The organism is Paenibacillus artemisiicola (assembly GCF_017652985.1).
Classification (GTDB): domain Bacteria; phylum Bacillota; class Bacilli; order Paenibacillales; family Paenibacillaceae; genus Paenibacillus_Z; species Paenibacillus_Z artemisiicola.
On sequence record NZ_JAGGDJ010000010.1, the window covers coordinates 1 to 57,671 of the forward strand.

51 protein-coding genes, 1 tRNA gene and 1 pseudogene (1 of these 53 running past the window's edge) are annotated in these 57,671 nt (G+C 62.2%); 45 read left to right on the plus strand and 8 right to left on the minus strand.

What is annotated here, in order from left to right:
* Positions 1–542: pseudogene (locus I8J29_RS14610) on the minus strand (LTA synthase family protein); the annotation flags it as partial.
* A 103-nt stretch (positions 543–645) separates the two neighbouring features.
* Positions 646–1,788, minus strand: a complete 1,143-nt coding sequence (locus I8J29_RS14615; RefSeq protein ID WP_208848313.1) for a THUMP domain-containing class I SAM-dependent RNA methyltransferase — start codon at positions 1,786–1,788, stop codon at positions 646–648.
* 125 nt (positions 1,789–1,913) lie between these two features.
* On the opposite strand from I8J29_RS14615, the gene I8J29_RS14620 reads away from it, so the two are divergent.
* Positions 1,914–2,555 (plus strand): O-methyltransferase, encoded by a 642-nt coding sequence (locus I8J29_RS14620; protein ID WP_208848314.1) that lies wholly within the window; start codon positions 1,914–1,916, stop codon positions 2,553–2,555.
* Positions 2,556–2,691: 136 nt separating this feature from the next.
* On the opposite strand, the gene I8J29_RS14625 is transcribed toward I8J29_RS14620, so the two are convergent.
* On the minus strand, positions 2,692–3,906 hold the full coding sequence (locus I8J29_RS14625; RefSeq protein WP_208848315.1) for an MFS transporter: 1,215 nt from the start codon (positions 3,904–3,906) through the stop codon (positions 2,692–2,694).
* Positions 3,907–4,111: 205 nt separating this feature from the next.
* Between I8J29_RS14625 and hemE the strand changes: the two genes are divergently transcribed.
* The 3 genes from hemE to hemG are packed head-to-tail and all read left to right on the plus strand — an operon-like array spanning position 4,112 to position 7,649.
* Positions 4,112–5,191, plus strand: coding sequence for a uroporphyrinogen decarboxylase (gene hemE, locus I8J29_RS14630; protein ID WP_208848316.1), 1,080 nt, complete (start codon positions 4,112–4,114; stop codon positions 5,189–5,191).
* Positions 5,184–6,125 carry a ferrochelatase gene (hemH, locus tag I8J29_RS14635; RefSeq protein WP_208848317.1) on the plus strand — a complete coding sequence of 314 codons (942 nt, stop codon included), beginning with the start codon at positions 5,184–5,186 and terminating at the stop codon, positions 6,123–6,125. Before hemE ends, hemH begins: the two co-directional genes overlap by 8 nt.
* A 54-nt stretch (positions 6,126–6,179) precedes the next feature.
* Positions 6,180–7,649: a protoporphyrinogen oxidase gene (hemG, locus tag I8J29_RS14640; protein ID WP_208848318.1), complete on the plus strand. Its 1,470-nt coding sequence runs from the start codon at positions 6,180–6,182 to the stop codon at positions 7,647–7,649.
* Positions 7,650–7,713: 64 nt separating this feature from the next.
* Here the strand turns inward: hemG and I8J29_RS14645 are convergent, their stop codons facing one another.
* Positions 7,714–8,253: a phosphatidylglycerophosphatase A family protein gene (locus I8J29_RS14645; RefSeq protein ID WP_208848319.1), complete on the minus strand. Its 540-nt coding sequence runs from the start codon at positions 8,251–8,253 to the stop codon at positions 7,714–7,716.
* 163 nt (positions 8,254–8,416) lie between these two features.
* Here I8J29_RS14645 and I8J29_RS14650 point away from each other — a divergent pair, with 163 nt between their 5' ends.
* From I8J29_RS14650 to rdgB, 3 genes are all read left to right on the plus strand, one after another.
* On the plus strand, positions 8,417–9,472 hold the full coding sequence (locus I8J29_RS14650; protein ID WP_208848320.1) for a GerMN domain-containing protein: 1,056 nt from the start codon (positions 8,417–8,419) through the stop codon (positions 9,470–9,472).
* A 144-nt stretch (positions 9,473–9,616) separates the two neighbouring features.
* Complete coding sequence (rph, locus tag I8J29_RS14655) at positions 9,617–10,363, plus strand: ribonuclease PH (RefSeq protein ID WP_208848321.1); 747 nt, start codon at positions 9,617–9,619, stop codon at positions 10,361–10,363.
* A complete protein-coding gene (rdgB, locus tag I8J29_RS14660; protein WP_208848322.1) occupies positions 10,360–11,001 on the plus strand; it encodes an RdgB/HAM1 family non-canonical purine NTP pyrophosphatase in 642 nt (213 codons plus the stop codon). Before rph ends, rdgB begins: the two co-directional genes overlap by 4 nt.
* Before the next feature lie 176 nt (positions 11,002–11,177).
* On the opposite strand, the gene asnB is transcribed toward rdgB, so the two are convergent.
* Positions 11,178–13,022: an asparagine synthase (glutamine-hydrolyzing) gene (gene asnB / locus I8J29_RS14665; RefSeq protein WP_208848323.1), complete on the minus strand. Its 1,845-nt coding sequence runs from the start codon at positions 13,020–13,022 to the stop codon at positions 11,178–11,180.
* 126 nt (positions 13,023–13,148) lie between these two features.
* On the opposite strand from asnB, the gene I8J29_RS14670 reads away from it, so the two are divergent.
* The 3 genes from I8J29_RS14670 (at position 13,149) to I8J29_RS14680 (ending at position 15,361) form a co-directional block, all read left to right on the plus strand.
* Positions 13,149–13,502, plus strand: a complete 354-nt coding sequence (locus I8J29_RS14670) for a hypothetical protein (protein WP_208848324.1) — start codon at positions 13,149–13,151, stop codon at positions 13,500–13,502.
* Positions 13,499–13,846 (plus strand): hypothetical protein, encoded by a 348-nt coding sequence (locus tag I8J29_RS14675; protein WP_208848325.1) that lies wholly within the window; start codon positions 13,499–13,501, stop codon positions 13,844–13,846. Before I8J29_RS14670 ends, I8J29_RS14675 begins: the two co-directional genes overlap by 4 nt.
* 183 nt (positions 13,847–14,029) lie before the next feature.
* A complete protein-coding gene (locus I8J29_RS14680; protein WP_208848326.1) occupies positions 14,030–15,361 on the plus strand; it encodes a 5'-deoxyadenosine deaminase in 1,332 nt (443 codons plus the stop codon).
* Positions 15,362–15,436: 75 nt separating this feature from the next.
* Here the strand turns inward: I8J29_RS14680 and I8J29_RS14685 are convergent, their stop codons facing one another.
* Both I8J29_RS14685 and I8J29_RS14690 read right to left on the minus strand, forming a co-directional pair.
* Positions 15,437–16,309, minus strand: a complete 873-nt coding sequence (locus I8J29_RS14685) for an SDR family oxidoreductase (protein WP_208848327.1) — start codon at positions 16,307–16,309, stop codon at positions 15,437–15,439.
* Between the two features lie 625 nt (positions 16,310–16,934).
* A tRNA-Arg gene (locus I8J29_RS14690) sits at positions 16,935–17,011 on the minus strand.
* Positions 17,012–17,278: 267 nt separating this feature from the next.
* Here I8J29_RS14690 and I8J29_RS14695 point away from each other — a divergent pair.
* The 22 genes from I8J29_RS14695 (at position 17,279) to murC (ending at position 46,034) form a co-directional block, all read left to right on the plus strand.
* Positions 17,279–18,178 carry a hypothetical protein gene (locus tag I8J29_RS14695; protein ID WP_338113166.1) on the plus strand — a complete coding sequence of 300 codons (900 nt, stop codon included), beginning with the start codon at positions 17,279–17,281 and terminating at the stop codon, positions 18,176–18,178.
* Between the two features lie 91 nt (positions 18,179–18,269).
* On the plus strand, positions 18,270–19,571 hold the full coding sequence (tig, locus tag I8J29_RS14700; RefSeq protein WP_090641729.1) for a trigger factor: 1,302 nt from the start codon (positions 18,270–18,272) through the stop codon (positions 19,569–19,571).
* Positions 19,572–19,786: 215 nt separating this feature from the next.
* Positions 19,787–20,368, plus strand: coding sequence for an ATP-dependent Clp endopeptidase proteolytic subunit ClpP (gene clpP, locus I8J29_RS14705; RefSeq protein ID WP_090641728.1), 582 nt, complete (start codon positions 19,787–19,789; stop codon positions 20,366–20,368).
* Positions 20,369–20,409: 41 nt separating this feature from the next.
* On the plus strand, positions 20,410–21,666 hold the full coding sequence (gene clpX / locus I8J29_RS14710; protein ID WP_090641727.1) for an ATP-dependent protease ATP-binding subunit ClpX: 1,257 nt from the start codon (positions 20,410–20,412) through the stop codon (positions 21,664–21,666).
* A gap of 100 nt (positions 21,667–21,766) precedes the next feature.
* Positions 21,767–22,888, plus strand: a complete 1,122-nt coding sequence (gene ispG, locus I8J29_RS14715) for a flavodoxin-dependent (E)-4-hydroxy-3-methylbut-2-enyl-diphosphate synthase (RefSeq protein ID WP_090641726.1) — start codon at positions 21,767–21,769, stop codon at positions 22,886–22,888.
* A 144-nt stretch (positions 22,889–23,032) separates the two neighbouring features.
* On the plus strand, positions 23,033–24,739 hold the full coding sequence (gene lonB, locus I8J29_RS14720) for an ATP-dependent protease LonB (RefSeq protein ID WP_208848328.1): 1,707 nt from the start codon (positions 23,033–23,035) through the stop codon (positions 24,737–24,739).
* Positions 24,740–24,826: 87 nt separating this feature from the next.
* Positions 24,827–27,181 (plus strand): endopeptidase La, encoded by a 2,355-nt coding sequence (lon, locus tag I8J29_RS14725; RefSeq protein ID WP_208848329.1) that lies wholly within the window; start codon positions 24,827–24,829, stop codon positions 27,179–27,181.
* A 28-nt stretch (positions 27,182–27,209) separates the two neighbouring features.
* Positions 27,210–27,839 (plus strand): ribosome biogenesis GTP-binding protein YihA/YsxC, encoded by a 630-nt coding sequence (gene yihA, locus I8J29_RS14730; protein WP_208848330.1) that lies wholly within the window; start codon positions 27,210–27,212, stop codon positions 27,837–27,839.
* Positions 27,840–28,007: 168 nt separating this feature from the next.
* On the plus strand, positions 28,008–28,598 hold the full coding sequence (locus I8J29_RS14735; RefSeq protein WP_208848331.1) for a non-ribosomal peptide synthetase module: 591 nt from the start codon (positions 28,008–28,010) through the stop codon (positions 28,596–28,598).
* A 334-nt stretch (positions 28,599–28,932) separates the two neighbouring features.
* Entirely contained in the window at positions 28,933–29,331 is a 399-nt protein-coding gene (speD, locus tag I8J29_RS14740; protein WP_208848332.1) for an adenosylmethionine decarboxylase, read from the plus strand.
* A gap of 172 nt (positions 29,332–29,503) precedes the next feature.
* Positions 29,504–30,883: a glutamyl-tRNA reductase gene (hemA, locus tag I8J29_RS14745; RefSeq protein WP_208848333.1), complete on the plus strand. Its 1,380-nt coding sequence runs from the start codon at positions 29,504–29,506 to the stop codon at positions 30,881–30,883.
* Positions 30,884–30,916: 33 nt separating this feature from the next.
* Positions 30,917–31,735, plus strand: coding sequence for a cytochrome c biogenesis protein CcsA (gene ccsA, locus I8J29_RS14750; protein ID WP_208848334.1), 819 nt, complete (start codon positions 30,917–30,919; stop codon positions 31,733–31,735).
* 39 nt (positions 31,736–31,774) lie between these two features.
* Positions 31,775–32,443, plus strand: coding sequence for a precorrin-2 dehydrogenase/sirohydrochlorin ferrochelatase family protein (locus I8J29_RS14755; RefSeq protein ID WP_208848335.1), 669 nt, complete (start codon positions 31,775–31,777; stop codon positions 32,441–32,443).
* Between the two features lie 4 nt (positions 32,444–32,447).
* On the plus strand, positions 32,448–33,413 hold the full coding sequence (gene hemC, locus I8J29_RS14760; protein ID WP_208848336.1) for a hydroxymethylbilane synthase: 966 nt from the start codon (positions 32,448–32,450) through the stop codon (positions 33,411–33,413).
* Positions 33,410–34,981: a uroporphyrinogen-III C-methyltransferase gene (gene cobA, locus I8J29_RS14765; RefSeq protein ID WP_208848337.1), complete on the plus strand. Its 1,572-nt coding sequence runs from the start codon at positions 33,410–33,412 to the stop codon at positions 34,979–34,981. Before hemC ends, cobA begins: the two co-directional genes overlap by 4 nt.
* A 14-nt stretch (positions 34,982–34,995) precedes the next feature.
* Entirely contained in the window at positions 34,996–35,991 is a 996-nt protein-coding gene (gene hemB, locus I8J29_RS14770) for a porphobilinogen synthase (protein WP_208848338.1), read from the plus strand.
* 63 nt (positions 35,992–36,054) lie between these two features.
* Positions 36,055–37,356: a glutamate-1-semialdehyde 2,1-aminomutase gene (hemL, locus tag I8J29_RS14775; RefSeq protein WP_208848339.1), complete on the plus strand. Its 1,302-nt coding sequence runs from the start codon at positions 36,055–36,057 to the stop codon at positions 37,354–37,356.
* 63 nt (positions 37,357–37,419) lie between these two features.
* Entirely contained in the window at positions 37,420–38,409 is a 990-nt protein-coding gene (locus I8J29_RS14780; RefSeq protein WP_240546205.1) for an RluA family pseudouridine synthase, read from the plus strand.
* A 158-nt stretch (positions 38,410–38,567) separates the two neighbouring features.
* Entirely contained in the window at positions 38,568–40,055 is a 1,488-nt protein-coding gene (locus I8J29_RS14785) for a LysM peptidoglycan-binding domain-containing protein (RefSeq protein ID WP_208848340.1), read from the plus strand.
* Between the two features lie 534 nt (positions 40,056–40,589).
* On the plus strand, positions 40,590–43,250 hold the full coding sequence (locus I8J29_RS14790) for a valine--tRNA ligase (RefSeq protein WP_240546206.1): 2,661 nt from the start codon (positions 40,590–40,592) through the stop codon (positions 43,248–43,250).
* A gap of 5 nt (positions 43,251–43,255) precedes the next feature.
* Entirely contained in the window at positions 43,256–44,632 is a 1,377-nt protein-coding gene (locus I8J29_RS14795; RefSeq protein WP_208848341.1) for a bifunctional folylpolyglutamate synthase/dihydrofolate synthase, read from the plus strand.
* Between the two features lie 7 nt (positions 44,633–44,639).
* Positions 44,640–46,034: a UDP-N-acetylmuramate--L-alanine ligase gene (gene murC / locus I8J29_RS14800; RefSeq protein ID WP_090641705.1), complete on the plus strand. Its 1,395-nt coding sequence runs from the start codon at positions 44,640–44,642 to the stop codon at positions 46,032–46,034.
* Between the two features lie 340 nt (positions 46,035–46,374).
* On the opposite strand, the gene I8J29_RS14805 is transcribed toward murC, so the two are convergent.
* A complete protein-coding gene (locus I8J29_RS14805) occupies positions 46,375–46,707 on the minus strand; it encodes an ArsR/SmtB family transcription factor (RefSeq protein ID WP_208848342.1) in 333 nt (110 codons plus the stop codon).
* Positions 46,708–46,838: 131 nt separating this feature from the next.
* On the opposite strand from I8J29_RS14805, the gene I8J29_RS14810 reads away from it, so the two are divergent.
* From I8J29_RS14810 to I8J29_RS14870, 13 genes are all read left to right on the plus strand, one after another.
* Complete coding sequence (locus tag I8J29_RS14810; protein WP_208848343.1) at positions 46,839–48,326, plus strand: SPOR domain-containing protein; 1,488 nt, start codon at positions 46,839–46,841, stop codon at positions 48,324–48,326.
* Positions 48,327–48,388: 62 nt separating this feature from the next.
* The gene (locus I8J29_RS14815) at positions 48,389–48,631 is read left to right on the plus strand and encodes a DUF4321 domain-containing protein (RefSeq protein WP_208848344.1); all 243 of its coding nucleotides are present in this window, start codon (positions 48,389–48,391) and stop codon (positions 48,629–48,631) included.
* 34 nt (positions 48,632–48,665) lie between these two features.
* Positions 48,666–49,295, plus strand: a complete 630-nt coding sequence (locus tag I8J29_RS14820) for a Maf family protein (RefSeq protein ID WP_208848345.1) — start codon at positions 48,666–48,668, stop codon at positions 49,293–49,295.
* A 41-nt stretch (positions 49,296–49,336) separates the two neighbouring features.
* A complete protein-coding gene (gene radC / locus I8J29_RS14825; protein WP_208848346.1) occupies positions 49,337–50,029 on the plus strand; it encodes a RadC family protein in 693 nt (230 codons plus the stop codon).
* Positions 50,030–50,074: 45 nt separating this feature from the next.
* On the plus strand, positions 50,075–51,109 hold the full coding sequence (locus I8J29_RS14830; protein ID WP_090641696.1) for a rod shape-determining protein: 1,035 nt from the start codon (positions 50,075–50,077) through the stop codon (positions 51,107–51,109).
* A gap of 82 nt (positions 51,110–51,191) precedes the next feature.
* Entirely contained in the window at positions 51,192–52,040 is an 849-nt protein-coding gene (gene mreC / locus I8J29_RS14835) for a rod shape-determining protein MreC (RefSeq protein ID WP_338113176.1), read from the plus strand.
* The gene (mreD, locus tag I8J29_RS14840) at positions 52,037–52,561 is read left to right on the plus strand and encodes a rod shape-determining protein MreD (RefSeq protein WP_208848347.1); all 525 of its coding nucleotides are present in this window, start codon (positions 52,037–52,039) and stop codon (positions 52,559–52,561) included. Before mreC ends, mreD begins: the two co-directional genes overlap by 4 nt.
* Positions 52,562–52,626: 65 nt before the next feature.
* Positions 52,627–53,286 (plus strand): septum site-determining protein MinC, encoded by a 660-nt coding sequence (locus I8J29_RS14845; RefSeq protein WP_338113167.1) that lies wholly within the window; start codon positions 52,627–52,629, stop codon positions 53,284–53,286.
* A gap of 19 nt (positions 53,287–53,305) precedes the next feature.
* Positions 53,306–54,097, plus strand: coding sequence for a septum site-determining protein MinD (gene minD, locus I8J29_RS14850; RefSeq protein WP_208848348.1), 792 nt, complete (start codon positions 53,306–53,308; stop codon positions 54,095–54,097).
* Between the two features lie 7 nt (positions 54,098–54,104).
* Positions 54,105–55,253: an FtsW/RodA/SpoVE family cell cycle protein gene (locus tag I8J29_RS14855; protein WP_208848349.1), complete on the plus strand. Its 1,149-nt coding sequence runs from the start codon at positions 54,105–54,107 to the stop codon at positions 55,251–55,253.
* Positions 55,254–55,340: 87 nt separating this feature from the next.
* Positions 55,341–56,129: a hypothetical protein gene (locus tag I8J29_RS14860; protein ID WP_208848350.1), complete on the plus strand. Its 789-nt coding sequence runs from the start codon at positions 55,341–55,343 to the stop codon at positions 56,127–56,129.
* Positions 56,130–56,215: 86 nt separating this feature from the next.
* A complete protein-coding gene (locus I8J29_RS14865; RefSeq protein WP_208848351.1) occupies positions 56,216–57,205 on the plus strand; it encodes a M23 family metallopeptidase in 990 nt (329 codons plus the stop codon).
* A protein-coding gene (locus tag I8J29_RS14870; RefSeq protein WP_208848352.1) for a site-2 protease family protein crosses the window boundary here: on the plus strand, positions 57,198–57,671 show its 5' portion. It continues 414 nt past the right edge of the window; 474 of the gene's 888 nt are visible here — the first part of the coding sequence; the start codon lies at positions 57,198–57,200; the stop codon falls past the right edge of the window. Before I8J29_RS14865 ends, I8J29_RS14870 begins: the two co-directional genes overlap by 8 nt.

The window sequence follows — 57,671 nt, forward strand, 5'->3', positions numbered from 1 at the left end:
ATCGCGGCGCGCCTTGCGCGGCCCGGGCCGCGGGATGCGGCGGCCGGCCGTCCCGCGAGCGCGCCCCGCAGCCGCTTCGAGGCGAGCAGCGCGATGCCGAGCGGCAGCAGCGCGGCCCAGTCGGCGGCGAACCAGAGATCCCTCGGAGACAGCAGCGCGTGGATGCTGGCGCCGAGCTCGCCGACCTGGCCGGCCTGCAGCAGAACGGGAATCGTGATGAGGTCTTGGAAGTAGCGGAAATAGAGCAGGTCGGCGTAGACGAGCGCCGTCAGCAGGACGTCGAGCGCGATGAGCGCGAGCAGCCGGCCGCGTCGCGGCAGCCAAAGCGTCCAGAACGCCAGCAGCGCCAGCGTGCCGACGGCGACCAGCCGGTCATCCGCGTTCATCGCCATGTACGGGACGTGCACAAGGCGGTCGAACAGCGCCAGCTTGAACAGCATGACGAGCACGAAGAGCGGCAGGCCAAGGCTCGGCAGCGCCGTAACCATGCGAAACGGCGCCCGCAGACGGCGCCGTTTCAAGGTGAGATCCGGTAAGGTCATGGGAAAGGATCCTTTCGGTCGCGCGTTCGCGGATTTACGAAAACGCAATAATCTTCCCCCATTATAATCGCGCTCGGCATCGGAAACAAAGCCGAGGCCGGCGTCAAGCCTTGTCGCGCGGCGGCAATGGCCCGAAGAACTGGTAATACGTGCATTCGATCCGCCCGTTGAACAGCTTGCGGCGCTTGTCCGCCTTGCGTCCGATCGTTTCCTCGAACGTGCGCGACTGGGTCAGGGCGAACGTCGACCAGGTCGGCAGGTAGAGCATGCTGAGCCCGAGCTGCCGGACGGCCTTCTCCGCGTCGTTCTCGTCGCCGAGGCGGGAGCCGTACGGCGGGTTCGTCACGATGCAGCCGTAGTCGCCGTCCGGCTTGATCCGCGACACCGGCATTTGCGTCAGCTTGATGTCGTTCGCGAAGCCGGCCTTCTTCACGGCCGCGGCCGCCACGTCGAGCGCGGCCGGGTCGATGTCCGAGCCCGCGATCTGCAGCGGGATGTCGTCCCGGACGGCGTCGAACGCTTCCTCCCGCGCCCGCTCCCACAGCTCGTCCGGCACGAGCGGCCAGCCTTCGCTGTTGAACGTCCGCCGCAGCCCCGGCGCGATGTTCCACCCGATCATCGCCGCTTCGATCGGTATCGTGCCCGAGCCGCAGAACGGATCGTAGAGCGGACGCTCGGGCCGCCACCGGCTCAGCAGCACCATGGCCGCCGCCATCGTTTCCTTAAGCGGCGCTTCCGTGACGAGCTTGCGGTAACCGCGCTTGTGCAGCCCCGGGCCGGTCGTGTCGAGCGTGATCATGGCGACGTCGTTCAGCAGCCAGACCTCGATGACGAACCGCGCGCCGTCCTCCGCGAACCACTCCGTGCCGTAGACGGTCTTCATTTTCTCGACGACGGCTTTCTTGACGATGCTCTGGCAGGCCGGCACGCTGCTCAGCTGCGATTTGTGCGAGCGTCCCTCCACGGGAAACTCCCCGTTCTCCGGAATCCAGGCCGGCCAATCGATCGCTTTCGCCCCTTCGAACAATTCCTCGAACGTCGCGGCCGGGTATTCCGCCATCTTGATCAGCACGCGGTCCGACGTCCGCAGCCATAGATTGGCCCGGCAGATGTCCGCCGGCCCTCCTTTGAAAACGACCCGGCCGTTCTCGACCTTCTGGTCGGTGTAGCCAAGCTCCGTCAATTCGCGCGAAACGACCGCCTCGAGTCCCATCGGGGCCGTGGCGATCAGCTGCAGGTTATCCATATGTCCGTATCCTCCGTCTTGCTTTTGCTTGTTTTCGATCCTCGAAAATCTTACAATCAAGTATAGGACATCATGGCATTTAAATACAATCGCGAACCCGGGATACGGCGAGAGGAGAGATGGAAATGTCGACGGAACAAGAAGCGGCGGAACGGTACGTGGACGGTCTGCTGGGCGAGGACGCCGATCTGGCGCGCGTGCACAAGGCCATCGAAGCGCAGGGGATGCCCCAAATTTCGATCGCGTCCGGCTACGGCCGGCTGCTGACGATGCTCGTCGCGATGTCGGGGGCGGAGAACGTGCTCGAGATCGGCGCGCTCGGCGGCTACAGCGGCATCTGCTTGGCGCGGGGACTGCGGGAGGGCGGCAAGCTGACGTCGCTCGAGCTCGTGCAGGGCTACGCGGACACCGCCCGGGCCAATCTCGAGGCGGCCGGCCTCGGCGGCCGCGCGGAATACATCGTCGGGGACGCCAAGGCGAGCCTCGCGGAGCTGGAGAAGACAGGGCGCAAGTTCGACTTCTTCTTCATCGACGCGGACAAGGAGAGCTATCCGGAGTACCTGGAATGGGCGATCAAGCTCGGTAATCCGGGCGCCGTCATCACGGGCGACAACGCGCTGCTGCACGGCCGCACGGCCGATCCGGAGAAGAACGGGCCTTCGGTGCTCGCGATGCGCGGCTTCAACGAGACGATGGTCCGCGACGAGCGGCTGACGGGCACGCTGCTGCCGGCGTACGACGGCCTCGCGATCGCCCGGATCAAGTAGCTGCGCGGCGGCCGGACGAGAGACGGCGCAACGGAATAAGCGCGCCAGCACGACAAAGAGTGCCGGATCTTCCCGAGGGAAGGCCCGGCACTCTTTGCGATGCTTGGGCGCCGGCGCATGCCGCGCGCCGCTCCGGCTAGGCCTCGCGCGAGGCTGGCCGCTTCGCCACCAGCGTCTTGCGGACCCAGGCGGCGTTGATCAGAAACAGGACGGCGGAGATCAGGAATACGCCGCCGATGCCCGTCCAGCCGGAGATGACCCCGCCGACGATCGGGCCGATCATGTTGCCGAGCGAAAGCATGCTGCTGTTCAGGCTGAAGGCGCGGCCTTCCATGCCGTCCGGCGTAAAGCGGCGCACCAGCGCGTTGACGGACGGGATGAGCCCGCCGAGGAAGCAGCCCTGCAGCAGCCGGAAGAGCAGCAGCTGCCAGACCGTGGCCGCGAACGCCTGCGGGACGAACATGGCGGCGGCGCCGACGAGCGAGATGCCGAGCACCTTCGCTTGGCCGATCCGGTCGCTCAGCCGCCCGAGGAGCGGCGCGGCGACCATGTTCGTGATGCCGGCGGCGGAGCTGACGAAGCCCGCCCAGAAGGCGAGGTTGACGTCCGTGCCGTGCAGACGCTGGACGTACAGCGGCATGAGCGGGTTCGGGCCGATCATCGCGAACTGCAGCAGGAACGTCACGGCGAACAGCGCCGAGAGCTGGGGCACGCCGCTCAGCTGCTTGAAGCCGGCGATGATGGACACGGCCGGCTTCGCGGCCGCTTGGGCGCGGTCGAACCGCTCCTTCACGACGAAGTAGGCGAGCGTCGAGGCGGCGAACAGCGAGATGCCGGTCAGGTAGAAGATCGGCCGGTAGCCGACCGCGTCCGCGAGCAGCCCGCCGAGGAACGGGCCGAGAATCGTCCCCGCGATGCCGCCGGACTGCAGCGTCCCCATGGCGAAGCCCATTTTCTCCTTGGGCGTGTTGATGGAGACGAGCGAGACGGCCGCCGGGTTAAACCCGGAGATCGTCCCGTTCACCATCCGGAGCAGGAGCAGATGCCACGGCGACGTGGCGAAGCCCATCAGCGCCATGACGATCGCCATGCCGAAGCCCGAGCGGAGCAGCATCATTTTCCGGCCGTACTTGTCCGACAGCTTGCCCCACAGCGGCTGGAAGAGGAAGGCGGTGACGAAGTTTCCCGCGAAAATGATGCCGGCCCACGTCGCGATCTCGTGCTCGTCGGTCATGCCGATCCGGGGGCTTTGCAGATAGAGCGACATGAACGGCATGATCATCGTCATGCCGCCCATGACCAGAAACTGTCCGATCCACAGGACGGCAAGGTTTTTCTTCCATTGTTCCATTGCGTTCTCCTTCATTTGCGGCCGTTATCGCTTCCGAAGCTATAAGGCAAGTATACCACAGCGGGGAGAAAGTCCAAGAACGGCGCGGCCCAAACCTGACATTGTCATACGATTGTCATCGTTCCCATGAGCGGGACGGTTGTTACGGCCTGGCAAAAAGGGCATAATGGAAACGTAGGGAAAACGATAGAAATGGGGAACTTCAATGGGCTACAACGACTTATTCATCCGGGCTTGCCGGGGCGAACACGTCGATCGCTTACCCGTTTGGTATATGCGGCAAGCGGGACGGTACGATCCCGACTACCGTAAAATAAAAGAACGTTACTCGCTGCTCGAAATCTGCAAGCAGCCCGAACTCGCCGCGGAAGTGACGATGATGCCGGTCAAGAAGCTGGGCGTCGACGCGGCGATTCTTTATTCCGACATCATGAATCCCGTCGCCTCCATCGGCATCGATTTCGACATCGTCGCGAACGTCGGGCCGGTGATCCACAATCCGATCCGGACGGCGGACGACATCGCGCGGCTGAAGCCGATCGACGTCGAAGGCGACCTCTCCCACGTGCTGGAGACGATCCGCATCCTGGTCCGCGAGCTGGAGGTGCCGCTCATCACGTTCGCCGGCGCGCCGTTCACGATCGCGAGCTACCTGATCGAAGGCCGTCCGTCCAAGTCGTACATCAAGACGAAGACGATGATGTATGCCGAGCCGGAGCTGTGGTTCTCGCTGATGGACAAGCTCGGCGACATGGCCATCGCGTATTTGCGCGCGCACATGGCGGCGGGCGGCAAGGCGCTCCAGCTGTTCGACAGCTGGGTCGGGGCGCTGGCGCCGCGCGACTTCGCGACGTACGTGCTGCCGACGATCGAGCGGATCTTCCGCGAGCTGTCCGACCTGCCGCAGCCGAAGATTTATTTCCCGGGCGTGGCCTCCGGCGAGCTGCTGGCGACGCTCGGCGACGTGCGGGCCGACATCGTGGGGCTGGACTGGCGCGTGCCGGTGGCGGAAGGCCGCCGCCGGCTGGGCGGCGCGTTCGGGGTGCAGGGCAACCTCGACCCGTACGTGCTGACGGCGCCGATGGACGTCATCCGCGAGCAAGCGAAGACGATCATCGACGAAGGCGTCCAGGCGCCGAAATTCGTCTTCAACCTCGGCCACGGGCTGTTCCCCGAGGCGCCGCTCGACAAGCTGCGCGAGCTGACGGACTACGTCCACGCGTATTCCGAGGAAGCGATCGCGGCGCTCGGCGCGAAACCGAAGGAGGTCGCCCGTCATGGCTGATCCGAAAATCGGCGTGCTCGTCATGTCGTACGGCACGCCGGAGAGCATGGACGGCATCGCGGAGTACTATACGCATATCCGCCGCGGCCACGCGCCGACGCCGGAGCAGCTCGCGGAGCTGACGGCGCGCTACGAGGCGGTCGTCGGCGGGGTCTTCCCGCTGCGGGAGAACACGAACCGCCAGGCCGACGGGCTGCAGGCGGCGCTCGACGCAGCGGCGCCGGGCCGGTACGCCGTGTACCAAGGGCTCAAGCACGCGCGCCCGTACATCGAGGACGGCGTCGCGGCGATGGCCGAGAACGGCGTGAAGCAGGCGGTCGGCATCGTGCTGGCCCCGCATTTCTCCACGATGAGCGTCGGCAGCTACATGCAGCGCGCGCGGGAGGAAGCGGAAGCGAAGGGGATCGCGTTCGAGGCCGTCGAGAGCTACCACCTGCATCCGAAGCTGATCGAGGCGCTCGTGAAGCGCGTGAAGGATGCTTACGCGGAGCTGGAGGCGAAGACGGGCGGCGAAGGGCCGCTTAAGGTGCTGTTCAGCGCACACAGCCTGCCGGCGCGCATCCGCGAGATCGGCGATCCGTACGAGGAGCAGCTGCTGGCCACGTCGGCCAGCGTCGCGGAAGGCGCGGGCACGCCGGATTGGGCGTTCACGTGGCAGAGCGCGGGGCGGACGCGCGAGCCGTGGCTCGGCCCGGACATCCTCGAGACGCTGAAGGAAACGGCGGAGGCCGGGTACAAGGGCGTGCTGTCGGCGCCGATCGGCTTCGTCTCGGAGCATCTCGAGGTGCTGTACGACCTCGACATCGAGGCGCGGGCGGAAGCGAAGGCGCTCGGCATTCGGCTCGTCCGCATCGACATGCTGGGCACGGACCCGCTCTACATGGAGACGCTGGCGGACTGCGTCGAACAGGCGAGCCGGGGCGCGTTTATCTAGCGCGCCGGCGCGGGCGGGACGCGGATTTACATGGACAGAGGAGATGACTCGCACATGCGGAGCAACGGTAAGCTGGATCGATTCGTCGTCATCGGCGGCGGGATCAGCGGACTCACCTCCGCTTTTTATTTGAAGAAGGAAGCGGAGCTGCGAGGACGCGAGGCGCATATTACGGTCGTGGACCCGTCGGAGAGGATCGGCGGCAAAATCAATACCCTGCGGAAGGAAGGCTTCGTGATCGAGAAGGGCCCGGATTCCTTCCTGGCGCGGAAAACGCCGATCATCGACTTGGCCTTCGACCTGGGCATCGGGAACGAGCTGACGGGGACGAATCCGGCCGCGAAAAAAACGTACATCGTGCATCGCGGGAAACTGCATCCGATGCCGCCGGGGCTCGTGCTCGGCGTGCCGACGGAAATCATGCCGTTCGCCAAGACGGGGCTGCTGTCCTGGGGCGGCAAGGCGCGGGCGATGCTCGATTTCGTCCTTCCGGCGAGCAAGGCGGAGGGCGACGAATCGCTCGGTTCGTTCCTGAGCCGGCGCGTCGGCCCGGAAGTGATGGAGCGGATCGCGGAGCCGCTGCTGGCCGGGATCTACGCCGGCGACTTGAACAAGCTGAGCCTGCAGGCGACGTTCCCGCAATTCCGGGAAGCGGAGCGGCGGCACGGCAGCCTCATCCGGGGAACGCGGGCGAACCGCGGCAAGGGAACGGCGGCGCCGGCCGCGCCGGGCCGGCTGCCGAAGCGGGCGCAGGGCAGCATGTTCCTGACGTTCCAGAACGGCCTCGCGACGATGCTGGAGGCGCTGACGGAGGCGCTCGCCGGCTGCGACAGCCGATTCGGCTGCAAAGCCGTCGCCTTCCGGAAGAACGAGCCCGGGGAAGCGGACGGCCCGGAGGCGGCGCCGTACGACGTGCTGCTGAGCAACGGCGAGATCCTGCCGGCGGACGGCGTCGTCATCACGGCGCCGGCGTTCGACGCGGCCGATCTGCTGGAGCCGCACCTGCCGGTGGACGCGCTGCGGAGCATTGATTACGTGTCGGTCGCCAACGTCGTCATGGCGTTCGACAAGGCGGCGATCGGCATCGATTTCGACGGCTCCGGGTTTCTCGTGCCGCGCTCGGAAGGCATGACGATCACGGCGTGTACGTGGACGTCGGCCAAGTGGCTGCACAGCAGCCCGTCCGACAAGGTGCTGCTGCGCTGCTACGTCGGCCGCGCGGGCGACGAGGAGGTCGTCGACCTGCCCGACGGCGCGCTGACGGACGCGGTGCGCCGCGACATCAAGAGCGTGCTCGGCATCACGGCGGAGCCGCTGTTCACGGAGATCACGCGGCTGCATCGCTCCATGCCGCAGTACCCCGTGGGGCATCTCGAGGCGACGGCGCGGCTGCGGGCGCAATTGCGCGCGGAAATGCCGGGCGTCTGGATCGCGGGCGCGGCGTTCGAAGGCGTCGGCCTGCCGGACTGCATCCGGCAGGGCAAGGACGCGGCCGCGATCGTATACGACGCGGTCGAGGGGTAATCAAACGAAAAGGACGAAGCGGCTTGAAGCCGCTTCGTCCTTTTTGTTGCGCGCCGCTCCGGTTTCAGTCGATCGGCGGGCCGACCACGCCTTCGCGCTCCGCTTGCTTGCGGTGCGCGATGCGGCTGCTGGCGGACGCGGCGATCGCGCCGACGATGTCGTCCAGGAACGTATGGCACGCCGCGTCGTGCTTGTCGTTCAGCTTCTTCAGGATGCCGGGCTTCAACTTGTCGACGTAGCCGAAGTTCGTGAAGCCGATGCTGCCGTACACGTTGACGATGGACAGCGCGAGCACTTCGTCGCAGCCGTAGAGCCCTTCGTCGTTCTCGATCATTTCTTGCAGCGGGGACAGCAGCTTGCCTTCTTCGGCCAGCAGGTCGAGTTGAATGCCGGTCAGCACGGCGTTTTGCACCTCGCGCTTGGTGAGCACGGCCTCGACGTACTGCTCGCATTCCCGCTGCGTCAAATCCGGGTAGTAGTCTTTCTGCAGAAACAGGACGAGCTCGGCGATTTGCGGCGTCGTCACGCCGCGCTTCGTGAGCCATTCCTTCGTGGCTTCGGCGATCTTGGCGCTGTTCAATGAATACGTTTCGGATTTGGTCATTGGCGGTACACCCCTTGTCTCATTTTCGTGGACAAAACTGGTCTAATCGGTCGGGAGGGCTCGTATACATAGTACTACAAAGCAGGACTTGTACCAAAAGGGCGTCATGTCCGCAGGTTCGAAGCCGTAACGGCTATGTATCCAAAATGGGGAGGAAATGTTCATGACTCATTATCGCCTGTTTCGCCGGGCAGCGCTCGCCGGAGCTTTGGCTCTGCCCATCTTGACGACCGGCTGCGGCCTGTTCTCTCAGCCCGCCAGCGAATCCATCGATCCGCCGCAAAACGGCACGCAAAACGTCAGCGCGAACGTCGATCCGGGCTCGGAAACCGCCGCGCAGGGCGACCAATCGCAGATGACGCTGTACTTAAGCGACCGCAACGGGCTGCTCGCCCCGGTCACGGTCATGGCGGCGCTCGGCCAGGACGAGAAGCCCGGCCAGAAAGCGCTCGAAATGATGGTGGAGGGCAGCGCGTACGCGAGCGAACTCCCGGACGGCTTCAACGCGGTGCTTCCGAAAGGGACGGCCATCAAGCAGCTCAACCTGATTCCCGACCAGAAGCTTGCCGTCGTCGACTTCTCGAAGGAATTCGGCGACTATACCGCCACGGAAGAACGGAAGATCGTCGAGGCCGTCACGTGGACGCTGACAAGCCTGCCGGACGTGCAAAACGTGAAAATTTGGATGGAAGGCAAGGAGCTGGCGGAAATGCCGCAGGACGGCATGCCGATCGACGAGCCGCTGACGCGGGCCGTCGGCATCAACCTCGAAGCCGCGGACGGCGTCGACTACAGCACCTCGGCGCCCGTGACGATTTATTTCTCCGCGCTCTCGCCGGACAACGAACCTTATTATGTGCCGGTCACGCGGCTCGTAAACCGCAGCAACAACCGCGCCAAGACGGCGATCGAGCAGCTGATCAGCGGGCCGATCGGCAACCTGCCGCTTCGGGCGGTCGTGACGCCGGACGTCGTGGTCAAGAACGTGTCCAAGGCGAAGGACGTCGTGACGGTCGAGCTGCAGGACGACAGCTTCCAGCCGGGCACGCAGGAACCGGCCGAAATGCTGCAGGCCGTCATTCTCTCCCTGACCGAGAACACCGGCCTGTCCAAGGTGCAGATCAAACTGAACGGCAAATCCGACTTCGTCGACACCATGAACCAATCCTACAGCGAGCCGGTCAGCCGTCCCGAGCACGTCAATGCCTTCAAATCGTAATCGTCAAGCCCGGCGGATGCCGGGCAAGCGACCGGGTCCGCCCTTCGGGGCGGATTTTTTTTTGCCGCTCGGGGAGGCGATAGATGTTTTTCCCAATCGCATTTGGTAAAATAGTCTGGACCCATCGACAGGAGGATTACGATTATGAGATTGGACGGACGGCAGGCGGACGAGCTTCGCCCGGTCACGATTACGCTGCAACCCAACAAATACGCGGAAGGCTCCGTGCTCATCGAGTTCGGCGATACGAAGGTGCTGTGCACCGCCTCGATCGAAGAACGGGTGCCGCCATTCATGAAAGGGCAGGGCAAAGGCTGGATCACGGCGGAATACGCGATGCTGCCGCGCGCGACGCAGGTGCGCAACCAGCGGGAATCCGCGAAAGGCAAGCTGACGGGCCGCACGATGGAAATCCAGCGGCTGATCGGCCGCGCGCTCCGCTCGGTCGTCGACCTGCACGCGCTCGGCGAACGCACGGTCACGCTGGACTGCGACGTGCTCCAGGCGGACGGCGGCACGCGGACGACGTCGATCACCGGCGCGTTCGTCGCGCTCGCGCTCGCGGTGGACAAGCTGAATAAGAACCATGCTTTCGCCAAATACCCGATTACGGACTACCTGGCTTCGGTCAGCGTCGGCGTCCTCGGGGGGCGTACGCTGCTCGACCTGAATTACGAGGAAGATTCCAAGGCGAAGGTCGACATGAACGTCGTCATGACCGGCGCCCGCAAGTTCGTCGAGGTGCAGGGCACGGGCGAGGAGTCGCCGTTCTCGCGCGAGGAGCTGGACGCCTTGCTCGCCTCCGCGGAAGCCGGAATCGCCGGCTTGATCGCGAAGCAGCGCGATGCGCTCGGCGAAGCGGGCAGGCGCATCGGGACGCTCAGCGTATGAAGCGGGGCGGTACGGTCGTCGTCGCGACGAAGAACGCCGGGAAGGTGCGGGAATTCGCGCATGCCTTCGGCAAACTGGGCATGAACGTCGTCAGCATGTTCGATTATCCCGGCCTGCCGGACGTCGTCGAGGACGGCGCCACGTTCGCGGAGAACGCGCGCAAGAAGGCGCGGGAGGTGGCGGAAGCGCTGAACCTGCCGGTGATGGCGGACGACTCCGGGCTGGAGGTGCGCGCGCTCGGCGGCGAGCCGGGCGTCTATTCGGCCCGGTATTCCGGCGAAGGCGCGACGGACGCCCGCAACAACGAGAAGCTGCTGCGGGAGCTGGAACGCGTCACGGACGGCGGCGCCGCGGCGGAGGGGCTGCCGGACGGCGCGAAGCTGCTGAGCGAGGCGCGGTTCGTGTGCGCGCTGGCGCTGTACGATCCGGAGTCCGGCGCGTTCACGGAAAGCGAGGGCGAGGTGCCGGGCTGGATCATGGACGAGCCGAAGGGCGGCGGCGGATTCGGCTACGACCCGCTGTTCTGGGTGACCGCCGAAGGAAAAGGCATGGCGGAGATGTCCATAGAGGAGAAGCAGGCGATCAGCCACCGCGGGCGCGCGCTGGCGTCGCTGCTGCGGAGGCTGGGCGCGGAATAACGCGTTGAGGAAACAAGCAATCGGCCGGACGGCAAGCAACATGCAGCAAGCAGGTATCAAGCAAGTATTTCGCAAGATCGTTCTCAAGCAAAACCCCCGTTCGCACGGAAGCGCTCGCGAGTCAAACTCGCGCTTCTCGGCGACGGGGGCTTTTTTGTCAGACCTATTGCATTTCATTACCGGATGACGACCTTATAGTCGCGCAGCCACATATCCATTTGGAGCAGGTAGGCGAACAGCTGCGGGCCGGACATCAGCTGGCCGAACCACGGCAGATTGGAGCTGGCCGATTCGGATTCCGCGAGCTGGCGGATTTTTTTGACGTTGATGAGCGGCAGCAGCGGGGAGTTGCTTTCGTTAATGACGTCGAGCAGCCGCGTGCGCACGGCGTTCAGGTAGTTCGGGTTGTGCGTCTTCGGGTACGGGCTCTTCTTGCGGTACAGCACGTCGTGCGGCAGCACGCCTTCGAGCCCTTTGCGAAGAATGCCTTTCTCCCGGTCGCCGGCCGTCTTGATTTCCCACGGAATGTTGAAGACGTACTCGACGAGGCGATGGTCGCAGAACGGCACGCGCACCTCGAGACCGACCGCCATGCTCATCCGGTCCTTGCGGTCGAGCAGCGTCGGCATGAACCGGGTGATGTTGAGGTACGACATTTGCCGCATTTTCCGCGTCTGCGCGTCTTCGCCCGGGAGATGCGGCACCTCCGCGACGGCGTCGAGGTAACGGTCGCCGATGTATTCGAGCGGCCGGATCCAGGCCGCTACGTCCTGCGAGAGCAGTTCCGCCCGCATGCCCGCGGCAAGCGACCAGGGGAACGTGCCGGCGTTCAGCGCGTCCTCGCGGTGGAACCACGGGTAGCCGCCGAAGATTTCGTCGGCCGCTTCGCCGGAGATCGCCACGGTCGCTTCCTTCTTGATTTCCCGGCAGAAGAGCAGGAGCGAGGAATCCACGTCGGCCATGCCGGGCATATCCCGCGCCGTCATCGCTTCGTGCAGCGCGCCGACGAGCTCCGGCGTATCGACCACCGTCGCGTGGTGAATCGTGCCGAGATGCGAGGTCATCCGCTGGATCCACGGCGCGTCGGCATTCGGCTGGAACGCGTGGGATTTGAAATGCTTGTCGTTGTCGACGTAATCGACCGAGAACGTGTGGACCGTGCCTTGCCCCGTCTCCTTATAATAATTGACCGCGAGCGTCGTGAGCGCGCTGGAGTCGAGCCCGCCCGACAGCAGCGTGCAGAGCGGCACGTCGGACACGAGCTGACGCTCGACGGTGTCCTTCAGCAGATCGCCGACGGTCCGCGCGGTCTGCTCGACGTTCTCGGCGTGCGGCCGGCTTTGCAGCTTCCAATAATGCGAGACATGCAGACCCGCCCGGTTCACCGTCGCGCATTGGCCCGGCAGCAGCTCCGAGATGTCGCGGTAGACGCCGACGCCGGGCGTGCGCGCGGGGCCGTTGATGAAGATTTCCGCCAAGCCCTCCGGTCCGACCTCCGGCTTGACCTCGGGATGCGCGAGCAGCGCCTTCGGCTCCGAGCCGAAAATAAACCGGCCGAGCTGGCGGGCGAAGAAGAACGGCTTGACGCCGAGCCGGTCGCGGGCGATGAACAGCTGCTCCTCCCGGGCGTCCCACAGCGCGAAGGCGAAGATGCCGTTGAACCGTTCGACGCAGGACGGTCCCCATTCCATATAAGCGACCAGCAGCACCTCGGTGTCGCAGGTCGTCGTAAAGCGCCGGCCGCGGCCCTCGAGCTCCCGTTTCAGCTCGGGCGCGTTATAGAGCTCCCCGTTATAGACGAGGACATACGTATCGTCGTCGGACGTGCGAACCATCGGCTGCGCTCCGTTCGCGGGATCGATGACGGATAGCCTGCGATGGCCGAGCGCGCAATGCGGCGAGATCCAGGTACCGGAGGCGTCCGGGCCGCGGTTCGCCAGCGTTCCGGTCATTTTCTCCAGGATGATGGATTGTTTCGTCAGGTCGGCGGTCCAATCGATCCAGCCCGTGAATCCACACATGGTTCTCATTCCTTTCTTGCTGCAGGGTTAAAAACAGCGATACTAGCATGGTTATGCCCTGCGCATGGATAAAATGTCTGTCCCCCGGGGGATGCTAGAACGATATGAAGGAGGGAGTAGTCCATCATGGCCAATGAGCATGAAGCATCCTATTACGACCGCAGACCCTATTACGTCTCCGTCCAGGCCGGGTCGGTCGTGGAAGATCCGACGGTCACCGGCTACGAGCTGGCGATCACCGCGAACGAAGAAGAATTGAACCGGCTGCAGGAGCTGCTCGAGGAATACGCGTCGATGGACGAGGCGCAGGCGTCCGTGTACGCGCTCAGCCCGTTCCGTTCCGCGTCCGACAAGCAGATCAACGCGGGCACCGACGGCCTGCTCGAGGACATCTACCGGCTGCTCTACGAGCTCGGCACCGACGAAACGAAGCGCCACGTCGCGACGATGGGGCTTTTTCCCGAAGGGAGCTTGCAATGATCGTGACGGAAGCGCATGTGAAGGGGGCCTCGGACAGGGACGGCTTGCACTGCGCGGAGGTGGAGGTGCAGACGAGCGATGCCCCCAATCCCGATCTGCTGGCGTATTTCGGCCGTTCGCGGGACAACGACTACGACATGGTCACGGTCGTACGGAACGACGCCCGTCCGGACGCCGACTGGTACGACAACAGCCTGCACCAGGCATACGCCGACGTCACGGACGAGCTGTTCGATACGCCGACGATGAAGACGGATTGGGGCGAACGGGAATCGTTCAAGGAGCAAGTGCTGTCGTATCCCGGCGTGCGCGCCGACATCCGGCGGCTGATGGACTGGTCCTGAAGAGGCGGTCTGACGGGGCGGTCCGGGGAGCAGGTTGACGGAAACGAGTTCGCGCGGGCGGGAAGCGGCGCGAGCCGTTTCTTTTTTTTGAATGTTCAATTTATTTCCGGCGGTTCCGTGCTACAATCTGAGCAAGCTGGCGGGGATGCTTGCGGCTTGAGGCGAAGGAGGCGAAGGTTGTCCATGGGAACGACTGTATTGCGCGATGCGACGATCGTCACGATGAACGACAGGGACGAGATTCTTACCGGCGATGTCATGTTCGAGGACGATAAGCTGGTGGCCGTCGGCGGACCGCTCCCGGCGCACGACCCGGCGGCGACGACCGTCGTGGAGGCGAAAGGCAAGCTGCTGCTGCCCGGGTTCGTCCAGACGCATATCCACCTTTGCCAGACGCTCTTTCGCGGACAAGCCGACGACATGGCGCTCATGGATTGGCTCCGGACGCGAATCTGGCCGCTCGAAGCGGCCCACGACGAGGAGTCGGTCTATTTTTCCGCGATGCTCGGCATCGGCGAGCTGCTGCGCGGCGGGACGACGACGATTCTGGACATGGAAACCGTCAGCCATACGGACTTCGCGTTCCAGGCGATGGCGGCGGGAGGCATACGGGCGATTTCCGGCAAAGTCATGATGGACGCGGGCGGCGACGTGCCGAAGGGGCTGCGGGAGGACACGGACCGCTCGATCGCCGAGAGCACCGCGCTGCTCGAGAAATGGCACGGCTTCGACAACGGCCGGCTGAAGTACGCGTATTGTCCGCGGTTCGTCGTCTCGTGCACGGAGCGGCTGCTGAAGGAGGTGCGGGACCTCTCGGCTTGGCATAACGTGCTCGTGCATACGCACGCCGCGGAGAACCGGGAGGAGATCGAGCTCGTCCGCAGCCAGCGGGGGATGCGCAATATCGCGTATCTGGACCATATCGGCCTGACGTCGCCGCGGCTGGTTCTGGCCCACTGCGTCTGGCTGGACGACGAGGAACGGGAGATTCTGCGGAAGACGGGGACGCGCATGACCCATTGCCCGGGCTCGAATCTGAAGCTGGCGTCGGGCGTGGCGCTCGTGCCGGAGCTGCTGGAGCAGGGCATCGAGATGGGCATCGGCGCCGACGGCGCGCCGTGCAACAATACGCTCGACATGTTCCAGGAGATGCGGCTGACCGCGATGCTGCACAAGGTGCGCCTCGGGCCGGAGGCGATGAAGGCGCGGCAGGTGCTGCGCCTGGCGACGATCGGCGGGGCGCGGACGCTCGGGCTGGATCATCTGATCGGCAGCATCGAGACGGGGAAGAAGGCGGATCTGGTGCTGCTCGATCTGGAGGATTTTCACACGTTCCCGTCCTACGGCGCCGATCCGTATTCCCGGATCGTCTACGCGGCGTCGCGGGGCAGCGTCTCGTACGTCTGGGTCGACGGCAAGCTGGTCGTGGAGCGGGGCAAGGTGAAGACGGTCGACAAGCGCAGCGTGCTGCGCGAAGCCGACCGGTCCATCGCCAGGCTGCTCAAGCGCATCTGAACGCCCAAAAGCCGGGGACGTCCGCGCATGCCGCAAGGCATGGGGCGTTCCCGGCTTTTCCGGTGCCGGCCGCGGTCAGCCGTTGACGATTTCGCCGCCGTTCACGTGAATGACTTGGCCGCTCACGTAGGACGAGTCGCCGCTCGCCAGGTACACGTAAGCCGGCGCCAGCTCTTCCGGCTGGCCGGCGCGCTTCATGGGGGTATCGGCGCCGAACTTGGCCACCTGCTGCTCGTCGAACGTCGACGGGATGAGCGGCGTCCAGATCGGCCCCGGCGCCACGGCGTTGACCCGGATGCCCTGCGCGGCGAGGTTCATCGCCAGCGAACGCGTGAACGCGACGATGGCGCCCTTGGTGGACGAGTAATCGAGCAGCGTCGGGCTGCCGTGATACGCCGTGATCGACGCCGTGTTGACGATGGCCGAGCCGGCCTTCAGATGCGGCATGGCGGCCTGCGTGATATAGAACATGCCGAAGATGTTTGTTTTGAACGTCCGCTCCAGCTGCTGCGGGGTAATCTGTTCGATTTTATCCTTCGGGTGCTGTTCCGCGGCGTTATTGACGACGATGTCGAGCCCGCCGAGCTTGTCGGCGGCTTTCTCGATCGCGTCCTTGCAGAACTCCGGATCGCCGACGTCGCCCGCGATCGTCACGCATTTGCGTCCCAGATCTTCGATCAGGCCTTTCACTTCGCCGGCGTCGTCGTTCTCGTCCAAGTACACGATCGCGACGTCCGCGCCTTCCTTGGCGAACATGAGCGCGACGGCACGGCCGATGCCGCTGTCGCCGCCGGTGATGACCGCCGCTTTGCCGGCCAGCTTGCCGGCGGGCTTGTACCCTTCGGCCTGGAACCGGGGGAGCGGATTCATGTCGCTTTCCAGGCCGGGCTGCCGGTTCTGGTGCTGCGGCGGAAACGACGTCGGACGGTTGGCGGATTGTTGCGTCATACTGAGATCACTCCTTCGGAAAAATAGCATGCTTGCATGATTGGACTCATGCGGTATTCCTTTATAGTGCGGCGATCCCTATTTATTTAAACGCGCCCGTCCGGATTGCTAACGCGATTACGAAAAAAATCCCGGCCCGCGGCATGCGGCACGATGAACGAGCTCGTTATTTTTTCGGGCAATAACCGTAACTCCCCCGGTTGCTGCCCGCAGCGTCTGCCGCGGTGCTCGGAAGCGGAATCCATTTTTTGATGAAACGGGGCCGAGGATTCTCTTTTTTGTGATACAATTTGTATCTAAAGTTGCGCAAGAAAGAGGTGGCTTGTCATCAAGGACATGCATTCCGCGGGGACGCATTCGAATCTAGCGGACGAGTTGCGTTCATTAAAGGCCGATCTGAAGGTTCTTGATCTTCAATTCAAAGAACTATGGCGACGTTGACCGCGCTCGAGAAGAAAGTTGTCCGAATCCATACGTGTTAGGCCGCCGCGGCTAATAATCGACTTCCGGCCCGCGAGCAAATCGCGCAGCCGGCGAGCTCTGAAGGAATGACAAAAACGCCTCGATCCTAATGTGTCAAAGGATTGAGGCGTTGCGATTTAATTCAGACGCATAGATAACGAAATGGCGTCCCAGGAGGGATTCGAACCCCCGACAACACGCTTAGAAGGCGTGTGCTCTATCCAACTGAGCTACTGGGACACGTAGGAAATATATCATAGCATGGGAACCATCGTTTTGCAACAGGAAAATGTTTATTCTCCGCCCGGACCGGGTTGCGGACGCGACTCTACTAAAATATCGCCCGCCGGGGTTTCAAAAAAAACGGCTTCGGCCAAAATGGAAATGAGCGGCAGGGAATGTTATAATCGAGCTCTACCCGAACATCAGGCCGGCCGGAAGCGCGGCATACAAGGCGGTGATTCTATTACGACGTCCAATTCTACCCCCGATGAAAATAGAGAGAACGTGTATTTGTTTCCGAACATGCTCGACCAATACCAAAATCAGCTGACCCGGCTGCTGGAATCGGAGCAGTACGGCGAAGCCAAGGAGCTTCTGCGGTTCCTGCTGCATTGCCAGGGCGAGGAGAAACGGCATTACGACGAGTGGAGCAACCTGCTCAACTGGCTCGACGTCGCCTTTCCCGGGTACGAAGGCAAAGGAAACGGCAATCCATCCTACATAGAAGACGAAGAAAACGAAGATACCATACGCGAGCAAGCTTTAAGCCCGAACGATTACGACGAGGATTACGTGCAGCAGGTGCTCTACGTCATGAAGCACCATCCCGTCGCGGACCAGCAGCTGCTCGCCCTCGAACGCGCGGCGTACTTGACGCATCCCGGCGTGGACGAAGAGATCTTGACCTGGCTGACGGGCACCGAGCTGCATCCGGAGCTGCAATTCAAGGCACTGCAATGCTTGAAGAAGCGCGGCGTGACCGGCACCGTCGGCTTGGAGCGGATGGGCGAATTCGCGGAGCTGGAGATCGAAGAGACGCCGCTTTCCTTGGACGAGTTTCCTCCGGTGGCGGTCCGGGTCGCCGAGCGCGTGGAGTCCGTGACCGAAGTCGTCGAAGCGTCGATGCCCCATTTCGCCCGCGAGCTGTGGAAGGAATGCCTGCAGTGCATCTACGGCACCACGGCGTACGAAAGGCTGCGCGGCGACGACGACGAGACGGTCGACTGTTTTGCCGCGGCGCTGCATCAGGTACTGGAATTGTCGCTCTACGGACGGGCCGACGACGACGACATCCGGGAAACCTACGGCATCACGGACGCGCTTCGCTTTCGTTACGAGCAGGCGTGCCGGACCCTTCGCCAGACGGTCCAGCTGCGGCTGGAGGAAGGCGGGGACAAGTCTTGAAATCCCGCTTGATGTAGAGTATAATAGAATGGTTTATTACGGGTAAGATCTGACGCAGAAGCGTTATTTAATTTGGAGGGGAAAGCATAACATGACAGCAACTTGGGAAAAGATAGACAAGAATCTCGTCTCGATCAACGTCGAGGTCGAGGCGGGGCAAGTTAACGAAGCGATCGACAAAGCATTCAAAAAGGTCGTTCAAAAAGTGAACGTTCCCGGCTTCCGCAAAGGCAAAGTGCCGCGCGGCATTTTCGAAGCGCGTTTCGGCATCGAGAGCCTGTACCAAGACGCGATCGACATCCTGCTTCCGGATTCCTACTCGGCGGCCGTGAAAGAGACGGGCATCTTCCCTGTCGACCGTCCGGAAATCGACGTGCAGCAGTTCGCCAAAGGCGAAACGTTCAAGTACACCGCCAAAGTAACCGTCAAGCCCGAAGTCGAGCTCGGCGAATACAAAGGCCTGGAAGTGCCTGCGGCCGAAGCGGAAGTCACGGACGAAGAAGTCGCGGCGGAGCTTAACCGCCTGCAGCAGCGCCATGCCGAGCTGACCGTCCTCGAAGAGGGCGCGGCCGAGAACGGCGACATCGCGGTCATCGATTTCGACGGCTACGTGGACGGCGAAGCGTTCGAAGGCGGCAAGAGCGAGCGCCACTCCCTGGAGCTGGGCTCCGGTTCGTTCATCCCGGGCTTCGAAGAGCAGGTCGTCGGCATGCAGACGGGCGACTTCAAGGACATCGAAGTCACGTTCCCGGAGACTTACCACGCCGAGAACCTCGCGGGCAAGCTTGCGGTCTTCAAAGTGAAAGTGCACGAGATCAAGCGCAAAAACCTGCCGGCCCTGGACGACGAGTTCGCGAAGGACGTCAGCGAGTTCGATACGCTTGACGAGTACAAGGCCGACCTGAAGACGAAGCTGGCCGAGCGCAAAACGAAAGAAAACGAATCCGCGCGCGAAGCGGCCGTCGTGGACAAAGCGGCAGCCGGTGCAACCGTCGAAATTCCGGAAGCGATGATCGAATCCGAGACGACGTTCATGCTGCGCGACTTCGAGAACCGCCTGCGCATGCAGGGCATGAACCTGGAGCTGTACTACCAGTTCTCCGGCCAAGACGAAGCGGCTCTTCGCGGCCAAATGCGCGGCGACGCCGAGAAGCGCGTCCTGAACAACCTGGTGCTGGAGCAAATCGCGAAGAACGAAGGCATCGCGGCGAACGACGAGGATCTGAACGAAGAGCTCGAGAACCTGTCGAAGCAGTACAACCGCCCGGCAGCCGAGCTGCGCGAGATCTTCGAAGCCAACGGCAACCTCGACAACATCAAGGAAGACCTCGTGCTTCGCAAAACGATCAAGTTCCTGCTGGACAACAGCAAGACGGAAACGGTCGTTGCCTAATCGGCATTACAACTGAACCTCAATATCAGGATAAGGCACGTTCATACGTGCCTTATTTTATCCTCAGCGCGGCTTTTCGGCGCGCGCGGGAACAGTCACGTACATATGTATTTGCCCGTATCGTATAATGTAGTATTCAGAAAAATGACATTGCATTCGGAACATGTTAGAATAAGAAGTGCTTTACAAGTCGATAACGAAAGAAGGTTGGTCGCATGAATCTGGTACCTATGGTCGTTGAGCAAACGAATCGGGGAGAGCGTTCTTACGATATTTACTCCCGTCTTTTGAAGGATCGGATAATTTTTCTGGGTAGTGCGATCGACGACGACGTAGCCAATGCCGTCATCGCGCAGCTGCTGTTCCTCGCGGCTGACGATCCGGAGAAGGACATTCATCTGTACATTAACTCACCGGGCGGTTCCGTAACTGCGGGAATGGGTATTTACGATACGATGCAGTTTATTAAGCCGGATGTGTCGACGATTTGCGTCGGGCTCGCCGCCAGCATGGGCTCGCTCCTGCTCACGGCCGGCGCCAAAGGCAAGCGGTTCGCGCTGCCGAACAGCGAAGTCATGATTCATCAGCCGCTTGGCGGGGTGCGCGGTCAAGCTTCCGATATCGCCATCCACGCGGACTGGATCTTGAAGACGAAGAAGAAGCTGAACCAGATCTTGGCGGACCGTACGGGCCAGCCGTACGAACGTATCGACCGCGATACGGATCGCGACAATTTCATGAGCGCCGAAGATGCCTTGCAATACGGCCTGATCGATAAAGTCGTTACGTCCCTGTAAGCTTCTCCATACAGTCGAACCAACAAGAAGGGGTGAAATCCATGTTTAAATTCAACGACGAAAAAGGCCAATTGAAATGCTCGTTCTGCGGCAAGTCGCAGGATCAAGTGCGCAAGCTCGTGGCCGGACCGGGCGTTTATATATGCGATGAATGCATCGAACTGTGCACCGAAATCGTCGAGGAAGAGCTCGGCCATGAGGAAGAGCTCGATCTGAAGGACATTCCGAAGCCGCGCGACATCCGCAACATTTTGGATTCGTACGTCATCGGCCAGGAGCAGGCGAAAAAATCGCTCTCCGTCGCGGTGTATAACCATTACAAGCGCGTGAATTCGCAGAACAAGCTGGAAGACGTCGAGCTTCAGAAGAGCAACATTTTGCTCGTCGGCCCGACGGGCTCCGGCAAGACGCTGCTCGCGCAGACGATGGCGAAGATCCTGAACGTTCCGTTCGCGATCGCGGACGCCACCTCGCTTACCGAAGCGGGCTACGTGGGCGAGGACGTCGAGAACATCCTGCTGAAGCTCATCCAAGCAGCCGACTACGACGTAGAGAAAGCCGAACGCGGCATTATCTACATCGACGAAATCGATAAAGTGGCGCGCAAATCGGAGAACCCTTCGATTACGCGCGACGTGTCGGGCGAAGGCGTGCAGCAGGCGCTGCTCAAGATCCTCGAAGGCACGGTCGCATCCGTTCCGCCGCAAGGCGGGCGCAAGCATCCGCATCAAGAATTCATCCAGATCGACACGACGAACATCCTGTTCATTTGCGGCGGGGCGTTCGACGGTTTGGAGCAGCTGATCAAACGCCGGATCGGCAAAAAAGTGATCGGGTTCAACGCGTCCGGCGACGGACAGAAGGACCTGAAAGCAGGCGAATACCTGTCGATGGTACTGCCGGAGGACTTGCTGAAATTCGGGCTCATCCCGGAATTCGTCGGCCGTCTACCGGTCATCTCGACGCTGGAGCCGCTTGACGAAGGCGCGCTTGTCCGCATTCTCTCCGAGCCGAAAAACGCGCTCGTGAAGCAGTATCAGAAGCTGCTCGAGATGGACAACGTGAAGCTGGAGTTCGAGATGGGCGCGCTCGAGGCGATCGCCAAGGAAGCGATCAAGCGCAATACCGGCGCCCGCGGACTTCGCGCGATCATCGAGGGCTTGATGCTCGACGTGATGTACGAAGTGCCGTCGCGCGACGACGTCAGCAACTGCCTGATCACGGAGAAGGTCGTGCAGGACCGGATCATGCCGGAGCTGGTGTCCAAGAAGGGCAAGAAGAAGGAAGAAAGCGCCTGATCCACTAAATAACACTTCAAACGTTTCCACCTCTGCCTGCCGCTGTTTTTGCGCGGTTTGCAGGGGTGGAACTTTGACGTTCATGGGAGAGGTTACCACTATGTATTTGCGCAAGGATACGGTTCCGGTCAAAGTCGGTCCGCTGACGATCGGCGGCAGCGACGAGGTCATCATCCAGAGCATGTGCACGACGAAGACGGCGGACGTCGAAGCGACCGTCGCCGAGATTTTGCGTCTTGAGGAAGCCGGCTGCCAAATCGTCCGCGTTACCGTCAACAACAAGGAAGCGGCCGAAGCGATCAAGGAAATCAAGAAACGGATTCATATCCCGCTCGTCGCGGACATTCATTTCGATTACCGGCTGGCGCTGGCCGCCATCGAGAACGGCGTCGACAAGGTGCGGATCAACCCGGGCAATATCGGCCGCCGCGAGAAAGTCGAAGCGGTCGTCAAGGCGTGCAAGGAAAGGAACATTCCGATCCGGATCGGCGTCAACGCCGGCTCGCTGGAGAATCACCTGCTCGAGAAGTACGGCTACCCGACGCCCGAAGCGATGGTCGAGAGCGCGCTCTTCCATATCGGCATCCTGGAGGAGCTGGATTTCCACGACATCATCGTCTCGCTGAAAGCGTCCGACGTGCCGATGGCCATCGCGGCTTACCGCATGGCGGCCGAACAAATCCGTTATCCGCTGCATCTGGGGATTACGGAAGCGGGGACGCTGCATTCCGGCACGATCAAGAGCTCCGCGGGCATCGGCGCGCTGCTTGCCATGGGGATCGGCAATACGGTGCGCATCAGCCTGAGCGCCGACCCGGTCGAGGAAGTGAAGGTTGCGCGCGAACTGCTGAAGACGTTCGGTCTGATCACGAACGCCGCGACGCTCGTGTCCTGCCCGACCTGCGGGCGCCTCGACATCGACCTCTTCTCGATCGCCAACGAAGTCGAGGACTACATCAGCAAGATTAAAGTGCCGATCAAAGTATCGGTGCTGGGCTGCGCGGTTAACGGTCCGGGCGAAGCGCGCGAAGCCGACATCGGCATCGCGGGCGCGCGCGGCGAAGGCATGCTCTTCCGGTACGGGGAAATGATCCGGAAGGTGCCGGAATCCGAGATGCTGGCCGAGCTGAAGAAGGAAATCGACGAAATCGTCCGCGTCTTCGAAGCGACGGGCGAAATCCCCGGCCGCAAGCATCATCCGGGAGCGCAAGTAGGCGTCTAACCATCAAACTTTAGTGCAATAGCGCGATTATTCCATCCGGCCGGGGGCAATACTGAACAGTATACGCCCTGTAGAGGCCGGATTTTTTTAGGTACGGGAAGAACGGCAGAGCTGTCCTTTCTGTAACGGGAGGAGTAAACGCATATGAGTTTAAGTGTGGTTCTGATGTTCATTCAAGTGTTTTTCGCGATCGTGATCGGCTTGTATTTCTGGAACTTGCTGCGCAATCAGAAGACGAATCGGACGGCGGTCGACCGGGAGTCGCGCAAGGAGATGGATAAGCTGCGCAAGCTGCGCTCCGTGTCGCTGACGAAGCCGTTGTCGGAGAAGACGCGCCCGCAGACGATCAACGACATCGTCGGCCAACGGGACGGCCTGCGCGCGCTGAAGGCCGCGCTGTGCAGCGCCAATCCGCAGCATGTCATCATATACGGACCTCCGGGCGTCGGCAAGACGGCCGCGGCGCGCGTCGTTCTGGAGGAAGCGAAGAAGAATCCGTCCTCCCCGTTTTTGGCGGACGCCAAGTTTACCGAGATCGACGCGACGACCGCCCGATTCGACGAGCGCGGCATCGCGGATCCGTTGATCGGCTCCGTGCACGACCCGATTTACCAAGGCGCCGGCGCGATGGGCGTGGCGGGCATTCCGCAGCCGAAGCCGGGCGCCGTGACGAAAGCGCACGGAGGCATGCTGTTTATCGATGAAATCGGCGAATTGCATCCGATCCAGATGAATAAATTGTTAAAAGTACTGGAAGACCGCAAGGTGTATTTGGAGAGCGCGTACTACAATTCGGAAGACACGAACATTCCGATGTACATTCACGATATTTTTCAGAACGGGCTGCCCGCGGATTTCCGGCTGGTCGGCGCCACGACGCGTTCGCCGCAAGAGCTGCCGCCGGCGCTTCGTTCCCGCTGCATGGAGATTTATTTCCGTCCGCTCCTGCCGGACGAAATTTCGGAAATCGCGGTCAACGCGCTCAAGAAGATCGGCCTGCCGCCGTCGCAGGAGGCGGTCGACGTCGTGACGCGCTACGCGACGAACGGCCGCGAAGCGGTCAACGTCATCCAGCTCGCCGCCGGCTTGGCGCTGTCGGAGAAGCGGGATTCGATCACGGCGGCGGACGTGGAATGGGTCGTCAACAGCAGCCAAATCCCGCCGCGTCCGGACCGGAAAGTGCCGGCTTCGCCGCAGGTCGGTTTCGTGAACGGCCTTGCGGTGTATGGTCCTAATATGGGCACTTTGCTGGAAATCGAGGTCAGCGCGATCGCGGCGCGTCCCGGCAAAGGCGTCTATACCATCACGGGGGTCGTGGACGAGGAGGAGCTCGGAGGCGGCAGCAGCCGGACGCTCCGGCGCAAAAGCATGGCGAAGGGCTCGATCGAGAACGTGCTGACCGTGCTGCGGCGGATGGGCATGAAGCCGGAAAACTACGACCTGCATATCAACTTCCCGGGCGGCACGCCGATCGACGGACCTTCCGCGGGCATCGCGATGGCAACGGCGATCGCCTCCGCGATCAAAGGCGAGCCGATCACCAACAAGCTGGCCATGACCGGCGAGATGGGCATCCACGGCAACGTGAAGCCGGTCGGCGGCGTGCTGGCGAAGGTAGAGGCGGCTTTCCAGGCGGGCGCCGACACCGTTATCATTCCGCGGGAGAACTGGCAGGCGATTTTCGCGGATCTTCAGGGCGTCCGGGTCATCCCGGTCGACCATGTCGAAGAGGTATTCCGTCATGTGTTCGGGGCGGAATACATGGAGACGCCGGCATCGGCGCCGGTCCAATCCGCCGACGTGTTCATCGCGACGGGGCTGCCTTATTTGCAGGCGGATTCCGTAGAGTGATAAAATGGAGAAAGGCTTCAAGATTGAAGCCCGAGGTTTTCGGTCACGATAGGGTGAACGCGAATCGTCAACGACGGAGGTGCTGGAATGGGACCTGCTAAATGGAAAGGTCGTCGATTGCCCCTGCTTCCCTTAAGGGGGCTTCTTGTATATCCTAGCATGGTGCTGCATTTGGACGTAGGCCGGGAGAAATCCGTGCGCGCGCTCGACCGGGCCATGCTGGACGATCATATGATCCTGCTTTGTTCCCAATCGGAAGTGAACATCGAAGAACCTTCCCAAGAGGACATTTACCGCGTAGGCACGGTGGCGAGAGTGCGCCAGATGCTGAAGCTGCCGAACGGCACGATCCGGGTTCTGGTGGAGGGGGTCGTGCGCGCCGAAATCGTCGACTATTTGCCGAACGACGATTTCTATGAAGTCACGATCCGCGAGCTGCCGGAGTCGGAGTCGACGGACCCCGAGATCGACGCGCTCATGCGCACGGTGCTGACTCAGTTCGAGCACTATATCAACCTGTCCAAGAAAGTGACGCCCGAGACGCTGGCCGCGGTATCGGACATCGACGAGCCCGGCCGGCTCGCGGACGTCATTTCGAGCCATCTGTCGCTCAAGATCAAAGACAAGCAGGACATTCTGGAGACCGTCGACGTGCGCGAACGGCTGGAACGGCTGCTGGATATTTTGAACAACGAGCGCGAGGTGCTGGAGCTGGAGCGCAAAATCAGCCAGCGCGTCAAGAAGCAGATGGAGAAGACCCAGAAGGAATACTATCTCCGCGAACAAATGAAAGCCATCCAGAAGGAACTCGGGGAGAAAGAAGGACGAGCCGGAGAAGTCGAAGAGCTCCGTACCCAAATGGCCGAATCCGGCATTCCGGAGAAGGTCCGGGAGAAGGTCGAGAAGGAAATCGACCGGCTGGAAAAAATGCCGTCCACGTCGGCCGAAGGCGGCGTCATCCGCAATTATATCGATTGGTTACTTACCCTTCCTTGGAGCAAGCAGACCGAGGACGACCTGGACGTGAACAAAGCCGAGGAGATTCTGAACGAGGATCATTACGGTCTCGAGAAGCCGAAGGAGCGCGTGCTGGAATATTTGGCGGTCCAGCAGCTGGTCAAGAAGCTGAAAGGCCCGATCCTGTGCCTCGTCGGCCCTCCGGGCGTCGGCAAGACGTCCATGGCGCGGTCGATCGCGAAGTCGCTCGGCCGGCAGTTCGTCCGCATCTCGCTCGGCGGCGTGCGCGATGAAGCGGAAATCCGCGGCCACCGCCGCACGTACGTCGGCGCGATGCCGGGCCGCATCATCCAAGGCATGAAGACGGCGGGTTCGCTCAATCCGGTCTTCCTGCTGGACGAAATCGACAAGATGGCGATGGATTTCCGCGGCGATCCGGCTTCCGCGCTGCTCGAGGTGCTGGATCCGGAGCAGAACAACACGTTCAGCGACCACTTCATCGAAGTGCCGTTCGACCTGTCCAAGGTCATGTTCGTCACGACCGCGAACGCCATCCACAACATTCCGCGTCCGCTGCTCGACCGGATGGAGGTGCTCTACATTCCGGGCTACACCGAGCTGGAGAAGCTGCAAATCGCCTCCCGCTACCTGCTGCCGAAGCAGAAGAAGGAGCACGGGCTCGAGGAGGACCAGATGCGGATGGGAGACGCCAGCCTGCTGCAGGTCATCCGCGAGTATACCCGCGAAGCGGGCGTCCGCAACCTGGAGCAGCAGATCGCGGCGATTTGCCGGAAGGCGGCGAGAGCGATCGTATCCGAGGGCGGCGGAGAGCCGATCGACGTCGATTCCGCGAAGGTGAAGGAATGGCTCGGGCCCGCGAAGTTCCGTTACGGCACGGCGGAGATCGAGAATCAGGTCGGCGCGGTAACCGGCCTTGCGTGGACGGAAGTCGGCGGCGACACGCTGATCATCGAAGTGACCGTGCTGCCGGGCAGCGGCAAGCTCACCCTCACGGGCAAGCTGGGAGACGTCATGAAGGAATCGGCGCAGGCCGCCTTCAGCTACACGCGCTCCCGCGCGAACGAGCTCGGCATCGATCCGCAGTTCCACGAGAAGAACGACATACACATCCATATTCCGGAAGGCGCCATTCCGAAGGACGGACCGTCCGCGGGCATCACGATGGCGACGGCGCTCATCTCGGCGCTCACGAACCGCTACGTGAACAAGGAAGTGGCGATGACCGGCGAGATCACGCTGCGCGGCCGCGTCCTGCCAATCGGCGGCCTGAAGGAGAAATCCCTCGCCGCGCACCGCGCGGGCATCAAGAAGGTGCTGCTGCCGAAGGACAACGAGCGCGATCTCCGCGACATTCCGGACAGCATCAAAGCCGACATGGAATTCGTGCCGGTCGGGACGATGGACGAAGTGCTGTCCCATGCCTTGACCGGCCAGGAAGCGCCGGCGCCGGTCGAGACGCATTAGCAAGCAAGAGAAAGCAGGTTATTCATTCGTGAAAATATCGAACGTGGAATTCGTCATCAGCGCTGTAAGGCCGAATCAATACCCCGACGACGCCTTGCCGGAGTTCGCTCTGGCAGGGCGCTCCAATGTCGGCAAGTCGTCGCTTATCAACCGCATGATCAACCGCAAGGGCTTGGCGCGCACGAGCTCGCAGCCGGGCAAGACCCAACAGCTGAATTACTATCGCGTCAACGACCGCGTGTATTTGGTCGATTTTCCCGGCTACGGTTATGCCAAGGTGTCCAAGGTGCAGCGTCAGCAGTTCGGCGAGATGATCGAGACGTACTTAAGCGAGCGGGAGCCGCTCAAGATGGTGCTGCACATCATCGATATCCGGCACGCGCCGTCGAAGGACGACGTCCTGATGTACGATTGGCTGAAGCATTACGGCATCCCGGTTTGCGTCGTCACGACGAAGGCGGACAAGATTCCGAAGAGCCAGTGGCCGAAGCACGTCAAGATCGTCAAGGAGGCGCTCGGCTTCCGTCCGACGGACCGCCACGTGCTGTTCTCGTCCGAGACGGGACTCGGCCGCGACGAGCTGTGGGCCGTCATGGAAGGGATGATCGCGGAAAGCGAGGAAGAAGCGGCAGAAACCGAAGAAGTTTCGATCGAATAGCGAGGATTACGCATAAAAGCGCGGACTCATTGTAAAATCTCCTTCATTTTTCTGAAATATGCGAGAATATCGCGGCTGGGCGGCAGGAATAAAAGACCTCGATCGGTTATAATATACCTAAGTAGTGGATTTACAAATGCGTTACTTTAAAGAATTGAGGAGATTTTTATGGCTCAGCGGATAGCCACCGAGTATGTGAGTGCTTCTCTGCAATTAACGGCTGAAGAGATGGCGGGATTTGTCCGGTTTTTCGAAGACCAGCATGTCAAGCATCAAGTGCGGGTATTGGATAACGGCAATCACGAGATGGTTCTCGAGGACGACGCAGGACGAGAAGAGGTCCGCTTAACTTTCGAGCGTCAGCAAGACCGGTTTGTCAGCTTGCTTTCCTGCCGCATCATGCATCCCAAATTGACGAATGCCATGCGCAAGGCCGTAGCGGCGTTCCGTGGCGATGCGATCGTCAACCGCATTTATCCGACCTATACGATGACCTATCACTACGTGCAAGGCAATGTTCGCAAAATTGTTGAACACAAAAACAATGAAGCGAGAGTGATTTTTGAGTTCAAGGACACGATCGGCCAGCTGGAAGCGGCGTTTCGGGTCATGGACATCGAACATGAAATCCAAGTTGTGCAAGGCGCGATCGACCAGCTGTTGGATCTGCGCAATCAATGCAGCGATCGTGCGCAAATCGCCCTTATCGACGAGCGTTTGACTTCTTATACCAGGCAGCTGTTCATGATGGAAGCGTGAACGGCGAGCCTGAAGCACACCGGAAAAGCCGCAGCGATTGCGGCTTTTTTTGTGCTTTCGGGCGGGTTGGACGAACACAGAATCGAAGCGCGCGACATACGTTTATAATTGGAGTTCGCGCCACGTCCATCGTTCGGTTTTCGCCCAAAAAAAACTGTTGCATTTCTCGGCGATAGATGGTATTTTTATTTTCGTTGCAATGAACTATTAGGAACCAGGATTCACTCAGGACATGGTAATGTTGCGAGAGGAAAGTCCCTCGGGCAGTGAATGACGTAGGTCCTAGCGGATGAAATTACAAAACATTTTATTCCTAGGAAGGGGGAACCGAAAGATGGAATACTCAACTTTCGGAAGACACGTTGCGGTTGATACTTGGGGTGTAGATTTTGACCTGCTGAACAACTCGGAGTTTTTACAAGCCCAAATGGTAGAGGCGGCCGAAGCATGCGGCGCTACCGTATTGTCCGTGCAAGCCAAACAATTTGAACCACAAGGCGCAACGGTGCTCGTACTGCTGTCTGAAAGTCATCTTTCCATTCACACGTATCCTGAGAGAGGGTTCGCCGCTCTTGACTGTTATACCTGTGGAGAAACGGTTGATCCGCAGCTCGCGATCGACTACATGATGTCCGTGTTGAAGCCGAAAGTCACGCATGCGAAGAAGCTGGTTCGCGGCATGGGCGAACTTCAAGTCATGGAAGCCGACATGAAGCAAGCGGAGCTTGTGTAACGTTAATAATGATGAAAAAACGCAAGGCTGCGGATGCGCTCCGCAGCCTTTTTGTATGCCGTGAAAACGGCTGACGCTATTTCAAACAATTTTCATAATTGCAGGGGTACGGCTTGTCGAACTGTGCTATACTAAGTGATGGAAATCAAGAAAGAAGGGCAGGTGAACGCACATGCACATTATCGTAGTCGGACTTAATTATCGGACGGCTCCAGTCGAGGTGAGGGAACGGTTTACGTTCGCGGAACGGGACCTGCCCGAAGCTTTGAAACAACTGCAGCAGACCAAGAGCATCATGGAATGTGTCATCGTCGCGACCTGTAACCGTACGGAACTATACGCCGTCGTAGATCGTCCGCATCTGTGCGGCCACTATATTCGCAGCTTCATGGAGAAATGGTTCGGCACGCCGAGACAGCAGTTCACCTCGGATTTATATATGTACGAAGACGAACGCGCGATCGAGCATCTGTTCCGCGTAACCTGCGGGTTGGATTCCATGGTCATCGGAGAGACGCAAATTCTGGGCCAAGTGAAGAGCGCCTTCCTGCTGGCGCAGGAACAGAAGACGACGGGAACCCTGTTTAATTCGATCTTCAAGCAAGCGGTGACGCTGGCGAAGAAGGCGCACTCGGACACGGCGATCGGGGAAGCGGCCGTCTCGGTCAGCTACGCGGCGGTCGAGCTCGGCAAGCGGATCTTCGGGCAGTTCGGTGGCAAGACGGTCATGATCGTCGGCGCGGGCAAGATGAGCGAGCTGACGGCCAAGCATCTGTACGCCAGCGGCGCGCAGCGCGTCTTCGTCGTGAACCGCACATACGACCGCGCGGTTCAGCTCGCGGACAAGTTCAACGGCACGCCGCTGAACATGCAGGATGCCGTGGCGCGTCTGCACGAGGCGGACATTGTCATCAGCTCGACGGGCTCCGAAGGTTTCGTGCTGAAACGCGAGCAGGTCGAGTTGGCGATGCGCAGACGGAAGTCGCGCCCGCTGTTCATGATCGACATCGCGGTTCCGCGGGACTTGGATCCCGCCATCGCCGCCGTCGAGAACGTCTTCCTGTACGATATCGACGACCTGGAAGGGATCGTCGAGAGCAACCTGGAGCAGCGCCGTCAGGAAGCCGCGAAGATCGAAACGCTGATCGCGGCCGAGATCGAGGCGTTTCGCCAATGGTACAAGACGCTCGGCGTCGCGCCGCTCATTCAGGCGCTGCAGACGAAAGCGTCGGCGATCCACGCCGAAACGATGGACAGCCTCGCGAACAAGCTTCCGGATCTTAGCGACCGCGAGCTCAAAATCATTCAAAAGCTGACGAAGAGCATCGTAAACCAAATGATGCACGATCCGATCCTGCGCATCAAGGAAATGGCCGGCGAGAAGCAGGCCGATCAAGCGATGGACATGTTCGTGAAATTATTCGCGCTCGAAGAGGAAGTCGAGCAGGCCGAGCGCAAGGTCGAGACCGCGAAAGCGTCCGTCCGTACGGAAGCGGCGCAAGCCAAAGAATCCATGGCCAAGCTGGGCGCGGGTCCGGTACCGGCATTTTGACCTCATTCAGCCTGGCGGTTTGCGGAGGCGGCTATGGTTACACATAATTGGTTCTATGATGGTATACTTTATGTTTACGCCCTGAGCCTCCTGTTTTACTTCTCGGATTTCGTCGATCGAAACCGGCAAGCGAAACAAGCGGGAACAGGGCTGCTTATTTTCGTCTGGGTGCTGCAGACGGGATTTCTCGTCTATCGCATCATATCTCATCTGGATATGACGCTCTTGACGCTGTTTGAATATTTGCTGATTTTTTCATGGCTGCTCGTCACGGTATCGCTCGCGATGAGCCGGTTTTTCCGAATGGAATTCATCGTCTTCTTCGTTAACGTCATCGGGTTCGCGGTCCTTACGCTGAATTTGTTCCGGATCGGGTCGGGGACTTCGCTGGCCCGGTGGGAGCTGGCCCACGACATGCTGATCGTGCATATCGTCCTGATGATTCTCGCGTATACGGCGTTCACGTTCAGCGCGATCTTCTCCGGCATGTACCTGTTTCTCTTCGCCCGGCTGAAAGGCAAACAGTGGACCAAGCGGATGCAGCGGCTGCCCAGCCTGGATGTGGCGGACCGGTTTATGTTCCGCGTGTCTTTGATCGGGACTCCGCTTCTGATGCTCTCGCTGTCGATCGCGGTGACGTCCATCCTGGTCGAAGGGCGGTACGGTCTGCTCCTCGACTGGAAGGTGCTGACGTCCTTCATCGCGCTCGGCCTGTATATCTGGAACGTGATGAAGCATCAATGGTTCGACGGGACGGGCTGGAAGTTCGCGCGCTTCAATCTGATTAGCTACGCGGTGCTGCTCCTGAACGTATTCATGAATCAAGCGTCGAATTTTCACGGCTGGTCGTAGTTCGGCCGCGCCGGCGATAATGCGGGGGAGGCGACGGCGATGGCGGCGTATTATCCGATGATGATGGATCTGACCGGCCGGCGATGCGTCGTGGTCGGCGGCGGTCCCGTGGCCGAACGGAAAACGCTCGGCCTGCTGGATGGCGGCGCCGGCGAACTGATCGTGGTGGCACCCCGGGTGACGGCCAAGCTCGAGGAGCTGGCCGTTTCCGGGTCTATTGCGCTGGAACGAAGGGAATATATGGAGAGTGACGCGGACGGCGCGTTTCTGCTTTTCGCGGCCACGGACGACCGGCTGCTGAACGGCCGGGTCGCGGCCGACGCGGCGCGCCTCGGCGCGCTCGTCAATACGGCGGATGCCGGCGGCGAAGGAGACTTCGCGACCCCGGCGGCTGTTCGCCGGGGCGAGCTGGTGATTGCCGTGACGACGGGCGGCGCGAGCCCCGTGCTCGCGGCGCTGCTGAGGCGCCGGCTTGCCGGGCAGTACGGGCCGGCGTTCGAAGCGAGCGTCGGCCGCCTGCACGAGCTGCGTCTGCTGGCGCAAACCGGAATCGCGGACGCGGGGCTGCGGTCGGCCGTGCTGCGGCTCGCGGCGGAACAAACGATGCGCGAGGCGGAAAGCCTTCCCGCGGACGGGGAAGCGAACGCCGGGGAAACGATCGAACAATGGATGAGCAGGCTGCGGGATGCGGCCGAGAGGGGACGGTAGGACAATGACATATATCGTAGACGGACGCCGGGTAATCGTCGTCGGCACGCGGCAAAGCGCGCTCGCGCTGACCCAAACCGGGCAAGTCATCGACCAATTGAAAGCGCTGTGCGCGGAGCACGGGCTGCCGTACGCGTTTGAAATCCGTAAAATCGTAACGAAGGGCGACCGGATCCTCGACGTGACGCTATCCAAGGTAGGCGGCAAAGGGCTGTTCGTCAAGGAAATCGAGCAAGCGCTGTTCGACGGCGAGATTGATCTGGCCGTACATAGCATGAAGGACATGCCGTACGAGCTGCCGGAAGGGTTGGTGAACGGCGCGGTGCCGAAGCGCGTCGATCCGCGCGACTGCCTGATCACCGGCGGCGGCGCGGCCTTCGAAGAGCTGCCGGCGGGCGCGAAGGTCGGCACGAGCAGCCTGCGGCGCTCCAGCCAGCTACTGCATGCGCGGCCCGATTTGGTCATCGAGTCCGTTCGCGGCAATATCGACTCCCGCATCAAGAAGCTCGAGACGGAAGGCTTCGACGCCATCGTGCTGGCCGCGGCCGGCATGCAGCGGATGGGCTGGGAAGGCAAAATTTCGTCCTTCCTGTCCGAGGAGCTGTGCGTGCCGGCCGTCGGCCAAGGCGCGCTCGGCATCGAGTGCCGCGAGGACGACGCCGACGTGCGCGCGCTGCTGGCGCTGCTGAACGACGAAGAGACGGCCTTGACCGTCGCCGCGGAGCGCAGCTTCCTCGGGGAGTTGAACGGCGGCTGCCAAATTCCGATCGGCGCGCATGCCAAGTTGGTTCGGTCCGGCGGCGAGGGCGCGCCGGTGCTTGAGCTGACGGGCATCGTCGGCTCGCCGGACGGCAGCGTGCTGCTGAAGGAGACGGTTCGCGGGGAAGATCCCGCCGCGCTCGGCGTGGAAGCCGCGAATCGATTGAAAGCCAAAGGAGCAGACCGCATACTGGCGGACGTGAGGGGATGATCGATTTGCTGACGGGGAAAGGCAAAGGAAAGGTCTACCTGGTGGGAGCGGGTCCCGGCGACCCGAAGCTGATTACGGTTCGAGGCTTGGAATGCATCAAGTCGTGCGATGTGATCGTGTATGATCGGCTCGCGAGTCCGCGGCTGCTTCGCCATCTGAAGCCGGGCGCGGAGAAGGTGTACGTGGGCAAGCTGCCCGACCGCCATACGATGAAGCAGGAGGACATCAACCGGCTGCTCGTCGATCTGGCGTTGGAAGGCAAAGTCGTCACCCGCCTGAAGGGCGGCGATCCGACGATTTTCGGCCGCGTCGGCGAGGAAGCGGAGCTGCTTCGGAAGCATGACGTCGAGTTCGAGATCGTGCCGGGCATCACCTCCGCGATCGCCGTGCCGGCATACGCGGGCATTCCGGTCACGCACCGCGATTTGGCCTCGTCCGTGTCGATCGTGACGGGACACGAAAGTCCAGACAAGCTCGACCATTCCATCCATTGGGACAAGGTGACGCACGCCACCGGCACGCTCGTCTTCCTAATGGGCGTCGCCAAGGTCGGGTACATCGCCGAGCAGCTGATCAAGCACGGCAAGCCGGCCGATACGCCCGTCGCGCTCGTCCGCTGGGGCACGCGCGTCGAACAGCGGACCGTGACCGGGACCCTCGAGACGATCGAGGCGGTCGTGAAGGCGGCGGATTTCAAGCCGCCGGCAGTCATCGTCGTCGGCGACGTCGTGCTGCAGCGCGAGAAGTTGAACTGGTACGAGCGCAAGCCGTTGTTCGGCACGCGCGTGCTCGTGACGCGGGCGCGCGCGCAGAGCAGCGAGCTGAGCGACCGCATCGAGGAGCTCGGGGGCGAACCGTGCGAATTTCCCGTCATCGAGACGAGACGGCCGGCGGATCCTTCGGCGGTCGCCGCGGTCGAAGCCGCGCTCGGCGAGGCCGAGCAGTACGACTGGCTCATGTTTACGAGTGTGAACGGCGTCGACTACTTCTTCGACTGGCTGAAGTCGCTGTCGATCGACATCAGGCGGTTTCACCGCGCGCGCGTCGCGGCGGTCGGGCCGAAGACGGCGGAGGCGCTCGAGCGGCGCGGCCTGCTCGTCGACGCGCTGCCGGTGAAGTTCCAGGCCGACGACCTGCTCGCCAGCCTGGAGGAGCGGCTGCGGCCGGGACAGCGCGTGCTGCTCCCGCGCGGCGATCTGGCCCGCGAGGTGCTGCCCCGCGAGCTGAGAGCCAAAGGCCTGCACCCCGTCGAAATCGACGTTTACGAGACGATCATCGCGCAGGACCAGGACGAGGAAGCGCTGGAGCACCTGCGCAGCGGCAACGTGCACGTCGTGACGTTTGCCAGCTCCTCCACGGTGACGAACCTGCTGGAAGTGCTGCGGCGGATGGGCGTAGAACGGCCGTTGGAGCTGCTGAAGGGCGTCGACATCGCCTGCATCGGCCCGGTCACGGCCCAAACCGCGGCCGAGGCCGGATTAACCGTTACGATACAACCCGAAGACGCGACGATCGACGGGCTCATCGCGGCCATCGCGGAGTCCCGCCTCGCGCGCGCTACGATATAGGAGGCGTTTGAACCATGGCATTTCCGATTACCAGACATCGCCGGCTGCGAAGAACCGCGGCCATGCGCAGCATCGTCCGCGAGACGCGTCTCAGCGTCGACGATTTCATCTATCCGCTCTTCGTGACCCACGGCGAGAACGTGAAAACCGAGATTTCCTCGATGCCCGGCGTGTATCAGCTCTCGATCGATCTGCTGAAGGCCGAAATCGACGCCGTCGCGGCGTCCGGCATCCAAGCGGTGCTGCTGTTCGGCTTGCCGGCCACCAAGGACGCGATCGGCACGTCGGCGTTCGAAGACGACGGCATCGTGCAGCAGGCGACGCGCGCGATCAAAGAATGGGCGCCGAACCTGCTCGTCGTCGCGGACACGTGCTTGTGCGAATTCACGGATCACGGCCACTGCGGCATGATCCATCATGATCCCCGCACCGGCAACGCCGAGGTCGACAACGACGCTTCGCTCGAGCTGCTCGTCAAGACGGCGGTATCGCAAGCGAAAGCGGGCGCGGACATCATCGCGCCGTCGAACATGATGGACGGCTTCGTCGGCGCGATCCGCGAAGGACTGGACGCGGCGGGCTTCGAGATGGTGCCGATCATGTCCTACTCCGTGAAGTACGCGTCGGCGTACTACGGACCATTCCGCGAAGCCGCGCAATCCGCGCCGCAATTCGGCGACCGCAAGTCGTACCAGATGGATCCCGCGAACGTCCGCGAGGCGCTGCGCGAAGCGGAATCCGACGTGCTCGAAGGGGCGGACATGCTGATGGTCAAGCCGGCGCTGGCGTACATGGACGTCATCCGCCTAATGAAGGAGCAGTACGACCTGCCGCTCGTGGCGTATAACGTCAGCGCGGAGTATTCGATGGTCAAAGCGGCGGCGGCGAACGGCTGGATCGACGAACGCGCGATCGTGCTGGAGACGCTGACGGGCATGAAGCGCGCCGGCGCGGATCTGATTATTACCTACCATGCGCTCGACGCCGCACGCTGGCTGAAGGGCGAATAGGCCGGCTAGCGGCGGAACGGCCGCCAGGCAGCCGACAATTTTCGAGACAGGCAGGTGTCTATCATGATTGATAAAAACCGCAAACGGTCCGACGAACGGTCCAAGGCCGCGTTCGCGCAAGCCAAGACGGTCATCCCGGGCGGCGTCAATTCCCCGGTCCGTGCGTTCAAATCCGTCGGCCTCACGCCCGTTTACATGGAGCGCGGGGAAGGGTACCGGGTGTTTGACATCGACGGCAACAGCTATATCGACTACGTGGGATCCTGGGGGCCGCTCATTATGGGCCATGCCCACCCGGCGGTCATCGAAGCGGTGAAGGCGACGGCGGAGAAAGGAACGAGCTTCGGCGCGCCGACGGAATTGGAGACGCGCATGGCGGAGCTCGTCTGCGAGCGCGTGCCGTCCGTCGAGGTGGTGCGGATGGTCAACTCCGGCACGGAAGCGACCATGAGCGCGCTGCGGCTTGCGCGCGGCTATACGAAGCGCAGCAAGATTTTGAAATTCGAAGGTTCGTACCACGGCCATGCCGACAGCCTGCTGATCAAGGCAGGCTCCGGCGTCGCGACGCTGGGGCTGCCGGACAGCCCGGGCGTGCCGGAGAGCGTCGCTTCCCATACGGTCACGGTGCCGTATAACGACCTGGAGTCCGTCAAGTTCGCGTTCGAGCGGTTCGGCGAGGAGATCGCCTGCGTCATCGTCGAGCCCGTTGCCGGGAACATGGGCGTCGTGCCGCCGCTGCCGGGCTTTCTGGAGGGGCTGCGCGACGTGACGACGCAGTACGGCAGCCTGCTCATCTTCGACGAAGTCATGACCGGCTTCCGCGTGCATTATCATTGCGCGCAAGGCTTGTACGGCATTACGCCGGACCTGACCTGCCTCGGCAAAGTCATCGGCGGCGGCCTGCCCGTCGGCGCGTACGGCGGCAAGCGCGAAATCATGGAAATGATGGCGCCGAGCGGTCCGATCTACCAGGCGGGCACGCTGTCCGGCAACCCGCTCGCGATGGCGGCCGGCTACACGACGCTCAGCCTGCTGACGCCGGAGACGTACGAACGGCTGGAGCGGATGGCCGTCCGCCTGCAGCTGGGCTTCGAGGCGAACGCCGAGCGGCACGGCGTCGCGAGCACGATCAACCGCGTCGGTTCGATGGTGTGCCCGTTCTTCACGGAGACGCACGTCATCAACTACGAGACGGCTAAAACCGCCGATTTGGAACGGTTCAAGGCGTATTTCGGCGCCATGCTCGATCTGGGCGTGAGCATCGCGCCGTCGCAGTTCGAAGGCATGTTCGTCTCGGGCGTCCACGACGAAGCGGCGATCGACGCGACGATCGAGGCGCACGACGAAGCGCTTCGCAGGCTGTAACGAATTCGAGCATCAGACAAGATCGCATAACCGAACTTAACGGGAGAAGGAGCGTGACCGATTTTGGATCACCCCGCACTGCCTTACGAACGGAACGGAGAATGGCTGGCGCTGTCCGCGGCGCGGCTATCCGCGTTCGCGAAAGCCGCAGGCGGCGCCGTTTCTCCGATCGAAGCCGGGAGCCATCCGCATCATGTGCGGCAATGGCTGCTGGCTCTTGGTTTATTTCCGGAGAAATGGCTCGGCCGCTTGTTCTCCGTCGGCGGCATCCGCATGGACGGCGACCGCATCCTGCTGCGGGCGTTCTTGCCCGGCGACCCGGCGCGGGACGCCGCATTTCGCTTGGCGCAGGAGGCGCCGTCGGATGCCGCGGCTGCTCCGGCTTCGGACGCGGCTCGCGCGCTGTATGCCGACGATTGGTGCCTCGTCATGGACAAGCCCGCCGGCATGCCGGTGCACGCGTCCGCGCCGGGTCAGCGGGGCACGCTCGACGAAGCGGCCGTCCGCGCGGGATGGACGTCCGGCGAGCTGCAGCCGGCGAAGCATATTCACCGGCTGGACGACGACACGGCCGGCCCGGTGCTGTACGCGCGCAACGAGCTGGCGCAGCTGCGGCTGGACGCGGCGATGCGCGGCAAGGCGATCGGCCGGCAGTACGCCGCCATCGTGCACGGCGTGCCGAAGCGCCGGAGCGGCACCGTGGACGCGCCGATCGGCAAGGACCGCCACCAGCCGTCCAGGCGCCGCGTCGCGCCCGGCGGCGACCAGGCGGTCACGCATTACGAGACGCTGGAAGTCTACAGGGACGCCGCGCTCGTCCGGTTGTGGCTGGAGACGGGCCGGACGCATCAAATCCGCGTCCATATGAGCCATCTCGGCCACCCGCTCGTCGGCGACGCGCTGTACGGCGGACGCGACGCCAAGCTGCGGCATCAGGCGCTGCGCGGCGAAGAGCTCCGCTTCGCGCATCCGTGGAGCGGCGAAGCCGTCGCGCTGACGTCTCCGGAGCCGCCGTGGTTCGCCGAAGCGCGTCGCCGATTGGCTTCCCTGTGAAAATCGTAGTCATGCCTGCCCACCTCCGGCCATATAGATAAATAGGCAAGAACCATTCGAAATATAAGCAAAGCGTAAGGAAACTTAGGCTTTCTTGTATTTGCAGTGCAGAAAGCTGCAGCCTAGCTTGTGTAGGAGGGGAAAGGAGGACGACTAGCGTGCCAAGCCAGTCAAACGGTTTGCGATTCGATATTTACGAACGGGTACATCTGCCCGACGAAGTGGCGGCGATCGACGAGCTGGACGAAATCGAGCTCGTGCCCCGCATCGGCATCGTGCAGCAAGAGGAGCAGGTATTGCTGAAGGGGCATTTGCTGCTGACGGGGGTGTACCGGTCGGAGGAACAGCCGCTGTCGGAACAATCGCTGGAGCACTGGATCCCGGTCGAAATCACGCTGCCGTTGAACCGCATTCACCGTCTGGACGACATCTCCGTCGAAATCGATAATTTCGACGTGGACGTGTTGTCCACGCGGACGCTCAACATTACGGGCGTGCTGTCGTTGTTCGGCATCGAAATCGAGCAGTCGAACCCGCAGGGGGAATGGCAGCGGGAAGAGCCGTACACGGTCGTGCACAGCCGCGAGGAAGATGAAATTCCGTTTACGTCGTCGCCGTTCTTCGCGCAGCAGCCGCAGTTTTGGCAGCCGGAGCAGCGGCGCGAAGCGGCGGAGGACGAGGCGCTTCGTTACGCGTCGTTCCAGTCCGAGGCGGAGGAAGCCCGGGAAGCGCTGGCGCGCGCGGCGATCGCGAGGGAGCAGGAGCTGCTCGAGGCCGCTCGCCTAGAAGAAGCCCGTCAGGAAGAAGCCCGTCAGGAAGAAGCCCGTCAGGAAGAAGCACGCCAGGAAGAAGCGCGCCAAGAGGCGGCCCGTCAGGAGGCCGCGCAGCTTGAAGCGGCTCGCGAGGAGACTGCCCGTCAGGAGGAAGCGCGTCAGGAGGCGGCCCGCCGGGAGGCCGAGCAGTTCGAAGCCGTCCGCCGGGAAGCCGCGCTGCGGGAAGCCGCCCGCCAAGAGGCGGAACGTCAGGAAGCCGCCCAAGAAGCCGAACGCGCCGAAGCATTCCGGCCGGAGGAGGCGGAGGTACCGGCCGAAGCCGCCGCGCCTCCGTCATGGCAGTCGCCTTCGGTTGCGGACGCGTCCGCCCCGGCGGAAGAGCCGGCCGTCCTCGTTCAAGCAGAAGCCGAACCGGCGATTCGCCAGCCTGCCCCGCCGGCCGCGTCGGATCCGTTCGGAGAAGTGTCCGTGCCGGAGGCCGAGGCGGAGCCGAAGCCGCTGCGCGTCGCGTTCTCCGGCAAGCCCGCGGAGGAGGAGGCGGCCCAGCAGGGCGCCGGCAACGTCAGCTTCCGGTCGCTGCTGCAGTCCAGCCGGCGCGAGCAGGAGGCGAAGGCGGCCGCGGAACAGCACGCGGAGCGCGAAGCCGAGCAAAGCCGCAAATCCTCGGGCGACGAGATCGAGTGGAAGAACCTGTTCTTCGGCCGTCCGAACGACGATAACGCGTTCCGCAAGGTGCGCATCTGCATCGTCCAGCGCGAGGAGACGCTCGACGTCATCGCCGGACGGTACCAGCTGCAGCCCCGGGAGCTGGCCCTGTACAATCGGCTGAGCGACCAGAGCGTCAGCGAAGGGCAAGTCCTGTATATTCCATAACCGCGCATTCGCGCGAAGCCCGCCGGGAAAGCCTCCAAGAGGTTTTCCCGGCGGGCTTTTTGGCGTATAGGGCACCGTCTCCAACTTCTTCCAGTAATTGGGCCGGGGGATTGCCCGGGCGGGATTGACGTTTTCCAAGAAAAACGTGTATGATAGAAAAAATAGGGCAATAATTGAGATAAATGAAACGACATGGATGGGGAAGAGTGGCAGAAAGTCCTTCAGAGAGCGGAACCGCTTGCGCTGCGAGGTTCCGCAGGAACGAGACTGCGACGGGTCGCCCCGGAGTCGCCGGAACGAAGCGAAGCGATTCGTCTAGTTGCGGCCGGCCGCAGCCGTTATCTGCAACGAGTTGTCGAACCGGCGCCTGGCGCCGCTTCGGAACAAAGGTGGTACCGCGGAAGCCAAAACCTTTCGTCCTTTGCTATAAGGGCGGAAGGTTTATTTTTTTGTCTCATGGATGGGCGATCGCGACCGGCGGCGCGGCACGCGCCGAACCCGGACGAGGACATAACGATGGAGGTAGGATTTGACATGTCGCAAAAATTGACGATGACCGAAATGCCGACGACCTATGACCCGAAGGCCGCGGAAACCAAATGGTATCCGTACTGGATGGATGGCAAGTATTTTGAAGCGGGCAAACGCCCGGACGCGAAGCCGTACACGATCGTGATTCCGCCGCCGAACGTCACCGGCATGCTGCACATCGGGCACGCGCTCGATTTCACGCTGCAGGATATTTTGATCCGCACCAAGCGGATGCAGGGCTACGACGCGCTCTGGCTGCCGGGCGCGGACCATGCCGGCATCGCCACGCAGACGAAGGTCGAGCAGAAGCTGCGCGAGGAAGGGCAGTCGCGCTACGACCTGGGCCGCGAGAAGTTTCTCGAGAAGGTTTGGGAGTGGAAGGACAGCTACGCCGCGACGATTCACGAGCAATGGGCGAAGATGGGCTTCTCTCTCGACTATTCGCGCGAGCGCTTCACGCTCGACGAAGGCCTCTCCCGCGCCGTTCGCGAAGTGTTCGTCCGGCTTTACGAGAAGGGCCTGATCTACCGCGGCAAAAAAATCATCAACTGGGATCCGGCGGCCCGCACGGCGCTCTCGGACATCGAAGTCGAGCATAAAGAAGTGAACGGCCATCTGTACCACCTGCAGTACCCGCTGAAGAACGGGTCCGGCCATATCACCGTCGCGACGACGCGGCCGGAGACGATGCTCGGCGATACGGCGGTCGCGGTCCATCCCGAAGACGAGCGCTACAAGCATCTGATCGGCGAGCTGATCGTGCTGCCGGTCATCGGCCGCGAAATTCCGATCATCGCCGACGAGTACGTCGAGAAGGAGTTCGGCTCCGGCGCGGTCAAAATCACCCCGGCGCACGACCCGAACGACTTCGAGGTCGGCCTGCGCCATCAACTGCCGCAAATCGTCGTCATGGACGAAAGCGGCACGATGAACGCGGAAGCCGGCCCGTACAACGGCCTCGACCGCGCGGAATGCCGCAAGCGGATCGTTGCCGACCTGCAGGCGAGCGGCGTCTGCGTCAAGATCGAAGACCACGTGCACCAGGTCGGCCACAGCGAGCGCAGCGGCGCCGTCGTCGAGCCGTACCTGTCGACGCAATGGTTCGTCGACATGAAGCCGCTGGCCGAAGCGGCGATCGAAGCGCAGCGCGGCGGCAAGGGCGTCAACTTCGTGCCGGAGCGGTTCGAACGCACGTATTTGCAGTGGATCGAGAACGTCCGCGACTGGTGCATCTCCCGTCAGCTCTGGTGGGGCCACCGCATCCCGGCCTGGTACTGCGACGCCTGCGGCGCGATGCACGTCGCCCTCGAGGATCAGTCGGCCTGCTCCGCGTGCGGCAGCGAAGCGCTCCGCCAGGACGAGGACGTGCTCGACACGTGGTTCAGCTCGGCGCTGTGGCCGTTCTCCACGCTCGGCTGGCCGGATCAGACGGATGACCTGAAACGGTTCTACCCGACGGACGTGCTCGTGACGGGCTACGACATCATTTATTTCTGGGTCGCGCGGATGATCTTCACGGCGCTCGAGTTCACGGGCGAAATTCCGTTCAAGGACGTCCTCATGCACGGCCTCGTCCGCGACGAGAACGGGAAGAAAATGTCCAAATCGCTTGGCAACGGCGTCGATCCGCTCGAGGTCATCGAGAAATACGGCGCCGACGCGATGCGGTACATGATTTCGACGAGCAGCACGCCGGGCCTTGACCTGCGCTTCCGGTGGGAGCGGGTCGAGCAGGCGCGCAATTTCGCCAACAAGATTTGGAACGCGTCGCGCTTCGCGCTCATGAACCTGGAAGGCATCTCGGCGGCGGACATCGACATCGACGTAAAGCTCGGCTCGGCCGACCGCTGGATTCTGCACCGCCTGAACGCGACGGTCGCCGACGCGACCCGCCTGATCGACGCCTACGATTTCGGCGAGACGGGCCGCGTGCTGTACAACTTCATCTGGGATGACCTGTGCGACTGGTACATCGAATTCGCGAAGCTGAGCCTGTACGGCCAAGACGCGGAAGCGAAGCGCGCGACGCAATCCGTGCTCGCCTACGTGCTTGACCGCACTCAGCGGCTCATTCATCCGTTCATGCCGTTCATCAGCGAAGAAATTTGGCAGCATCTGCCGCACGAAGGCGAGACGATCGCGCTCGCGCCGTGGCCGACGTACGATGCCGCGCTCGAGGCGCCGGACGCCGTCGCCGAAATGGAGCTGCTCATGGACCTGATCCGCGTCGTGCGCAACATCCGCGCCGAAGTGAACGTGCCGATGAGCAAGAAGATCGAGCTGCAGATCAAGCCGTCGAGCCCGGCGGAAGCGGGCATCCTCACCCGCAACGAAGAATTCGTCGTCCGTTTCTGCGGCACGTCCAAGCTGGAGATCAGCCTCGAGCTGGCGGCGCCCGACAAGGCGATGACGGCGATCGTGACGGGAGCGGAGCTGTATTTGCCGCTGGCCGGCCTCATCGACATCGAGCAGGAGATCCTCCGGCTGGAGAAGGAAATCCAGCACCTGGACGGCGAAGTGTCGCGCGTCGAGAAGAAGCTCGCGAACGCCGGCTTCGTGGCGAAGGCTCCGGCGAAAGTCATCGAGGAAGAAAAGGCGAAAATGGCCGACTATGCCGATAAGCGCGACAAAGTGAAGGCGCGCATCGCGGAATTGAGAGGTTGATCGACATGAGCGAACATCAAGACGCACGCACGGCGGGAACGCTCGCAACCTACGAGGAAGCGCGGCAGTGGATCGAAGGGCTGGTGCCGTTCGGCATCCGCCCCGGTCTAGAACGGATCGAGAAACTGATGGAACTGACGGGCCATCCCGAGCGCCGGCTGAAGTTCATTCACGTGGCCGGCACGAACGGCAAAGGCTCCGTCTGCGCCTACCTGACGAGCGTCCTGCTCCGCTGCGGCTATGACGTGGGGACGTTCACCTCCCCATATATCACGAAGTTTACGAATCGTTTTCAATATAACGGCGCCGACATTCCGGAAGAGACGCTGCTCGCCCTCGCGAACCGGCTGAAGCCGCTTGTCGAGGAGATCGCGGAGACGGAGCTCGGGTCGCCGTCGATGTTCGAGGTGGCGACCGCGCTCGCGATTCTGTACTACGGCACCGTAGCGTACCCGGACTTCGTCGTCTGGGAGACGGGACTCGGCGGCCGGCTGGACGTGACGAACGTCGTAACCCCGCTCGTCTCGGTCATCACGAACGTCGGCCATGATCACATGGACATCCTCGGCGACTCGCTGGAGGCGATCGCGCGCGAGAAGGCCGGCATCATCAAGGCGGGCGTGCCGGTCGTCAGCGCCGTCGACCAGCCGGGTCCCGCGGCCGTCGTCCGCGAAACCGCCAAAGCGAAAAACAGCACGCTCTATCTACTCGGGGAGCAATTTCGCGAGACGGCGTCGCAGGTCGGCGAGAACGCGCAGACGTTCCGCTTCGATGGCCTGTTCCGATCCATTGACGAGCTGACCGTCACGCTGAACGGCGCGCACCAGCGGACGAACGCGGCCGTCGCCGTCATGACGCTGGAAGTCATGCGCCAATACTATGCGCTGATCCTGGAAGACGAGGATTTGAGGGAAGGGCTTCGCGCCGCCGCTTGGCCCGGGCGGCTGGAGATGATCGGCGATTCGCCGCGCGTGCTCGTCGACGGCGCCCACAATCCCGAAGGCGCGCAGGTGCTGGCGGCGGCGCTGCGGGACACGTACGCGTACGAGCGTCTTCACATGATGATCGGGATGCTCGCGAATAAGAATCATCGCGATACTCTGCGGCATATACTACCTCTAGTGAATACGCTTGTCGTGACAGAAGCGGATTTTCGCAAGGCGCTGCCGGCCGCCGACCTTGCCGCGCTGGTCCGGGAGCTTCGCGACGAGGCGGGCTATGCCTTCGAGCTTATCGTGGAGCCGGACTGGAGAGCGGCGCTGGAACGGCTGAAATCGGTCGCCGGCCAAGGCGATCTGGCCGTCGTGACGGGCACGCTCTATTTGATTGCCGACGTCCGCTCCCAATTGCTCTATAATCAGGATTCTGAAAAAGGGTGGTGAACCGTCTTTGAATACAGCAGAACACGTTCATTTCATCGGAATTGGCGGTTACGGCATGAGCGCGATCGCGCGGGTCATGCTGGAGATGGGCTACAAGGTGAGCGGCTCCGACGTTGCGAGACAAGAGCTGACGGAGAAGCTTGCAGCCAAAGGGGCGCGGATTTTCATCGGCCATGAGCCGGGGCATGTCGCGGGAGCCGATCTCGTCGTCTATTCGACGGCGCTGTCCCGGGACAATGTGGAGCGCAAAGCGGCGGAGGAGCAAAACATCCCGATTCTGCACCGCGCCCAAATGCTGGCCAGACTGATGAACAACGGCAAAGGCGTCGCGGTAGCGGGCGCGCACGGCAAAACGACGACCTCGTCGATGATCGCGCTCGTCATGGAAACCTGCAAACAGGATCCGACGTTCATCATCGGCGGCGAAATCGTCAATGTCGGCACGAACGCCAAGGCCGGCAAAGGCGAGTACGTCGTCGCCGAAGCGGACGAGAGCGACGGCTCGTTCCTGCAGTATCATCCGACGATCGCCATCGTCACGAACATCGAGCCGGACCATCTCGAGAACTATGACGGCGATTTCAACAAGCTGAAGGCGGCGTACGTCCAGTTTCTGAACCAGGTGAAGTCCGGGGGCAGCGCCATCGTCTGCGCGGACGACGAGAACGTCCAGGCGATGCTGCCGGAGCTCGTGGCAGGACCGCTCGGGGAGAAGGGCGTGCTGACGTACGGCATCGACCGGGACGCCGTGTACCGGGCCGCGAACATCGAGCTCGGCGACCGTAAGGTCGCGTTCGACATGACGAAGCAGGGGCAGCCGCTGGGCCGGATCGAACTTTCCGTGCCGGGCCGCCACAACGTGTATAACGCCATGGCGACCGTCATTACGTGTCTGGAAGCGGGCATACCGTTCTCGGCCATCGCGGAGGCGATCGTCGATTTCCGCGGCGCGAAGCGGCGGTTCCAAGTGCTGGGCGAAATCAACGATATCCTCGTCATCGACGACTATGCCCACCATCCGACCGAGATTCAAGCGACGATCAGCGCGGCCAAGTCGACGGGCAAACGGATCGTCGCCGTCTTTCAGCCGCAGCGTTATACGCGGACGTTCTTCCTGCTCGAGCAGTTCAGCCGCGCGTTCGCCGAGGCGGACGAGGTACTGATTACCGACATCTACTCGCCGGCCGGCGAGCAGCAGATCGAAGGCGTCAATTCCAAGCGGCTCGTGGAGCTGATCATCAAGAACAGCAACGCGAATACGCGCTATTATCCGACGAAGGAAGAAGTGCTAAGCGTGCTGACCGAACGGGTGAAGCCGGGCGATCTCGTCATTACGATGGGCGCGGGCGACATTTGGAAGGTGGCCGATTCGCTGGCGAAGACGCTGCGCGGCAAAGCTTAGCTAGCCCAGGCTCGCAAGAGGCTTGTCACGAACATACGACGCACAAATAGAAAGCCGCTCCTCGATATCGACGCCGGGGGCGGCTTTCCTTCGTTCCGGGGGAACGGCGTGGTTGTGAAGATGAATCGGCTTCGCGGCGATTCCCGTAATCGCGGGTCAGTTCCGAAACGAAAACAAGCCCTCTCGCTTCCGATCGAAAGCGAGAGGGCCGTACGATTCGCATAGGCTTGCCATCGGAGCCGAGAGGCTCGCGATCGCTTGCGGAAGCGGAAAGCCGGCGCGGGGGTTCGCCGCCCGGTTCCGGATCCTCGATAGACGCAGCCGGTTCCGCCCGGCCCTCCTATTCGCCGTCCGGCTGCTTGGGCTTGCTTTGAAGTTCCTGCAGGTAGTCGTCGAGCTGGTCGAAGCGGTCCTCCCAGACGCGCCGGAACGATCCGAGCCAGGCGTCCAGCTCCTGCAGCGGACGGGTTTCCAGCATGTAGATCCGCCGGTTGGCGGCAGGCTGGACGCCGACGAGTCCCGCATCGTGCAGCACGCGCAGATGCTTCGAGACTTGAGGCTGCTGAAGATGGAGCTTCTCGGCGATATCGCCGACCGGAAGCGGGCCGTCGCGCAGCAGCTCGACGATGTGTAGCCGATTGGGCTCGGCAAGCGCGCTTAACGTTGCGTTCATGCTATTAATATACCCCAAAGGGAATATGCCTGTAAAGGAATATGCTGGAAACGATTCGCGGAAGGCTCGTCATAATTCTCTCAACGTTCTCATAGACTTGTACTAGAGTACGCGGACAAGGAGAGATTGCCATGAGCACGAAAGGACGCATTACCTATCGTTTCGACCAGCAGACGGGAGCCCGCGTGGAGCCGGCCCAACCGAAAAAAACGCGCGCATCGGAGAACGATGCCGCTTCCTATTTCCAAGAAGAGCTGACGTTCGCCGCCGACGTCGGCGCCTGGGACAGCCCGTTCCAGGACGATGCCGGCGCGCTCGAGCGGCTCATCCGCGAAGCCGACGGCCAATTCGCCGGCCGGCAGCCGCAGGGCCGCGCGGGGCATGCGGCATCGTCTTCGCCGCGGAACCAGCCGCAGCCGATCGACGCCGCTCCGCGCATGCACGACGCCGAGCTGCCGCCGCACGCGCCGCAGCCGATGCCGGAGCTGGCCGCCTTCGCGCCGGACGATGCGTTCGGGCGGCAGGACGCGATTCTGCTCGGCGACGAGGACGAGCCGCGGGAGCGGGCTGACAAGCCGCTTGCGGTCTATGCGAAGCGCGGACCTGCTCCGGTGATCGATCTGTATCCGCTGATCGAGATCGACGAAGACGTCTACGCCGGCCGGCAAGGCAAGGGAAAAGGCGCCGCCGCGTATCCGCTCGGCTCGGGCAGGCGGCCGTCCCAAGGCCCGTCCTGGTTCAAGGTGTTCGCTTCGGTCGCGGGCGCGATCGCCACGGGCGCGCTGTTCGGCTATTTCGTGCTGACGCTGTTCACGAGCGGCGGGGGAACCGATGCCGGGGGGACGAACGGCGGCTCCGTTCCGGCCGTCAGCGGCGACGTAACCGGCGGCGGCAAAGGCGCGTCGGATACGGCGAACGCCGGGAAGGCGCCGGCGGCGGATGCCGGCAGCGCGAAGGACGGCGGCAAGGCGGCCGGCGGCGCGTCGAATGCCGGGTCCGCGGCGACCGTAAAGGTCGACGTGCCCGCGGAATCGTATTTCATGCTGCAGTACGGCGTCTTCAGCAATAAGGACGGGCTCGATGCGGCCGCGGCGGAGCTCCGTGCGAAAGGGCTCGCCGCCGCCTCGCTGACGTCGAAAGACGATTTCCGCATATACGTCGGCATGTCGACGGACCGGAGCGAAGCGGATCTGCTCGGTCAGACGCTGGCCGGGATGGACGTGTACGTGAAGCAGGTCGATTTGCCCGCTTTGTCGGCGATTCCGTATGGAGGCAAGGCGGCGGACGCGCAGACGTTCTTCCAGGATACGGCTGAGCTGCTCGCCAAGCTGGACGCCATGACCGTCGCCGGGCTGAGCGGCCAGCCGTCCCCGGGAGGAGATTGGGTGGCGCTGCACCAGCAGTGGACGGAGTCCGCGTCGCGCGTGGAGGCCGGCATGGCGGCCGGCAAGGACAAGGACGCGCTGCACAAGCTCGTGCAAGCCGTCAATACGGCGGCCGTCGCCGCGGGCGAATACGGCAAGAAGCCGTCCGAGGCGTACCTGTGGTCGATGCAGACGGCGCTCATGAACGCGGTCTTCATCCAGAAAGCCTGGTTTGAATCGATCGGATCATTGTAAAGCGTTCCCGGGACGCGTATAATAAAACGTACGTGTCAAAAAATGGCGAGGGACGTTGGAAGATGAAGAAAAATTTCTGGGTATTGCTGCTGTTCATCGTAATCGGCCTGCTGGCCGGGGCGCTCATCGCGCGTTCGCTGGCCACGGTTCCCGGACTTTCGTTTCTGACGAAAACCTATCCGATCGTTTGGTCGCCCTCCGCGGACCTGCTCGTGCTCAGCTACGATTTCACGCTGCGGATCCATGTCAGTCTGCTGAGCATCGCCGGCCTCGCGTTCGCCATTTGGCTGTACCGTAAACTATAGGCAGCCGCATGCAGGCCAAAGGAGCTTTGCCTTTATGGAACGATCCTCTACCAAGCCAACCGAACATTTGCGCCAGCTGGTGCTGGCTTCGTCTTCTCCCCGCCGGCGGGAATTGGTCGCTTCACTCGGCCTTTCCTTGCCGGTTCTCATTTTGTCCAGCGACGCGGACGAGAGCACGCCGTCCGATTGGACGCCGCCGCGCATCGTCGAGCAGCTCGGCCTGCGCAAGGCGCGGGCGACCGCCGCGATGCTCGCGCCCGAGGACGCCGCGTCCTCGCTGGTCGTCGGCGCCGACACGGTCGTCGTCCTGGACGGCGAGGTGCTGGGCAAGCCCCGGGACCGCGCGGACGCGATCGGCATGCTGAGCCGGCTGCAGGGGCGCGCGCACGCCGTGTATACCGGCGTCGCGTGCGTCGACGCGCGCACCGGCCGGGAGCGGATCGCGCACCGCCGGACGGAAGTCGTCATGAAGCCGCTGGACGCCGGACTGATCGAACGTTACGTCGATTCCGGCGAACCGATGGACAAGGCGGGCAGCTACGGCATTCAAGGCCGGGCCGCCGTGCTGGTCGAGCGGATCGACGGCGATTATTTCAACGTGGTCGGCCTGCCGCTCTCGCTGCTGGCGGACATGCTGTCCGAATTCGGCATCCGCGTCATTTAAGTTAACCGCTTACGCACCCATTCAGAAAGCAGGGAACATCCATGGAAGCCGAACAGCCTTACGTGCTTCGCGGCATCCCCAACGAAGACCGACCTAGAGAACGCCTGATGACCGTCGGGGCCGACGCGCTCAGCCATGCGGAATTGCTCGCGATTCTGCTGCGCACCGGAACGAACAACGAATCCGCCGTCCTTCTCGCGACGCGGATCCTTCACCAATGCGGCAGCCTGCGGGGGCTCGTGGACATGAGCGTCGCCGAGCTGACCCGGATCCGCGGGATCGGTCCCGCGAAGGCGGCGCAGCTCCGCGCGGGCATCGAGCTCGGACGCCGCATCGCCCGGAGCCGGCAGGGAGATCTGCCGACGATCCGAAAGCCCGCGGACGCCGCGAATCTTATGATGGAAGAGCTCCGCTATTTGAAGCAGGAGCATTTCGTCTGTCTATACCTCAATACGAAAAATCAAGTCATCCTGACCGAAACCTTATCCGTCGGCACCCTCAACGCGACGCTCGTCCACCCTCGCGAAGTGTTTCGCGCAGCCATCAAGTGCAGCAGCTCCTCGCTGATCTGCCTGCACAATCACCCCAGCGGCGATCCCACGCCGAGCCCCGAAGACATCGCCCTTACCAGACGCCTGGCCGAAGCCGGCGAGCTCGTCGGCATCGACGTGCTCGATCATTTGGTAATAGGTGACAATCGCTTTATCAGTTTGAAGGAGCAAGGCCACCTGTAATATAATAAGAAGGATTGTCTTACGATAGAAAGGAAGATACAGCTTATGTTTGGTGGTTTTTCGAAAGATCTCGGAATCGATTTGGGTACGGCTAACACGCTCGTCTATGTCAAAGGAAAAGGAATTGTCGTTAGAGAACCGTCCGTGGTCGCTCTGCGTACCGATACGAAAAAAATCGAAGCCGTCGGCGAGCACGCCAAAAAAATGATCGGGCGCACGCCGGGCAACATCCGCGCGATCCGTCCGATGAAGGACGGCGTCATCGCCGACTTCGACACGACATCCACGATGATCAAGTACTTCATTCGCCAGGCGCAGAAGAGCCGCTCGCTGTTCCCGCGCCATCCGAACGTGATGGTCTGCGTGCCGTCGGGCATTACGGCCGTCGAACAACGCGCCGTCAAGGACGCGACGGTCCAAGCGGGCGCGCGCGAAGCGTTCACGATCGAGGAGCCGTTCGCGGCGGCGATCGGCGCGGACCTGCCGGTATGGGAACCGACGGGCAGCATGGTCGTCGACATCGGCGGCGGCACGACGGAAGTGGCCGTCATCTCGCTCGGCGGCATCGTGACGAGCCGCTCCATCCGGATCGCCGGCGACGAGATGGACGAAGCGATCATGCAGTACATCAAGCGGATGTACAACCTCATGATCGGCGAACGGACGTCGGAACAGCTGAAGATGGAAATCGGTTCCGCGCTTGCCCTGGAGCAGCAGGAGACGATCGAAATCCGCGGCCGCGACCTGGTGACGGGCCTGCCGAAAACGCTGCCGATTTCGTCCGACGAGATTTGCGAGGCGCTCGGCGACACGGTCAACGCGATCGTGGACGCCGTCAAGATCACCCTCGAGAAGTGCCCGCCGGAGCTGTCGGCCGACATCATGGACCGCGGCATCGTCCTCACGGGCGGCGGCGCGCTGCTCAAGAACCTGGACAAGCTGCTCGCGCGGGAAACGGGCATGCCGGTCATCGTGGCGGAGAACCCGCTCGATTGCGTGGCGATCGGAACCGGCAGAGCGCTCGACAACATCGATCTGTTCAAAACGCGCGGAGGCCCGGTATCCCGTTCCAAGAAGTAATCCGGTAATGGCAGTCGGGGAAAACGGATGAGCGAAATGGGCGGGTGAAACGAAATTGTTCAATTGGATGCGCAACAAACGGATGTTTGTGCTCATGATCGTTTTTATTATATTCGTCGCCGTGATGGGCTTCTCCATCGGCGACCGGAAGAAGCTGACCTGGCCGGAGAATTTCGCGCTCGACACGTCGGGCTTCTTCCAGCAATGGCTGTACCGGCCGGCCGGCTACGTGTCGGACCTGGTGCACGACCTTACCCATCTGCGGGAGGTTTACAAGGAAAACGAGCAGCTGCGCATCGCTGCCGCCGCCTACGCGCGGGATAGCATCAAGTATAACTTCATGGAAGCGGAATTGAAGCAGCTTCAGGACGATCTGAGCTTCACGGAGAACCAGAAGAAGCTGAACAACTACAAGTACCTCATCGCGCAAGTGGTGGCCGTGAACAACGATCCGTACGACGAGACGATCCGCATCAATCTCGGCTCCAAGGACGGCATCAAGCCGAACATGGTCGTCGTGACGAACAAAGGCCTGGTCGGCTTGACCACCCGGGTCGATCCGTTCTTCTCGTCCGTCATGCCGATAACGAAGCTGAACGTCAACTCCACCGACACGAAGCAGATCGCCGCCACGGTGCTGGGCAAGGAGAACGATTCGTTCGGCATCGTCGACAACTACGACAGCGAGACCGGCAAGCTGTCGATGTCCAAGATTTCCGAGCACGATCCGCTGAAGAAGGGCGACACGGTCATTACGTCCGGCAAGGGCAACGTGTTTCCGCGCGGCGTCGTCATCGGCACGGTCGACAGCAGCCAGGTCGGCGATTTCGGCTTGACCTACACGGCGACGATCACGCCCGCCGCCGACTTCGATCACTTGACGGAAGTATTCGTCGTCCAGACGCCCGATCTGGGAGACGAGACGCCATGAGCCTGCAGCGCATTATCGGGGTCATGCTGCTGTTCTTTCTGACGGAAGGCACGCTCTTCTACTGGCTCGTGCCGGATGATATGGTGGGACGCATCGTGCCGCATTTTACGCTGGCGTTCGTGCTGTTCGCCGCCCTTTACCGGGGCCGGCATTCCGCGCTGCTGCTCGGCCTGGCGTTCGGCCTGCTGCAGGATTTGGCGTTCTACGGCCGGATCCTCGGCGTCCATTCCTTCGCGATGGGACTCGTCGGTTATATGACCGGCCTGCTCATGGAGCGCAAGCGCAGCACGCTGCTGATGGCGCTGTCGATGATCGGGCTGTCCACTCTCGTCTACGATACGGTCGTCTACTTCGTCTACAAGGTGTTCCGCTTGACGGACCAAACGTATGAATGGGCGCTGTCGCAGCACATCATTCCGAGCCTGTTCCTGCAGCTGCTGTTCGCGCTCGCGCTGTACGTGCCGGCCAGGCGGTGGTTCGAAGGCAGCCTGAGGCCCAAGACGGAAGAAGACGAAGATTGACGCGCCCGCGAGCAGGAATACGCGCCCAAGGGCAAGAATCGTATAGAGAGAGGGGTGGGGCGAGCGTGACCGAGAAGCAGCATATTACCATAAAAGGCGTCAAGGAAGGACTGATCTTCCTTCTCGACGACAATTGCGAATTTTCCGACTTGATGAACGAGCTGCAGTACAAATTGGAAAAGTCGCATCAACAGCTGCTGACAGGTCCCATCGTTCACGTGCAGGTGAAGCTCGGCACCCGTCAGGTCAACGAAGACGAGAAGGAACGGATCAAGACCGCCATCCGTCAGCAGGGCAACCTGCTCGTGCAGTCGATCGAGAGCGAAGTCCGTCCGGAGCCGAAGCCCGAGGACGGCAACAACGTGAAGCTGCTGGCGGCCATCGTCCGCAGCGGGCAGACCGTCGAGCACGACGGGAACCTGCTGCTCATGGGGGACGTCAATCCCGGGGGCACGGTTCTGTGCACCGGCGATATCTACGTGCTGGGCGCTCTTCGCGGGCTTGCCCATGCCGGGTACAAGGGACGCAAGGACACCGTCATCGCGGCCTCCTTGCTGAAGCCGACGCAGCTGCGCATCGACGACGTGATCAGCCGTCCGCCGGACGAGTGGATCACGGGGGACGCGATGATGGAGTATGCGTTCTTGAGCGAAGGCGTCATGAAAATCGATAAAATCGCGCAGCTGCAGCGCCTGCGGAAGCTGCCGGTCGTGTTTAGAGCTTGAGCGGGGGAGTGTGAAAGTCATGGGGGAAGCGATTGTAGTCACGTCGGGCAAGGGCGGAGTCGGCAAGACGACGACTTCGGCCAATATCGGAACGGCGCTCGCTTTGCTTGGCAAAAAGGTTTGCATGGTCGATACCGACATCGGCCTGCGCAATTTGGACGTGGTCATGGGCCTCGAGAACCGCATCATCTACGATTTGATCGACGTCGCCGAAGGCCGCTGCAGGCTGAACCAGGCTTTGGTGAAGGACAAGCGTTTCGAGGAGCTGTACATGCTGCCGGCCGCCCAAACGAAAGACAAAAGCGACATCACGCCCGAACAGGTCAAGGACATCGTGCTCGAGCTGAAGAAGGAATACGACTATGTCATCATCGACTGTCCGGCCGGCATCGAACAGGGCTTCCGCAACGCGATCGCCGGCGCCGACCGCGCGATTATCGTGACGACGCCGGAGAACGCGGCCGTCCGCGACGCCGACCGCGTCATCGGTCTGCTGGAGCAGTCGCAGGTGCCCGCGCGGCTCGTCATCAACCGGATCCGGGCCAATATGGTCCGTTCGGGGGAAATGCTGGACATCGACGAGATTTGCCAGGTGCTCGCCATCGATCTGCTCGGCATCGTCCCGGACGACGAGAAGGTCATCAAGGCGGCGAACGCCGGCGAGCCGACCGTCATGGATCCTTCGTCCCGCGCAGCCATCGCTTACCGCAACATCGCGAGACGGATGCTCGGCGACATGGTGCCGCTCATGCCGCTCGAAGAGAAGGCGGGCGTCATGAAGCGATTCCGCAAGTTTCTTGGAATAGGATGATTCGGAAGTGCTGAATAAACTGAAAAAAATCGACGTGAGCATGATCCTCATCCTGCTGGCGTTTACGGTCGTCAGCACGCTGCTCGTGCACAGCGCGACCTACGGCAACCCGGATTACGCCAATTACGACGTGCGTACCGTCATTTTCTACGTGCTCGGCTTTTTCGTGGCGCTGGTCGCGGCTCTTTTCGATTACCGGCTGTACTTGAAGGCCTGGTACGTGCTGTACGGGTTCGGTTTGATTATGCTGGTCGTCGTCTATTTGACGGCGCCCGAAATCAACGGCGCGAAGAGTTGGTTCCAGCTGCCGGGCGGTCTGCAGTTCCAGCCGGCCGAGATGGTGAAGATCATTCTGATCATCACCGTCGCGTACCTGATGGGCAGGCGGCAGGGCGACCCGCTGCGCGTGCGTCAGGATTTGTTCGTCGTCGCGGCGTTCTCGTTCGTGCCGTTCGCGCTCGTCATGATCCAGCCCGACTTGGGCAATGCCATCATTTATTTGGTCATCGTGCTCGGCATGCTGTGGATCGGCAACGTTCGGTACACGCACGTGCTGCTCGGTTTGACGATCGTCGTCGGCAGCCTCATGGTCTTCATGTTCCTGTTCAATACGTATAACCAGCAAATTCACGATTACGCGGAAAGCCATCATAAGCTGCACTGGTACGAACGGATCAACGGCTTCATCAACCCGGAGACGGCTTCCGAGAAGGAAGTGTATCAGGCCCAGAAGGCCAAGATCGCGATCGGCTCGGGCGGCTTGACCGGGGACGGGTACATGAAGGGCGAGTCCAAAAACCGCAAGTTCATTCCGTATCCGTACTCCGACGCCATCTTCGTCGTCATCGGCGAAGAATTCGGGTTCCAGGGAGCGGCCGTCGTGCTGATGCTCTACTTCCTGCTGATCTACAGGATGATCATCATCGCCTTCCAGTGTTACGACTTGCGGGGATCGTTCATCATCATCGGCATCGTGTCGATGTACGTCTTCCAAGTCTTCCAGAACATCGGCATGATGATCGGGCTGATGCCGATCACCGGCATTACGCTGCCGTTCATCAGCTACGGCGGCACGTCGCTGCTGCTCAACATGCTGTGCATCGGCATTGTCTTCAGCGTGAAGATGCATCAGGAGAAATACGAACTGGCCACTTGACCGTCCGGCATCGCCGGGCGGTTTTTCTCATTGTCGCGGAAAGGACGAATACAAGCATTCGCAATAGGGTTCGAAGGAGGAACGACCATGTTCGCGCATTACGTAGGCATCGATTATTCCGGCAAAGGGCTGCCCTCGCAGCGGCATACCGCGATCCAAATCTTCGAGTCGGACGCGGCCGGCCTGCCGGTCCGGGCAATGGGCCGGAGCAGCTGGTCCCGGGCAGGCGCGTTCCGCTACTTGGCGGATCGGCTGCAGGAGCAGCGCGGCGGCGGGCGGGGGGCGATGATCGTCGGGATCGACCACGGCCTGTCGTTCCCGCTGTCGTACTTTCGGGAAGCGACGGCGGTCAAGCCCGCATTCGGCACCTGGTGGGATTTCATGCGGCATTTCCACGCGCTGTGGGGCGCGGCGAAAGAACGGCCGGTCTCGTCCGTCGCCGCGCCGACGCTGCCGTACGGCCATCCGGCGGAGCTGCGGCTGACCGAGAAATTCACGTCCTCGGCCAAGAGCGTGCTGAATCTCGATCCGAGGCTCATCTCGGTCGCGTTCTCGACGCATGCCGGCCTCCCGTGGCTCTACGAGCTTCGCCGGGACTACGCCGACGTGCTGCACGTCTGGCCGTTCGACGGGCTGCTGCCGGAAGCGGGCAAGAGCGTCGTCGCCGAGGCGTATCCGTCGCTCTTCTACAACCGGTACGCGTATCCGGCGGAGCTCGCGAAGCGGGACGAGCGCGACGCGTACGCGGTGTCCTGCTGGCTGCGCGAGCAAGACGCCGCCGGCACGCTGCCGCTCTATCTCGCGCTGCAGACGCTGACGCCTATGACGCGGGAGAAGATCGTGCCCCTGGAAGGCTGGATTCTCGGCGTTCTGTAGCGGACGATCCCCTTCGGTCAACTCATAACCCGTCCCGGCCGCTCATATACTGGAATGAACAAGCCGTATAGGTGGAGGGATCGGTTATGAGTACCCGCAACAGCATTCGCGACCGCCGGCAGGAACGCATCCGCCGGATTATGCAAGACAACGCCGAACGCGCCGGACAGACCGCGCACCGGCAGGCGGAGCCGCGGCCGGGGCGCGGGCCGCGGCCGGACGCGCCTTTCGCGCTGCCGGCGGGGACGTCGCGGCAGGAGAATGGCGCCGGGCTGCCGGACAGGCTGCCGGCTTTGCCCGCGCGGCAGCGGGACGAGCAAGATCCGGAGCGGATGTGGAAAGCCAATCCGAATCCGTGGGAGACCGCCGGCTGGAACATCGCCCCCTTGCCGAGCAAAGACGTCAAGGCCGCCAAGCACGGCGGCCCGCCGCCGGAGCGTCCGGGCGGCTATCGGTTCATCGTTCGGGGGCTTTTCATTCAGTCGGCCATCGCCGCGGCGCTATTCGCGATCGTGTTCGTGATGTTCAAATCGGATTTGCCCGTTGCCAAAAAAGGCCAGGAAGCCGTCACGTCCGCCTTAACCGAAAACATGGATTACTCCGCCGCTTCGTCCTTGTACCGCAAATGGTTCGCCGGGGCGCCTTCGTTCATCCCGATCTTCGGGGACGGCAAGGACGAGGAATCCCGGCTCGCGGAAGGCGCCGTGGAGCTGCCGATCGTGTCGCCGCTGCCCGCCGGCACGCTCGTGCGTTCGTTCGCGGAGACGCTGAGCGGCGTCGATATCGCGGGCAGCCCGGAACAGACGGTGCTGGCGGCCGAGACGGGCCGCGTCATCCTCGTCTCGAAGGACGCGGACGGCGGCGATACCGTCGTCGTGCAGCACGCCAAAGAGCGCGTGACGGTGTACAGCCATTTGAGCGGCGTCATCGTGGTGGCCAACGACTGGGTCGAAGCCGGCAAGACGCTCGGCAAGCTGCAGGCGTCGAAGGAGGAAGGCGGACAGAGCTTGCTCTACTTCGCCGTAAAGGAGAAAGGCCGATACGTCGATCCCGCGGACGTCGTTCCGATTGATTAAGCTTGGCGGCATCCGGTGGTCCGTTCATCCGCTCTTCGTGCTGGTCATGCTCGCTTCCGTCGTTACGGGTTATTTCGCCGAGCTCCTGACGCTGTTCGCCATCGTGCTCGTTCACGAGCTCGGCCATGTCTTCGCGGCGAGGGGGTTCGGCTGGACGGTGCGCGAGGTGAAGCTGCTGCCCTTCGGCGGGGTGGCGGAGGTCGAGGACGGGAGCGGGCTGCCGGCCAGGGAGGAGGCGCTGGTGGCGATCGCCGGCCCTCTTCAGAACGCGTGGATGGCGGGCGCCGCCTGGCTGCTCGGGCATACCGGCGCGTGGGATCCGGCCTGGGCGGCTTACGTGTACGAAGCCAACCTCATGATCGGGCTGTTCAATCTGCTTCCGATCCTGCCGCTCGACGGCGGGAAGCTCATGCTGGCGGGTCTCAGCCGCACGCTGACGTTTCACGCCACGCTCGTCTGGGGTACA

Bases quoted from the DNA above. Each gene is read 5' to 3' on its own strand.
- rph (WP_208848321.1), top strand. From the start codon at position 9,617: ATGAGATTGGACGGACGGCAGGCGGACGAGCTTCGCCCGGTCACGATT.
- asnB (WP_208848323.1), bottom strand. From the start codon at position 13,022: ATGTGTGGATTCACGGGCTGGATCGATTGGACCGCCGACCTGACGAAA.
- I8J29_RS14830 (WP_090641696.1), top strand. From the start codon at position 50,075: ATGTTTGGTGGTTTTTCGAAAGATCTCGGAATCGATTTGGGTACGGCT.
- I8J29_RS14625 (WP_208848315.1), bottom strand. From the start codon at position 3,906: ATGGAACAATGGAAGAAAAACCTTGCCGTCCTGTGGATCGGACAGTTT.
- clpP (WP_090641728.1), top strand. From the start codon at position 19,787: ATGAATCTGGTACCTATGGTCGTTGAGCAAACGAATCGGGGAGAGCGT.
- I8J29_RS14790 (WP_240546206.1), top strand. From the start codon at position 40,590: ATGTCGCAAAAATTGACGATGACCGAAATGCCGACGACCTATGACCCG.
- I8J29_RS14680 (WP_208848326.1), top strand. From the start codon at position 14,030: ATGGGAACGACTGTATTGCGCGATGCGACGATCGTCACGATGAACGAC.
- I8J29_RS14650 (WP_208848320.1), top strand. From the start codon at position 8,417: ATGACTCATTATCGCCTGTTTCGCCGGGCAGCGCTCGCCGGAGCTTTG.
- I8J29_RS14675 (WP_208848325.1), top strand. From the start codon at position 13,499: ATGATCGTGACGGAAGCGCATGTGAAGGGGGCCTCGGACAGGGACGGC.
- radC (WP_208848346.1), top strand. From the start codon at position 49,337: ATGGAAGCCGAACAGCCTTACGTGCTTCGCGGCATCCCCAACGAAGAC.
- I8J29_RS14795 (WP_208848341.1), top strand. From the start codon at position 43,256: ATGAGCGAACATCAAGACGCACGCACGGCGGGAACGCTCGCAACCTAC.
- hemL (WP_208848339.1), top strand. From the start codon at position 36,055: ATGATTGATAAAAACCGCAAACGGTCCGACGAACGGTCCAAGGCCGCG.
- I8J29_RS14820 (WP_208848345.1), top strand. From the start codon at position 48,666: ATGGAACGATCCTCTACCAAGCCAACCGAACATTTGCGCCAGCTGGTG.
- cobA (WP_208848337.1), top strand. From the start codon at position 33,410: ATGATCGATTTGCTGACGGGGAAAGGCAAAGGAAAGGTCTACCTGGTG.
- I8J29_RS14735 (WP_208848331.1), top strand. From the start codon at position 28,008: ATGGCTCAGCGGATAGCCACCGAGTATGTGAGTGCTTCTCTGCAATTA.
- lon (WP_208848329.1), top strand. From the start codon at position 24,827: ATGGGACCTGCTAAATGGAAAGGTCGTCGATTGCCCCTGCTTCCCTTA.
- rdgB (WP_208848322.1), top strand. From the start codon at position 10,360: ATGAAGCGGGGCGGTACGGTCGTCGTCGCGACGAAGAACGCCGGGAAG.
- hemA (WP_208848333.1), top strand. From the start codon at position 29,504: ATGCACATTATCGTAGTCGGACTTAATTATCGGACGGCTCCAGTCGAG.
- tig (WP_090641729.1), top strand. From the start codon at position 18,270: ATGACAGCAACTTGGGAAAAGATAGACAAGAATCTCGTCTCGATCAAC.
- hemG (WP_208848318.1), top strand. From the start codon at position 6,180: ATGCGGAGCAACGGTAAGCTGGATCGATTCGTCGTCATCGGCGGCGGG.
- ccsA (WP_208848334.1), top strand. From the start codon at position 30,917: ATGGTTACACATAATTGGTTCTATGATGGTATACTTTATGTTTACGCC.
- hemH (WP_208848317.1), top strand. From the start codon at position 5,184: ATGGCTGATCCGAAAATCGGCGTGCTCGTCATGTCGTACGGCACGCCG.
- clpX (WP_090641727.1), top strand. From the start codon at position 20,410: ATGTTTAAATTCAACGACGAAAAAGGCCAATTGAAATGCTCGTTCTGC.
- I8J29_RS14865 (WP_208848351.1), top strand. From the start codon at position 56,216: ATGAGTACCCGCAACAGCATTCGCGACCGCCGGCAGGAACGCATCCGC.
- hemB (WP_208848338.1), top strand. From the start codon at position 34,996: ATGGCATTTCCGATTACCAGACATCGCCGGCTGCGAAGAACCGCGGCC.
- lonB (WP_208848328.1), top strand. From the start codon at position 23,033: ATGAGTTTAAGTGTGGTTCTGATGTTCATTCAAGTGTTTTTCGCGATC.
- I8J29_RS14685 (WP_208848327.1), bottom strand. From the start codon at position 16,309: ATGACGCAACAATCCGCCAACCGTCCGACGTCGTTTCCGCCGCAGCAC.
- hemC (WP_208848336.1), top strand. From the start codon at position 32,448: ATGACATATATCGTAGACGGACGCCGGGTAATCGTCGTCGGCACGCGG.
- I8J29_RS14615 (WP_208848313.1), bottom strand. From the start codon at position 1,788: ATGGATAACCTGCAGCTGATCGCCACGGCCCCGATGGGACTCGAGGCG.
- mreC (WP_338113176.1), top strand. From the start codon at position 51,192: ATGTTTGTGCTCATGATCGTTTTTATTATATTCGTCGCCGTGATGGGC.
- I8J29_RS14860 (WP_208848350.1), top strand. From the start codon at position 55,341: ATGTTCGCGCATTACGTAGGCATCGATTATTCCGGCAAAGGGCTGCCC.
- I8J29_RS14645 (WP_208848319.1), bottom strand. From the start codon at position 8,253: ATGACCAAATCCGAAACGTATTCATTGAACAGCGCCAAGATCGCCGAA.
- I8J29_RS14670 (WP_208848324.1), top strand. From the start codon at position 13,149: ATGGCCAATGAGCATGAAGCATCCTATTACGACCGCAGACCCTATTAC.
- minD (WP_208848348.1), top strand. From the start codon at position 53,306: ATGGGGGAAGCGATTGTAGTCACGTCGGGCAAGGGCGGAGTCGGCAAG.
- I8J29_RS14620 (WP_208848314.1), top strand. From the start codon at position 1,914: ATGTCGACGGAACAAGAAGCGGCGGAACGGTACGTGGACGGTCTGCTG.
- I8J29_RS14815 (WP_208848344.1), top strand. From the start codon at position 48,389: ATGAAGAAAAATTTCTGGGTATTGCTGCTGTTCATCGTAATCGGCCTG.
- I8J29_RS14810 (WP_208848343.1), top strand. From the start codon at position 46,839: ATGAGCACGAAAGGACGCATTACCTATCGTTTCGACCAGCAGACGGGA.
- hemE (WP_208848316.1), top strand. From the start codon at position 4,112: ATGGGCTACAACGACTTATTCATCCGGGCTTGCCGGGGCGAACACGTC.
- I8J29_RS14805 (WP_208848342.1), bottom strand. From the start codon at position 46,707: ATGAACGCAACGTTAAGCGCGCTTGCCGAGCCCAATCGGCTACACATC.
- I8J29_RS14755 (WP_208848335.1), top strand. From the start codon at position 31,775: ATGGCGGCGTATTATCCGATGATGATGGATCTGACCGGCCGGCGATGC.
- speD (WP_208848332.1), top strand. From the start codon at position 28,933: ATGGAATACTCAACTTTCGGAAGACACGTTGCGGTTGATACTTGGGGT.
- ispG (WP_090641726.1), top strand. From the start codon at position 21,767: ATGTATTTGCGCAAGGATACGGTTCCGGTCAAAGTCGGTCCGCTGACG.
- mreD (WP_208848347.1), top strand. From the start codon at position 52,037: ATGAGCCTGCAGCGCATTATCGGGGTCATGCTGCTGTTCTTTCTGACG.